General features: G+C 40.8%; 41 protein-coding genes and 1 rRNA gene (1 of these 42 running past the window's edge). 29 read left to right on the forward strand and 13 right to left on the reverse strand.

The window, feature by feature from the left end:
• Together argF and ACZYRN_RS15320 are read left to right on the forward strand one after the other, a co-directional pair.
• On the forward strand, positions 1-166 hold the end of the coding sequence (gene argF, locus ACZYRN_RS15315; RefSeq protein ID WP_488912496.1) for an ornithine carbamoyltransferase. 788 nt of this gene lie to the left of the window's left edge; only the last 166 of its 954 coding nucleotides appear in the window; its start codon lies beyond the left edge, outside the window; it ends in the stop codon at positions 164-166.
• A 351-nt stretch (positions 167-517) separates the two neighbouring features.
• On the forward strand, positions 518-1,378 hold the full coding sequence (locus tag ACZYRN_RS15320) for a LysR substrate-binding domain-containing protein (RefSeq protein ID WP_488912498.1): 861 nt from the start codon (positions 518-520) through the stop codon (positions 1,376-1,378).
• 301 nt (positions 1,379-1,679) lie between these two features.
• On the opposite strand, the gene ACZYRN_RS15325 is transcribed toward ACZYRN_RS15320, so the two are convergent.
• Both ACZYRN_RS15325 and gltB read right to left on the reverse strand, forming a co-directional pair.
• Positions 1,680-3,158, reverse strand: coding sequence for a glutamate synthase subunit beta (locus tag ACZYRN_RS15325; RefSeq protein WP_488912499.1), 1,479 nt, complete (start codon positions 3,156-3,158; stop codon positions 1,680-1,682).
• A gap of 17 nt (positions 3,159-3,175) precedes the next feature.
• Positions 3,176-7,765 (reverse strand): glutamate synthase large subunit, encoded by a 4,590-nt coding sequence (gene gltB / locus ACZYRN_RS15330; protein WP_488912500.1) that lies wholly within the window; start codon positions 7,763-7,765, stop codon positions 3,176-3,178.
• A 130-nt stretch (positions 7,766-7,895) separates the two neighbouring features.
• Here gltB and gltC point away from each other — a divergent pair, with 130 nt between their 5' ends.
• Complete coding sequence (gene gltC / locus ACZYRN_RS15335) at positions 7,896-8,801, forward strand: glutamate biosynthesis transcriptional regulator GltC (RefSeq protein ID WP_488912501.1); 906 nt, start codon at positions 7,896-7,898, stop codon at positions 8,799-8,801.
• Between the two features lie 42 nt (positions 8,802-8,843).
• Here the strand turns inward: gltC and ACZYRN_RS15340 are convergent, their stop codons facing one another.
• Together ACZYRN_RS15340 and ACZYRN_RS15345 are read right to left on the reverse strand one after the other, a co-directional pair.
• Positions 8,844-10,073, reverse strand: coding sequence for an aminopeptidase (locus ACZYRN_RS15340; RefSeq protein ID WP_488912503.1), 1,230 nt, complete (start codon positions 10,071-10,073; stop codon positions 8,844-8,846).
• 53 nt (positions 10,074-10,126) lie between these two features.
• Positions 10,127-10,579 carry an Rrf2 family transcriptional regulator gene (locus ACZYRN_RS15345; RefSeq protein WP_488912504.1) on the reverse strand — a complete coding sequence of 151 codons (453 nt, stop codon included), beginning with the start codon at positions 10,577-10,579 and terminating at the stop codon, positions 10,127-10,129.
• A 165-nt stretch (positions 10,580-10,744) separates the two neighbouring features.
• Here ACZYRN_RS15345 and hmpA point away from each other — a divergent pair, with 165 nt between their 5' ends.
• Positions 10,745-11,944 carry an NO-inducible flavohemoprotein gene (hmpA, locus tag ACZYRN_RS15350; RefSeq protein WP_488912505.1) on the forward strand — a complete coding sequence of 400 codons (1,200 nt, stop codon included), beginning with the start codon at positions 10,745-10,747 and terminating at the stop codon, positions 11,942-11,944.
• Positions 11,945-11,983: 39 nt separating this feature from the next.
• Here the strand turns inward: hmpA and ACZYRN_RS15355 are convergent, their stop codons facing one another.
• Positions 11,984-13,999, reverse strand: coding sequence for a bifunctional diguanylate cyclase/phosphodiesterase (locus ACZYRN_RS15355; protein ID WP_488912506.1), 2,016 nt, complete (start codon positions 13,997-13,999; stop codon positions 11,984-11,986).
• Positions 14,000-14,204: 205 nt separating this feature from the next.
• Between ACZYRN_RS15355 and motA the strand changes: the two genes are divergently transcribed.
• The 3 genes from motA (at position 14,205) to ACZYRN_RS15370 (ending at position 16,498) form a co-directional block, all read left to right on the forward strand.
• Entirely contained in the window at positions 14,205-15,008 is an 804-nt protein-coding gene (gene motA / locus ACZYRN_RS15360; protein ID WP_488912507.1) for a flagellar motor stator protein MotA, read from the forward strand.
• Positions 14,989-15,762, forward strand: coding sequence for a flagellar motor protein MotB (gene motB, locus ACZYRN_RS15365; RefSeq protein WP_488912508.1), 774 nt, complete (start codon positions 14,989-14,991; stop codon positions 15,760-15,762). Before motA ends, motB begins: the two co-directional genes overlap by 20 nt.
• A 217-nt stretch (positions 15,763-15,979) precedes the next feature.
• The gene (locus ACZYRN_RS15370; RefSeq protein ID WP_488912509.1) at positions 15,980-16,498 is read left to right on the forward strand and encodes a type 1 glutamine amidotransferase domain-containing protein; all 519 of its coding nucleotides are present in this window, start codon (positions 15,980-15,982) and stop codon (positions 16,496-16,498) included.
• A gap of 46 nt (positions 16,499-16,544) precedes the next feature.
• On the opposite strand, the gene ACZYRN_RS15375 is transcribed toward ACZYRN_RS15370, so the two are convergent.
• Complete coding sequence (locus ACZYRN_RS15375) at positions 16,545-16,766, reverse strand: DUF1128 domain-containing protein (RefSeq protein ID WP_488912510.1); 222 nt, start codon at positions 16,764-16,766, stop codon at positions 16,545-16,547.
• A 97-nt stretch (positions 16,767-16,863) separates the two neighbouring features.
• Positions 16,864-18,213 carry an alanine/glycine:cation symporter family protein gene (locus ACZYRN_RS15380; protein WP_488912511.1) on the reverse strand — a complete coding sequence of 450 codons (1,350 nt, stop codon included), beginning with the start codon at positions 18,211-18,213 and terminating at the stop codon, positions 16,864-16,866.
• A 187-nt stretch (positions 18,214-18,400) separates the two neighbouring features.
• On the opposite strand from ACZYRN_RS15380, the gene ACZYRN_RS15385 reads away from it, so the two are divergent.
• Positions 18,401-18,748, forward strand: a complete 348-nt coding sequence (locus ACZYRN_RS15385) for a hypothetical protein (protein WP_488912512.1) — start codon at positions 18,401-18,403, stop codon at positions 18,746-18,748.
• A gap of 18 nt (positions 18,749-18,766) precedes the next feature.
• Complete coding sequence (locus tag ACZYRN_RS15390) at positions 18,767-19,612, forward strand: YihY/virulence factor BrkB family protein (protein ID WP_488912513.1); 846 nt, start codon at positions 18,767-18,769, stop codon at positions 19,610-19,612.
• Positions 19,613-19,653: 41 nt separating this feature from the next.
• On the opposite strand, the gene ACZYRN_RS15395 is transcribed toward ACZYRN_RS15390, so the two are convergent.
• On the reverse strand, positions 19,654-21,561 hold the full coding sequence (locus ACZYRN_RS15395) for a heavy metal translocating P-type ATPase (protein ID WP_488912514.1): 1,908 nt from the start codon (positions 21,559-21,561) through the stop codon (positions 19,654-19,656).
• Between the two features lie 229 nt (positions 21,562-21,790).
• Here ACZYRN_RS15395 and ACZYRN_RS15400 point away from each other — a divergent pair, with 229 nt between their 5' ends.
• The 6 genes from ACZYRN_RS15400 (at position 21,791) to rlmD (ending at position 27,714) form a co-directional block, all read left to right on the forward strand.
• A complete protein-coding gene (locus ACZYRN_RS15400; RefSeq protein WP_488912515.1) occupies positions 21,791-22,171 on the forward strand; it encodes an OsmC family protein in 381 nt (126 codons plus the stop codon).
• An 83-nt stretch (positions 22,172-22,254) separates the two neighbouring features.
• Positions 22,255-23,316 (forward strand): calcium/proton exchanger, encoded by a 1,062-nt coding sequence (gene cax, locus ACZYRN_RS15405; protein ID WP_488912516.1) that lies wholly within the window; start codon positions 22,255-22,257, stop codon positions 23,314-23,316.
• Positions 23,317-23,335: 19 nt separating this feature from the next.
• On the forward strand, positions 23,336-23,515 hold the full coding sequence (locus ACZYRN_RS15410; RefSeq protein WP_488912517.1) for an SE1561 family protein: 180 nt from the start codon (positions 23,336-23,338) through the stop codon (positions 23,513-23,515).
• A gap of 368 nt (positions 23,516-23,883) precedes the next feature.
• Positions 23,884-25,398, forward strand: coding sequence for a fumarate hydratase (locus ACZYRN_RS15415; RefSeq protein WP_488912540.1), 1,515 nt, complete (start codon positions 23,884-23,886; stop codon positions 25,396-25,398).
• A 158-nt stretch (positions 25,399-25,556) separates the two neighbouring features.
• Entirely contained in the window at positions 25,557-26,282 is a 726-nt protein-coding gene (gene pdaA, locus ACZYRN_RS15420) for a delta-lactam-biosynthetic de-N-acetylase (protein WP_488912541.1), read from the forward strand.
• A 64-nt stretch (positions 26,283-26,346) separates the two neighbouring features.
• Positions 26,347-27,714, forward strand: a complete 1,368-nt coding sequence (gene rlmD / locus ACZYRN_RS15425; protein WP_488912518.1) for a 23S rRNA (uracil(1939)-C(5))-methyltransferase RlmD — start codon at positions 26,347-26,349, stop codon at positions 27,712-27,714.
• 321 nt (positions 27,715-28,035) lie between these two features.
• Here the strand turns inward: rlmD and ACZYRN_RS15430 are convergent, their stop codons facing one another.
• Positions 28,036-28,956 carry a TIGR01777 family oxidoreductase gene (locus ACZYRN_RS15430; protein WP_488912519.1) on the reverse strand — a complete coding sequence of 307 codons (921 nt, stop codon included), beginning with the start codon at positions 28,954-28,956 and terminating at the stop codon, positions 28,036-28,038.
• Between the two features lie 84 nt (positions 28,957-29,040).
• Here ACZYRN_RS15430 and recX point away from each other — a divergent pair, with 84 nt between their 5' ends.
• The 3 genes from recX to ACZYRN_RS15445 all read left to right on the forward strand — a co-directional run bounded on the left by recX (position 29,041) and on the right by ACZYRN_RS15445 (position 30,581).
• The gene (recX, locus tag ACZYRN_RS15435; protein WP_488912520.1) at positions 29,041-29,832 is read left to right on the forward strand and encodes a recombination regulator RecX; all 792 of its coding nucleotides are present in this window, start codon (positions 29,041-29,043) and stop codon (positions 29,830-29,832) included.
• Positions 29,833-29,864: 32 nt separating this feature from the next.
• Complete coding sequence (locus ACZYRN_RS15440) at positions 29,865-30,182, forward strand: YfhH family protein (protein ID WP_488912521.1); 318 nt, start codon at positions 29,865-29,867, stop codon at positions 30,180-30,182.
• A 129-nt stretch (positions 30,183-30,311) separates the two neighbouring features.
• Entirely contained in the window at positions 30,312-30,581 is a 270-nt protein-coding gene (locus ACZYRN_RS15445; RefSeq protein ID WP_488912522.1) for a YfhJ family protein, read from the forward strand.
• On the opposite strand, the gene ACZYRN_RS15450 is transcribed toward ACZYRN_RS15445, so the two are convergent.
• Positions 30,578-31,567 (reverse strand): metal-dependent hydrolase, encoded by a 990-nt coding sequence (locus tag ACZYRN_RS15450; RefSeq protein WP_488912523.1) that lies wholly within the window; start codon positions 31,565-31,567, stop codon positions 30,578-30,580. The two genes, ACZYRN_RS15445 and ACZYRN_RS15450, sit on opposite strands and share 4 nt — an antisense overlap.
• Positions 31,568-31,660: 93 nt before the next feature.
• Between ACZYRN_RS15450 and mutY the strand changes: the two genes are divergently transcribed.
• The 6 genes from mutY (at position 31,661) to ACZYRN_RS15480 (ending at position 37,160) form a co-directional block, all read left to right on the forward strand.
• Positions 31,661-32,749 carry an A/G-specific adenine glycosylase gene (mutY, locus tag ACZYRN_RS15455; RefSeq protein ID WP_488912524.1) on the forward strand — a complete coding sequence of 363 codons (1,089 nt, stop codon included), beginning with the start codon at positions 31,661-31,663 and terminating at the stop codon, positions 32,747-32,749.
• Positions 32,749-33,492, forward strand: a complete 744-nt coding sequence (gene fabL, locus ACZYRN_RS15460; protein WP_488912525.1) for an enoyl-[acyl-carrier-protein] reductase FabL — start codon at positions 32,749-32,751, stop codon at positions 33,490-33,492. Before mutY ends, fabL begins: the two co-directional genes overlap by 1 nt.
• Positions 33,493-33,583: 91 nt before the next feature.
• On the forward strand, positions 33,584-33,952 hold the full coding sequence (locus ACZYRN_RS15465; protein ID WP_488912526.1) for a hypothetical protein: 369 nt from the start codon (positions 33,584-33,586) through the stop codon (positions 33,950-33,952).
• Positions 33,953-34,158: 206 nt separating this feature from the next.
• Positions 34,159-34,677 carry a gamma-type small acid-soluble spore protein gene (locus ACZYRN_RS15470; RefSeq protein ID WP_488912527.1) on the forward strand — a complete coding sequence of 173 codons (519 nt, stop codon included), beginning with the start codon at positions 34,159-34,161 and terminating at the stop codon, positions 34,675-34,677.
• 148 nt (positions 34,678-34,825) lie between these two features.
• A complete protein-coding gene (gene ntdP / locus ACZYRN_RS15475; RefSeq protein ID WP_488912528.1) occupies positions 34,826-35,356 on the forward strand; it encodes a nucleoside tri-diphosphate phosphatase in 531 nt (176 codons plus the stop codon).
• 55 nt (positions 35,357-35,411) lie between these two features.
• The gene (locus ACZYRN_RS15480; protein ID WP_488912529.1) at positions 35,412-37,160 is read left to right on the forward strand and encodes an ABC transporter ATP-binding protein; all 1,749 of its coding nucleotides are present in this window, start codon (positions 35,412-35,414) and stop codon (positions 37,158-37,160) included.
• A 32-nt stretch (positions 37,161-37,192) separates the two neighbouring features.
• On the opposite strand, the gene ACZYRN_RS15485 is transcribed toward ACZYRN_RS15480, so the two are convergent.
• Together ACZYRN_RS15485 and ACZYRN_RS15490 are read right to left on the reverse strand one after the other, a co-directional pair.
• Positions 37,193-38,275 carry an FUSC family protein gene (locus tag ACZYRN_RS15485; RefSeq protein ID WP_488912530.1) on the reverse strand — a complete coding sequence of 361 codons (1,083 nt, stop codon included), beginning with the start codon at positions 38,273-38,275 and terminating at the stop codon, positions 37,193-37,195.
• Positions 38,276-38,438: 163 nt separating this feature from the next.
• A complete protein-coding gene (locus tag ACZYRN_RS15490; protein ID WP_488912531.1) occupies positions 38,439-39,731 on the reverse strand; it encodes a glutamate-1-semialdehyde 2,1-aminomutase in 1,293 nt (430 codons plus the stop codon).
• Between the two features lie 159 nt (positions 39,732-39,890).
• On the opposite strand from ACZYRN_RS15490, the gene bcp reads away from it, so the two are divergent.
• The 3 genes from bcp to perR all read left to right on the forward strand — a co-directional run bounded on the left by bcp (position 39,891) and on the right by perR (position 42,063).
• Entirely contained in the window at positions 39,891-40,391 is a 501-nt protein-coding gene (gene bcp, locus ACZYRN_RS15495) for a thioredoxin-dependent thiol peroxidase (protein WP_488912532.1), read from the forward strand.
• 144 nt (positions 40,392-40,535) lie between these two features.
• On the forward strand, positions 40,536-41,483 hold the full coding sequence (locus tag ACZYRN_RS15500) for a D-2-hydroxyacid dehydrogenase (protein WP_488912533.1): 948 nt from the start codon (positions 40,536-40,538) through the stop codon (positions 41,481-41,483).
• Between the two features lie 115 nt (positions 41,484-41,598).
• A complete protein-coding gene (gene perR / locus ACZYRN_RS15505; protein WP_488912534.1) occupies positions 41,599-42,063 on the forward strand; it encodes a peroxide-responsive transcriptional repressor PerR in 465 nt (154 codons plus the stop codon).
• A gap of 51 nt (positions 42,064-42,114) precedes the next feature.
• Here perR and ACZYRN_RS15510 read toward each other — a convergent pair whose 3' ends face one another.
• On the reverse strand, positions 42,115-42,465 hold the full coding sequence (locus tag ACZYRN_RS15510; protein WP_488912535.1) for a YgzB family protein: 351 nt from the start codon (positions 42,463-42,465) through the stop codon (positions 42,115-42,117).
• A gap of 116 nt (positions 42,466-42,581) precedes the next feature.
• Between ACZYRN_RS15510 and ACZYRN_RS15515 the strand changes: the two genes are divergently transcribed.
• The gene (locus tag ACZYRN_RS15515; RefSeq protein ID WP_488912536.1) at positions 42,582-43,457 is read left to right on the forward strand and encodes a nucleotidyltransferase-like protein; all 876 of its coding nucleotides are present in this window, start codon (positions 42,582-42,584) and stop codon (positions 43,455-43,457) included.
• Positions 43,458-43,752: 295 nt separating this feature from the next.
• Positions 43,753-43,858, forward strand: a 16S ribosomal RNA gene (locus ACZYRN_RS15520); the annotation flags it as partial.

Here is a 43,858-nt window from a genome sequence, read left to right on the forward strand (position 1 = left end):
TGCGGAGGCGAACGAGGGATGTAAATTTATGCATTGTCTGCCAGCACATCGCGGTGAAGAAGTATCAGCGGGTGTAATGGATGGTGACTCGTCTATTGTGTTCCAGCAGGCTGAAAACCGAATGCATGCACAAAAAGCGGTTTTATATAGTTTGATGAAAAAATAAAAAACTTGTTCAGCCGTTATTGGAGAATGACTGGACGCTAAACAGTACTTAACTTCAGCCGTTATTGGAGAATGGCTGATCCAATTAAATATTCAAGCATTCAGCCGTTATAGAAGAACGCTGAATGCTTTTTTTTATAGATAAAAAAGACAAGAATGCTCAATAAAACAGAATTAGGAACGTCATTCCATTTACAAATTCTTTTTGTTTCCATATTTACATAGCTAATATAGCCTTTTTCATTTAATAACCTGCTTTCTTATTTTCATTTCATGTTAAAATAAAAAAGTAGAAAGAAAGTTAATACTTTTTATCTAAATGATAAGTAATCAATTATGATGGTGGGCGAAAATGGAGCAAAAACTAAAAGTATTTTTAACAGTAGTCAAACATATGAATTTTTCACGAGCTGCAGAAGAGCTATTTATTACACAGCCAGCAGTCAGTCAGTATGTGAAATCGTTGGAAGATGAACTGGGCATAAAGCTTATTGACCGAACAAATAAGAAGATTCGTCTGACAAAAGCCGGAAGCCTTGTTGCTTATTATGGAGGCGAGATTTCCACGTTGAATGAGAAGATGAAGCAGGCGGTAGAAGATTTGGCCGGTGAAGTGAAAGGAAAGCTTTCAGTTGGAGCAAGTTATTCATTTGGTGAATATATTTTGCCGCATATTGTAGCTGACTTTTTGGGGAAATTTCCATCCGTTGATCCTTTTATATCAATTGGCAATACGCATGAAATTGCTGAAAAAGTCATTCATGATGAGATTGATCTTGGTATCGTGGAAGGAACTATCTCGTCTAGCAAGTTAATTGCTGAAAAAATTGCCACAGATCGTATGTTTGTTATTAAAGGGAAAAAAGAACATATTGAAAAACGTATCCATTTAAATGAAGAAACTTGGATTGTCCGTGAACAAGGATCCGGTACGAGAGAAGCATTTGAATGGTTTGCGAAGAAAAATGGTATTCAACCGTTGAAAATTTTAGAATTTGGCAGTACACAAATTATTAAAGAAGCAGTAGAGGCAGGGCTTGGCGTCGCACTTTTATCAGAGTGGACGATTCGCAATGAACTGGAACTCGAGAAATTAAAAATTGTTGGCGGTGGCAGCCTTTATTATGAACGGAATTTTTATGCCATTATCCGTGATACACCGTTTATGACAAAAACAGCTGAAACGTTTTTGCACTTTTTGCGGAGAGGCTAGCATATTGCTGGTCTTTTTTTATATTGGTCAGAAAGTGCAGGTGAACGAATAAAATACCCCGCTCACAAATAGGAAGCAGGGTATTTTATTTAAAATTTGGCTCTGTTATAGAACGTTGTTGATTTTTGACTCAATTTAGCTCCAGCTCAACGAAACGCCTGGAGAAAGCTCGTTTTTTCCTTCGTTTGATCAAGCTAGAGCAACCTTCCAAGCTTAGCTAAAAAGCACCCAGGAACTGCGGTTTCAGGTGCAATGAGCCAAAACTCATTTTATTAGCAATATTGTTTAATACAGCCTAAAATTAAGGTAATTTTGTTTCACCCATTAAGTAACGATCTGTTTCACGTGCTGCTTCGCGTCCTTCGTGAATCGCCCATACCACAAGGCTTTGTCCGCGGCGCATATCACCGGCAGCAAAAATGCCATCTTCGTTCGTTTTGTATTTTCCATATTTCGCACGTACGGTATTGCGGGCTGTCGTATCGACTCCGAAGTGATTTGCTAACGGCATATCTGTCCCGCTGAAACCGATGGCGACTAGCACAAGCTCCACAGGCCATATTTGTTCGCTTCCTGGAATTTCAGTCATTGTATAACTGCCGTCTTCAAGATAGGTTTTTTCCATATGGGCAGTATGAAGCTCTTTTAATTTTCCTTGTTCATCCGCAACGAATTTTTTCGTTGAGATTAAATATTCACGCGGATCTTCGCCGTATACAGCTGCTGCTTCTGCGTACGCATAATCAAGCGTAAATGTATTCGGGTACTGCGGCCATGGGTTGTTTCCTTTACGGGCGACAGTCTGACGTTCATGTTTACCGAACTGAACGACACTTTTCGCCCCTTGACGAATCGCCGTCGCAACACAATCAGCACCTGTATCACCGCCGCCGATAACGATGACGTTTTTGCCTTCTGCAGAAATGATATTTTCATCCGTTTGATCAAGGAGCCCTTTAATGCTTTTCGTCAAATATTCCATTGCGAGGTAAATGCCGTCAGCTTCGCGCCCCTCGATTACGATGTCGCGGTGTGTCTGTGCGCCAGCACATAAAATGACCGCATCATATTCTTCTTTTAACTGTTCTTTTGTAATATCTTTGCCAATCGTTGTATTCACAACAAATTCAATGCCTTCGTTTTTTAATAAATTTACACGGCGTTCGACTGCTTCTTTTTCAAGTTTCATGGAAGGAATTCCGTACATTAAGAGACCACCGATACGGTCATCACGTTCAAATACTGTGACAAGATGACCCGCTTTGTTTAATTGGTCTGCAGCTGCCAGTCCTGCAGGGCCTGAACCAACAACGGCAACGTGTTTTCCTGTGCGGCGTTTTGGCGGGTTTGGCACGATCCATCCTTCTTCAAACCCTTTGTCGATAATCGCTTTTTCAATCGATTTAATCGCAACAGCCGGGTCGTTAATCGCGACTGTACAAGACCCTTCACAAGGAGCCGGACAAACGCGGCCCGTGAATTCGGGGAAGTTATTTGTTTTCACGAGACGGTCAAGCGCTTCTTTCCATCGTCCGCGGTAGACAAGGTCGTTCCATTCTGGAATGAGGTTGTAAAGCGGGCAGCCAGACGGCGTTCCTCCAATCATCTGTCCTGTATGGCAGAAGGGAGTCCCGCAGTCCATGCAGCGGGCTCCTTGAATGCTTAATTCTTTTTCGGGAAGGACTGTCGTATATTCTTTCCAATCTTTGACGCGCTCGACGGGATTCCGTCCTGGAGCGGTTTTACGGTCATATTCGATAAAGCCAGTTGCTTTCCCCATTGAGTCATTCTCCTTTCTTACACATTTTCAATAACAGGCACTTTTTTCTCCGTAAATGCTGCGTATTTTGCCTCAGATTGCTGTAAACCTTGTTCTTTAAAATAAGAAATGGCTTTCATCATGTCTTTATATTCGTGAGGGATTACACGGATAAAGTGTTTTTTTTCTGATTCCCATTTTTCTAAAATCGAAATGGCAAGCGGGCTTCCTGTCCACTGGATATGGCTTGCAATTAACGCCTTTACTTCTGCTTCTTCCTGTGCATTTTCGAGTGACTCTGTTAAGACCATTTCACGGTTAATCAAACGTTCTTGCTTCTCGCGGTTTGGTGCATACAAGTAGGCAATACCGCCAGACATGCCCGCTGCAAAGTTACGGCCTGTTTCGCCGAGAATGACAACGCGCCCGCCAGTCATATACTCACATCCATGATCGGTAATCCCTTCAACAACGATATTCGCGCCGCTGTTCCGGACAGCAAAACGTGTGCCGGCACGGCCGTTAATAAAGGCTTCTCCATTTGTTGCCCCATATAAGTTTACATTTCCACAAATCGCCTGTTCGTGCGGTACAAGGTTCATATCAAGTTGAGGACGAACGATTAAGCGGCCGCCTGATAATCCTTTGCCAAAATAATCATTTGCATCGCCATTAACAGTAAACGTCAATCCTTTCGGAAGGAAAGCGCCAAAGCTTTGGCCGGCAGAGCCATTAAAAGTGAATTGAATAGTGTTGTCAGGAAGACCATCTGCCCCATAAGCGTTCGTGACCGCAGAACCCGTAATTGTACCTGTAGTCCGGTCTGTATTGATAATGTCAAATTCACCACATACGACTTCTTTATTTTCAAGAGCAGGACGGATCGCTTCTAATAGAAGACGGCGGTCAATTGTACGCTCTAATTTATAATCTTGGTCTTTCGTTTTGAACTGTTTTTGCCCTGATTTAAGCGGTGTCATATATAAAAGAGGGAACAGGTCCAAATATTTTGCTTTCCAGTGCGAATCTTTGCGTGCGTGCGGCTTTAGTACTTGCTTTTGTCCAATCATTTCATTGATTGTCCGGAAACCGAGTTCTGCCATAATTTCACGCATTTCACGTGCAACAAATGTTAAATAGTTGACGACATGTTCCGGTTCGCCTGTGAACTTTTTGCGAAGTTCTGGATTTTGCGTTGCTACACCAACGGGACATGTATCCATATGGCAGACGCGCATCATCACACAGCCGAGAATAACAAGCGGTGCTGTCGCAAAGCCGAATTCTTCTGCGCCAAGTAATGCTGCGATGATGACATCCCGGCCATTCATTAATTTTCCGTCTGTTTCGAGCGTTACCTTTTCGCGCAAACCATTCATAAGAAGCGTTTGATGTGTTTCAGCCAGACCAATTTCCCACGGGATCCCGGCATGTTTAATACTCGTTTTTGGTGATGCACCCGTTCCGCCTTCGTAGCCGCTAATGAGAATGACATCCGCTAATCCTTTTGCTACACCAGCAGCAATTGTACCGACACCGGATTTGGCGACAAGCTTAACATTAATACGTGCTTCTTGATTTGCATTTTTTAAGTCGTATATAAGCTGTGCTAAATCTTCAATCGAATAAATGTCATGGTGAGGAGGAGGGGAAATCAAGCCTACTCCAGGCGTCGAGCCGCGTGTTTCCGCAATCCATGGATACACTTTTTTACCGGGAAGGTGACCGCCTTCACCTGGCTTCGCTCCTTGGGCCATTTTAATTTGAATTTCATTTGCTGTATTTAAATATTCGCTTGTGACACCAAATCGGCCTGATGCAACTTGTTTGATGGCACTGTTTCGTATATCGCCATTTTCATCTGGATGGTAACGAACAGAATCTTCGCCGCCTTCACCGCTGTTACTTTTGCCGCCAAGACGGTTTAATGCAATTGCAAGTGATTCATGCGCTTCTTTACTGATTGAACCGTATGACATTGCACCCGATTTGAATCGTTTGAAAATATCTTCAAGCGGCTCCACTTCTTCCAGAGGAATCGATGGACGAGCTGTGAAATCAAGATCTAATAGACCGCGAAGGAACATAATGTTTTCTTCGTTTGCCATTTCGGAAAATTTCTTATATAACTCATAATTGTTCGTTCTTGCTGCATGCTGAAGCATATGGATGGTTTTCGGATTGAACGCATGTTTTTCACCAGTGCGTCTCCACTGGAATTCCCCGCTTGAATCGAGCGTCGGATCATTAAATTCACTTTTGTTATATGCATCGTGATGACGAGCAAGTGTTTCTTCTAAAATGACATCTAATGTAATACCGCTAAGCGCTGTCGTTGTACCGGTAAAATAAGTTTCGATGACATCATGACCGACACCGACCGCTTCGAAAATTTGAGCCCCACGGTAACTTTGTACGGTTGAGATACCCATTTTTGCCATCACTTTAATGATGCCGCTCGTTGCTGCATAAGAATAATTTTTTTCGGCCTCCTCAGCGGAAAGGTTAGTAATCGTCCCGTTTGCAATCATCGCACGGATCGAGGCAATACCTAAATACGGATAAATGGCATCGGCACCGTAGCCAATCAAGCAACAAAATTGATGAACGTCGCGTGCTTCGGCTGTATCCAGTACAATACTTACATTTGTGCGGCGTCCTGCTTGGATTAAATGCTGGTGAAGGCCGCTTATAGCAAGCAATGCTGGAACGGCAGCCTTTTTATTTGTCACACCGCGGTCTGATAAAATAATGATCGATGCCCCGTTATCGATTGCTGCATTTGCTTCGGTGAACAGGCGGGCCATTGTCTGTGAAAGGGCTTTTTGCTCTTTAATATTGAAAAGAAGGGACAATGTTGCTGTTTTAAAAGCATCTTCTTTGTTAAAGGCAATTTTATTCCATTCTTTTTCACCAAGAATCGGTGTTTCGAGTCGTATACGCCGGCTATTTCGTGCCGAAGGAGCCAGAATATTTCCTTCATTACCAAGGAGGGTCATCGCAGAGACGACATTATCTTCACGAATCGCATCAATTGGCGGGTTTGTTACTTGCGCGAACAGCTGCTTGAAGTAGTTGTATAACAGTTGCGGGCGTTCGGATAAAACAGCAAGAGGTGCATCATAACCCATTGACCCAATAGGATCGGTTTTCTCAACGGCCATTGGTGCAAGTTGTTTCGTTAATTCATCATACGTATAACCAAATACCTTTTGAAGATTTAGAATTTCCTCTTCGCTATATACTTCCTCTGGGTTGGCTGTTTGTTCCAAATCTGAAATGTGTAGTAAATTTTCATTTAGCCATTTGCGGTAAGGCTCAGCTGTCGTAATTTCTTGTTTAATTTCCGCGTCAGATACAATCCGGCCTTTTTCTAAATCGACAAGCAGCATTTCACCGGCACTGACGGTTTCTTTCTTCACGATTCGCTTTTCATCAACTTCAATTGTACCTACTTCAGAAGAGTAAATAATATGATCATCATCTGTTACGTAATAACGTGCGGGGCGCAGTCCGTTTCGGTCTAAGATGGTTCCGATTTGGCGGCCGTCTGTAAAGGAAATCGATGTTGGGCCGTCCCATGGCTCCATTAAACAGCTGTGGTATTCATAGAAGGCAAGTTTCGGATCGGCCATGTGAGGATCACGGTCCCACGGTTCTGGAATTAACATCATCGCTGCATGGGGAAGAGAGCGTCCAGATAATGTTAAAAATTCAATGGCGTTATCAAGCATGGCCGAGTCGCTTCCATTTGTATCGATAACCGGCAAAAGATGCTCGTATTGATGGCCGAATAGTTTGGAGTAACCGGCTTTTTCGCGGGACTGCATCCAACTAACGTTGCCGCGGTTTGTATTGATTTCGCCGTTGTGGATTAAATAGCGGTATGGATGCGCGCGTTCCCAGCTTGGGAATGTATTTGTGCTAAAACGGGAATGAACGAGCGAGAAGGCAGATTGATAGTCATCTTTAGAAAGGTCAATGTAATATTGATCGATTTGCTCAGGTGTTAGCATACCTTTATAAATAATCGTTCTTGTTGAGAAGCTTGGAATGTAAAAGGAGCCTTTAATATCGGGATTGTTTCTAGCTTCATTTTCAATACGTTTTCTTGCGATATATAGCGCCCGTTCAAATTCTTTTTCCGTTTCGTGCTTTTTGTTTTTTTCAACAAACAATTGCATGACATAAGGAGCGATTACGAGTGCCTCTGGACCCGCAGCCTCTTGATTAACGGGGACATCGCGCCATCCGAGCAGTTTTAATCCTTCTTCGTGAAGAATGAGTTCAGTCTCCACTTGAATTTGTTCACGCTGTTTTTTATTTCTAGGCAAAAAGAACATACCAATTGCATAGTCGAAAGGAGCAGGTAAACAAATGTTCAATGGTTCACATACTTTACGGAAAAAATTATCGCAAATTTGTAGCATAATTCCTGCACCGTCGCCTGTTGTACCATTCAAGTTGCCGCCGCGATGTTCAAGACGGCAAAGCATATGAATACCATCTTTTACAATTTTATGAGAAGGACGTCCTTTTATATTAGCAATAAAACCGATCCCACATGCATCATGTTCATTAGCGGGATCATATAAGCCTTGTTTTTCTGGATAACCGTAAAGATTCATGTTGTGCACCTCCAAAATTGAAATCATTTTCTCTGTTAATATTTATTGTAAAGATGATAAATGATACAATCAATATATTGTTATCGGTTTTTTGATCTCATATTGATATGAATTGGAAGGAGGAGTAAATATGGAGATGCGCCAAATTAAATATTTTATGGAAGTGGCAAAAGAAGAACATGTTACAGAAGCGGCCCATCGCCTCCATGTCGCTCAATCTGCTGTCAGCCGGCAAATCGCTAAATTGGAAGATGAACTTGGTGTAGAACTATTTTCGCGCGAAGGGAGAAGTGTCCGCCTGACGCATGCGGGCAAGATTTTTTTACAACATGCAGAAACTGCAATGGACGCGATGGATAAAGCGGTGCAGGCGGTTGACGACTATTTAAATCCAGAAGCAGGGAAAATTCGGCTCGGTTTTCCGAACTCGCTGGCGACAAAAACGTTACCACGCGTGATTTCGGCATTTCGCAGTCAATACTCGGATGTTGGTTTCGATTTTAAACAAGGGTCAAACCGTGAATTGCGTGAACTTGTTCAAGGAGGAGAAATTGATTTGGCGTTCGTTTCACCTGTTCCAGACCCGTCACTGGAAATTGAGACAAACACTTTTTTCTGGGAACATATGCGTGCGCTTATCCCAACACATCATCATTTGGCAAAACAAGAATCACTTAATTTGCGTGATTTAATGGATGACCAGTTCGTTCTATTCCGTACCGGTTATGATATGCGTGCCCTTGTCATTGAAGCGTGCCGTCAAGTCAATTTTGAACCATCCGTTGCATTTGAAAGCGAGGACGTTTACACGATTAAAGGCCTTGTAGAAGCGGGGCTTGGTGTGAGTCTGCTTCCAGAAACACTGCTCATTGATCAGACACCAATGGGTACGGTTAGTATTCCAATCAGTGTGCCACGCGTGACGAGAACAGTGGGGGTAATTATTTCAAAAAAAAGACCTTTGCCGCCATCCGAAAAACTCTTTTATGAATTTCTAATTCAATATTACAATCGACTAAATGAATTCAGTTTTTAAAAAAAGGACACTGGTGTTTAATCAGCCAGTGTCCTTTTTCATTCATGCCCAGTTTCCATTGCGGAAAACGGGTTCACGTGTGCCATCTTGTTTAATCCCATCGATATTCATGTCGGCAGAACCAATCATAAAATCAACATGTGTAATGCTTGTATTAAGGCCGTTTTCCTCTAGTTCTTCCTGTGACATCGCTTTGCCGCCTTCAATACAAAACGCGTATGAGCTGCCGATTGCTAGATGATTCGATGCATTTTCATCAAATAATGTATTAAAGAATAAAATACCGGCATTCGAAATAGGGGAATCGTGCGGGACGAGTGCAACTTCACCTAAATAATGAGCACCCTCATCTGTTTCAATGAGCTGCTGTAAAACATCTTCTCCTTCATCTGCTGTCACATTGACAATACGTCCGTTTTCAAATGTAACGGTAAATCCGTTAATAATATTTCCGGCGTAGCTAAGCGGTTTCGTCGCTTTCACATATCCGTTTACGCCCGTCTTAACCGGTACGGTAAACACTTCTTCAGTTGGCATGTTCGCCATAAATGAATGGCCCTGTTCACTGATACTGCCGGCACCGACCCATAGATGATTATCAGGCAGATCAATCGTTAAATCTGTTCCTGGGGCAGTGTAGTGAAGGGTTTTGAAATGTTTTTTATTTAATACGGCAACTTTTTCGCAAAGACGGGCATCATGTTCCTTCCATGATTGAACCGGGTCGTTGTGATCGGCTCGAACCGATTTGAAGATGGCCTCCCATAGGGCGGGAATACGCTCTTCTTCAGGTAATTCAGGAAAGACTTTATTTGCCCATTCTTTTGACGGAGCTGCAATGACGGTCCAGCTCACTTTGTCGGATTGAATGTATTCGCGATATTTTTTCAGTGCGGTACCCGCTGTTTTTTGATACGCAGCGATCCGCTTTGAATCAACGCCCTTCAATAAATCAGGACTTGAAGAAATAACGGACATAAAAGCGGCACCTTCTTCCGCGAGTGTTTCCATCATGAGCTTGTTCCATACGGGAAATTCATTAAATGCCTCATCAGGTGCAAGAGTATACTTTAAACGAGAAATCGTGTCATCACTCCAGTCAACATAGACGTGTTTTGCGCCTGCTTCATATGCTTTTTGAACGATCAGACGAACAAGTTCAGCAGCATCGAGTGTCGCGCGTACAACAAGAGATTGACCGGGCTGTATATTGACGCCGGTTGTTACGGAAAGCTGTGCGTATTTTTCAAGCTGTTTATGAAAAGTAGTCATATGAAATTCTCCTTTATATTAGATAGTGAATTCATTGTAACAAAAAGAACGCATCATTGTTTGAATGATGCGCCGGAATTCAATAGTGCTTGAAGCATGTCTTTATTCGTTAACAAGTCGGCGAGCATGTAACGGTCAAGCACCCCAAGATACGCCTGCAGCGCTTCAAATAAAACGTGTTTTAGCCCACAGACAGGAGTGATAATACACCTGTTTTTTTCCTCGGAAAAGCATTCCACAATGTGAAAATCATCTTCTGTTTTCCGGACAACCGCCCCAATATTGATGTTTTCGGGGTTCATCGCCAGCCGGATGCCCCCATTACGGCCTCGGACTGTTTCAATATAGCCAAGTTTGCCGAGCTCATGAATCACTTTCATTAAATGGTTTTTAGAAATATTATAAGCATCAGCAATTTCTTTTATATTGGATAGCTTGTCTTCATTAGACGAGCCAAGGTAAATTAAAACACGCAGCGAGTAGTCAGTATATAATGTTAATTTCATAATTCTCACCTATCCTGTCTATTATTATGTCACGGGCAGCGATCAAGTGCAATTGTGAACATTTTTTTAAAGATGTATTTTATATATTGCTTTTTTAGCTTTTATTCGGTATAAATAAGATATAAATAAAATACATCTTTAAAAGATGACTTGGAGGGAACTATCATGCTATCACAAAAAACAATTGATATCGTTAAATCAACCGCTCCTATTTTAGAAACACACGGTGTTGACATTACAACTTATTTTTATAAAACAATGTTTGAAGCACATCCTGAACTACTAAATATTTTTAACCACGCGAATCAATCACAGGGCCGTCAGCAGACCGCTCTTGCGAATACAGTGTACGCGGCTGCGCAGCATATTGACCAGTTAGAAGTGCTTCTTCCAGCAGTGAAGCAAATTGCTCAAAAGCATCGCAGTTTAGCGGTAAAACCAGAACATTATCCAATCGTTGGTGAATACTTGTTAAAAGCGATTAAAGGAGTACTTGGTGATGCAGCAACAGATGAAATCATCGGGGCATGGGGCGAAGCGTATGGTGTGATCGCTCAAGTGTTTATTGATATTGAAAAAGAAATGTATACAGAAGCGGCTGAGAAGTCAGGTGGATGGGAAGACTTTAAAGAATTTATCGTTGAAAAGAAAGTAATGGAAAGTTCACTGATTACCTCTTTTTATTTAAAAGCTAAAGATAATGTATCCGTTCCGTGGTATTTGCCAGGGCAGTACATTACAGTGCGTTTATCCATTCCGGGGCACAAGTATTTATTGAACCGCCAGTACAGTCTGTCTCAAGCACCGGGAAGCGACACTTTCCGCATTTCTGTCAAAAGGGAAGCGGATCATAATCCACAGGGGAAAGCATCAAATTACCTTCATGATCGATTAAATGTGGGTGATACGATAGAAGTAAGCGCACCTGCTGGTGATTTCTTTTTAGAAAAAGGAGAACAGCCAGTCGCATTAATCTCAGGTGGTGTTGGAATTACTCCGATGATGGCAATGCTTGGTTCAATTGCAGAACATGAGCCGAATCGCAAAACAGTATTTGTCCATGCCGCGCGTAATAAAGATGCACATGCATTTGGCGAAGAAGCAGGGGCTCTCGTTGAAAAGCTAAATGATGGAAAAATGTATATTGCCTATGAAGCGAAAAAAGATAAGTCGGAAGTGTGTGACATTACGGGTTATATAAGCCGCGAATTTTTACAGCAGGCTATTGATTCAAATAGCGTATGCTACGTGTGTGGACCGATTCCATTTATGCGTGCGGTCGTTGGTCATTTGAAGGCCAGTGGCTTTAGCGAAAACAATATTAAATACGAATTTTTTGGACCGGCACTGGCTTTGGAGGCGTAAAATAAAAGCAGGGAATCTCATGAGATTCCCTGCTTTTATTTATAATATGCCTTCTTTTCGGCCATATCGGATATCAAGTACATCTGCCCGTTCCGGTTTGCTAATAAAATAGCCTTGTATGAAATCGCAATCAAGCTCTTTCAAGACGTTCAGTTGCTCTTCCTTTTCAACACCTTCTGCAATGACGGTGAGGCCAAATAACTTAGCAAGTTGAATGATCATTTCCACGAGAGCTTTATCTTCGTAAGAGGTATGCACGTCGTCGATAAATGATTTGTCAATTTTTAATGTGTGAATTGGCAGCATTTTTAAATATGTCAGGGAGGAGACGCCGGTTCCAAAGTCATCGAGCGAAATGGATATTCCTTCCTTTTTTAATGTATCAATAACATTGAGTGCACTATCAAACTGTTGCATAATAGATGTTTCAGTAATTTCTAATTCAAGATATTTGGCGTTAAGATCATGTGTCTGTAATGTGTGCTTGACGATGTCAATTAGGCGATCGGATAAAAACATCGGTGCCGAAATGTTGACGGCTATACGTTCAATCAGATGTTGATTATGCTGCCATATTTTCATCTGGCCGCATGCTTCGTTTAAAATCCACTTTGTTAAATCAAAAATAAAGCCATTTTTCTCAGCGATCGGAATGAATTTTGCGGGTGAAACGAAGCCGTGCACCGGGCTTTCCCAGCGAACGAGCACTTCAGCAGAATCAATTTTTCCAGTATAAAGATTGAATTTTGGCTGGTAGCATAAATAAAATTCTCCATTTTCAAGAGCACTGCGAAAGCTCATAGCAAGTTGCCGTTCTGTATCCTGATTGTGAAAAGTAGAATTATATACAACAATTTCATTTTTACCGTTGTTTTTCACATGACGCAGAGCCTGCTCTGCGTTTACGATTAAAACGTTACAATTAGACCCGTGTTCCGGTGCTAGTGCAACTCCGGCGGAAAATGTAATAGATGTTGGTTCGCCAAATGCATGAAATGACTTCAGAAGCGAACAGAACTGTTTCGATAACAATGTACGGATTTCTTGATGACTGAATGTGCCAGGAATGGCAACAGCAAATTTATTCCCTTCGATGCGGGCCGCAATGCTATTTTCCTTTATTGATTTTTTTAATCTTAGTGCAAATTCAGTCATCAGCTCATTGCCGCTCTCATATCCATATGTTTCATTTATCCATTTAAAATTGTCGATATCGATAATAACTACAGCGATTGGCAAATTCAAAGGGGTTGTCCGCGCATGAACAAATCGCTCGAGGCTGCGTCGATTAGGCAGGTTTGTTAAATCATCTGTATAGGCAAGTCGCATGGCTGTTCTTCGGTCTAGAAAAGAAAGCATTGTAATAAAAAAGAAAAGCATACCAGCAGGCAATAAAATAAGTACAATTAACATATCTGAGGAAGATTGATTTTGCTCCGGGATCACAAATCCTTCCGGTACATAAAATTCAGCTGAATACATGCCTATGTATTGCATAGCGCTGATGGCAGCAGCCATTAAAAGCGACGCGGTGATTTTTATTCGACGATCGCGCTTTTGAGTAAAATAGTAAAAGAAACGAAGTGCTGCATATGAGGCTGCAATAGTAATTGTTATGGCTAAAGAACGATAAAAGGGTTTATAAATGATCTCACTATCGATTACGAGAGCCATCGTGCCTATATAGTGCATTAAGAAACTACCAAGGCTGATAATAATTGAAGCAACGCTAAAAGTCCACCAGCTTTTGTTTATTTTATAAAGAATGTAAAAAGCAGCGTATGCTGCTAAAATAGCAGGAATTATCGATAGAATCGTTAAAGAGGTGTTGTACTGAATTGGAATTGAAAAAGCCATCATGCTGACAAAATGCAGCATCCAAATGGTCAATCCCATGGATAGTGAGGCTGTTATGAGCCATATATTCGTACTTCCCCGGATGATTGAATGAACGATTCGTTCATTTATCGTTAATGTTACATAGAAACCGATAACGGCAATCAAAATGGATAGCGCAACGATATTATATTCATAAAAATATGGTAATGTTATCATGGGTGAATTGACCTCATTTAGTATAGTCATTTCATTTTAACAGACGAATGTAAAATGATGAACAGAATTTTGTTAAGTTTATAATTCGATATAATAAAAGTAGAAATTTCACTCTTAGAGCATTCTCTTTTTTGTCAAGAACGTGTAGAATAATGGTGAAATATAGTCGGAAAGTAGACTGATAGAAATAGGATGGAGATACAGTATGGATAAAGCATCGCTTGTTGGAGTCTTGTTAGGACTTATTGCAGTAGGGGTCGGAATGGTTATGAAAGGGGTAAGTCCCCAAGTCCTTATTAACCCGGCCGCTATTCTGATTATTATTTTAGGGACTATCGCCGCAGTAACCATTGCATTCCCAGGCTCAGAGTTAAAGAAAGTACCAAAACTATTTGGTATTTTGTTTAAGGAACAAAAATTGATGACGATACAAGAGGTTATTTATTTATTTACAGGATGGGCGGAACTTGCACGCAAAGAAGGCCTTCTTTCACTAGAATCGAAAATGAATGAAATTGATGATGATTTTTTAAAAAATGGACTTAGTTTAGCTGTTGATGGACAAAGTGCGGACTATATTCGTGACGTTCTTAGTGAAGAAATAGCAGCCATGGAAGACCGTCACCTTGCGGGTGCCGCTATTTTTTCGCAAGCAGGAATGTATGCTCCAACACTCGGCGTCCTCGGTGCTGTAGTGGGATTGATTTCTGCACTTGGAAATATGAGTGATACTGTAGCACTCGGCCATGCTATTTCAGCGGCTTTCGTGGCTACTTTGCTGGGGATTTTTACAGGTTACGTGTTTTGGCATCCATTTGCCAATAAATTAAAACGAAAATCACTTTTAGAAGCAAAAGTAAAAGAAATAATGATTGAAGGGATTTTGTCGATTCTTGAGGGAGAAGCACCGCGTGTATTGGAGCAGAAACTCGCTTCTTATTTGCCGGCGGATGAGAAGAGAAAATTATTGAACTCATCAGGAGGAGAAGATGGATTTGGCGAAACGTAAAAAGAAAAAACATGATGATCATATTGATGAATCCTGGCTTCTCCCTTATTCTGATTTGCTCACGCTTCTTTTGGCTCTTTTTATTGTCCTATTCGCAAGCAGCTCTATAGATGCTCAAAAGTTCCAATCTATTTCATCTGCCTTCAATAATGAGCTGCAAGGGGGGAGTGGTGTTCTTGAATTCCCAAGTCCAGTAGAGAATGACTCTATGTCAGAATTGGAAACAGAGCGTCAGCAGCTTGCTGGACTTGAAAGAGAAGATCGTAAAGAACTGACTGAAATGCAACAGAAAATGACAGAGTACATTGAAGAAAATAACTTACAGGATAAAGTGGAGACTACATTAAATGGGGAAGGGCTGCTGCTGCGCATTCGCGATAACGTCCTTTTTAATTCAGGATCAGCAAATATACCGCCAGAACAGCTTGTTAGCGCGCAGGGGATAGCAGAATTACTGGTTATGAACACTCCGCGCAGTATCATTATTAGCGGACATACAGACAACGTACCAATTAAAACGGCTGTGTTCGATTCTAACTGGGAACTTAGTGCAATGCGAGCCGTAAACTTTATGAAAGAAATTTTAAAAAATGAAAAGCTGGATCCGCGCCTTTTTAGCGCAAAGGGATATGGCGAATATCAGCCTATTGCTTCAAATGATTCAGCATCAGGACGTGCGCAAAATCGACGTGTTGAAATTTTAATATTGCCTCAAGGACAGACAGATCAATCTATATCAGAAGCGACAGAATGACAGAGCGATGTTTCGCGCTGTCTTTTTTTCGTTTTATCAAGCTAGAGTCACCTTCCAGGCTAGGCTGATAGGCGTCCTAGGACTCGCGGGTAAGACGTAACGAGCCAAAAATCGTTCAATCAATAATATTGTTTAACATGGCTTTGTTTAAAGAAAAAAAAGCCGGGTAAAGTTTAAACTGTAGACTAAAAGCAAGCATTGAAAGGAGAAATTTGAAGTGAGTAAAAAAATTGCCGTCCTTATTACGGATATGTTTGAAGATAGTGAATACACAGAACCGGCAAAAGCGTACGAAGAAGCAGGTCATCAACTAATAACGATTGAGAAAGAAGCCGGCAAAACCGTTATGGGAAAAAAGGAAAAAGAGAAAGTGAAAATTGATAAAAGCATTGAAGATGTAAATGTATCAGAATTTGACGCATTGCTTCTGCCGGGTGGATATTCACCAGATCAACTTCGCGCGGATGAACGTTTCGTTCAATTCACAAAAGAATTTATGGAATCAAAAAAACCGGTCTTTGCAATTTGTCATGGGCCACAGCTCCTCATTTCAGCAAAAGCGCTGGAAGGACGCGACGCGACGGGCTTTAAATCTATTCAAACAGATTTGGAATATGCCGGTGCAAATGTTCATGATAAAGAAGTTGTAGTATGCCAAAATCAGCTAGTGACCAGCCGAACACCAGATGATATACCAGCATTTAACCGTGAATCACTTAGATTATTAGCTGAATAAAAAGAAGAGGAGCTGCCCATAATTATGGGCAGCTCCTCTATTGTTTTTACTTGCGTAAATTGCCAAGCTCTTCGGCGATCGCTTGCATTTCATTCGGGCTGAATGTATGTTTACGCGCGACGAGTTCATAAATATCTTTTAAATCATCATAAGAAGAACCGCTAAAGTGCTCTGGACTGATTGCACCGGTATTGACCATCCGTAGTTTTTTTGTAATGGCATCGACCATGTACTGAATGTTTTCTGTTGACTTTACATTTAAATCCACTGTTATGTCACCTTTTTCATTTTTTATCATCATTCCATTGTTTTATAAACTTGTCAATAATATAAAAGGCAGTCAAAATAAATTTGATGATTTTGCATTAAGCAGTTCGTTTTTCCTCTTGAATTTTTTTGAGTACTAGCCGCGTTTCGGCTGCGACGACACCCGATAGTCCTAAAAGCCCAATTAAATTCGGCAGGGCCATTAAACCATTCATAATATCTGAGAAAGTCCAGACGAGATCCAGGCTCGTCACAGCACCGACAAATACAGCAAGAACGAATACGATTCGATAATATTTTACGATTTGTTTACTGAATAAATAAGAGAAACATTTTTCGCCATAATATGCCCAGCCGATAATTGTTGATGAAGCGAAGAGCAGCAGACTGATTGCGACGACATATGAACCAGCAGAACCAAGGAACACATTAAATGAAGCTGTTGTGAGTTCGCTTCCTCCAAAACCAGAATTGTACTGCCCAGCAAGGATAATTGTTAGTCCTGTAATCGAACAGATGACGATCGTATCAATGAATACTTGTGTCATTGAAATGAGCGCTTGACGGGCAGGTAAGTCTGTTTTTGCCGCAGCCGCTGCAATAGGAGCAGAACCAAGACCTGCTTCATTCGAGAATACACCACGAGCCACACCGTAACGAATGACAGTACCGATTGCACCGCCAGCTACTGCTTCCCCCTTAAATGCATCTGTCAAAATAAGTGCTAGAGCGGCAGGGATCTCTGTGACATTTATGAGTAACACAATCAAACCGGCAATCACATAAAATACCGCCATGAAGGGGATGAAGAAAGCTGAAACGCGCCCGATGCTTTTAATACCACCTAGCAGGACGAGTGCACTAAAGATAGTTAAGACAACGCCTGTAATCCAAGTAGGTACATCAAAGGTAGATTTTACAACACTTGCAACCGAGTTTGCCTGAACAAGGTTCCCAATTCCAAAAGCGGCAAGGGCACCGAATAAAGCAAATAAAACGCCTAGCCATTTTTGGTTGAGACCACGCTCCAAATAATACATCGGTCCCCCGGACATTTCGCCATCTTCGTCCTGCACCCGGTATTTAACAGCAAGGACAGCTTCCGCGTATTTTGTGGCCATCCCAAAAAATGCGCTTATCCACATCCAGAACAAGGCACCTGGGCCGCCGATTAAGATAGCTGTCGCGACACCGACAATATTTCCGGTACCAATCGTTGCTGCAAGTGCAGTCATGAGGGCCTGAAAGTGGGAAATATCGCCTTCAGATTTTTTATCCTGTTTTTTACTAAATGCAATCTTTAATGAATAGGGAAGAAGAAAGATCTGAAGAAAGCCAATTCGAAAAGTTAGATAAATCCCTGTACCGACGATTAAAATTAAAAGAGGGGGTCCCCATACAAAAGAGCTAATCATTTGAAGTAAATTTAATAATCTATCGTGGTTCATAGGATACCTCCTTAATATCTCTTTTACTTTGATAGTATATTGTGAATAAATAGATATTATTTGAAAAAATTTATTTTTGAGGACTTTGTGTTTCAGTTTTTAACAAAAAGGGAAAAGCTTCAAAAGGAAAATAGGTTGTATCAGCCGAATACATGTTGTATTGAAATATAGAAAGGATGAATATTTAATGGGAAAAAGTAAATTTTTTGTCAGTGCAGCAATAGGTGCAGCAGTTGGAGGTGTCATCGCACTTCTGGATCAAGATACGCGTAATGAAATGTCTTCGTGGGCAAAGTATTTAGTTGCGCTTGCCAAAGATCCAGAGCAGTTAACGGCATCCTCAAGAGAATTGATCGACCGTGCGACGACAACAGCTCAAAAAATTAATGAAGATGTGTCATTTATTAAAGATAAAGTGGATAATTTGAAAGAATTGACTCCTGAAGTAAAAGAGCTTGTCAATGAAACAAAAACAACCTTTGTACCGCAAGGACAAAATCCGGCGGCTTCTGCTGACAGCCAATCGCCGTCATAACATCGGAGGGAAGCATCTTTGGCAGAACACAAAGAGAAAAAAGCAGAACTTCGTATTTTTTTAAAACATTTGATAAGAAGAATTAAAGCATCTGATGTGCCGGGTGTTGGAGCCCAAATGGCGTATTTTTTTCTGCTTTCTATATTTCCGCTCATGATCTTTATGGTCACACTGCTTGGTTACTTGCCGATTGATCCGAATGAAATTTTTAATATTGCGAAAGATTTCGCTCCATCAGATTCATTAAGCTTGGTTCAAGATACGATACAGGAAGTGACCTCTTCTCAAAACGGAGGTTTATTATCTGTCGGCTTTCTCGGGACGATTTGGTCTGCTTCTAATGCGATGAATGCCGTTATTAAAGGACTGAACCATGCGTACGAAGTAAAGGAAACACGTGCCTTTTACCATGCACGGGGCTTGTCTATTTTGCTCACATTTGCCTTTATTTTTGTGATTGCGGTGATGCTTATTTTGCTCGTTTTTGGTCAGCAAATTGGCGAATTCGCGTTTGAGTTTCTTGGTATGGGTGAGCAATTTATGATGATCTGGACATGGATCAGATTCCTGCTTCCTCCTGTTGTTTTATTCCTTGTATTTGCAGGTCTTTATTATCAGGCTCCGAATTTAAAGGTGAAGTATGTGACTGTTTTTCCGGGCGCGGTATTTGCTACACTCGGTTGGATTATTGTATCGCTTGGCTTTTCATTTTATGTCAACAATTTTGGGAATTATTCTGCTACATACGGAAGCATTGGGGGCGTCATCATTTTAATGATCTGGCTGTATTTATCGGCGATGATCATTTTAGTCGGTGGTGAAATCAATGCGCTCCGCAATGATCAGAAACGAGGAGTCATGTAAAATAAAATCCCGCTTGAGCGAGAAGCTCAAGCGGGATTTTATTATGTCCGTTTTAAAAGGCGCAGGCCATTTAAAATGACGAGAATTGTGCTGCCTTCATGCCCAAGAACGCCGAATGGCAAATCGAGCACTTGGAAGAAGTTTGATATAATCAATAAAGCGATTACCGAAATAGAGAAGATCACATTTTGTTTTACAATTCGCTGCATTTTGCGTGACAGCTTAATCGCTTCTGCAATTTTTGGCAAATCATTTTTCATTAGGACAACATCAGCTGTCTCAAGCGCTACATCAGATCCTTCACCCATGGCAATTCCTACAGATGCTGTTGCCAGTGCTGGAGCATCGTTGATCCCGTCTCCAACCATTGCGACCGTACCGTACTTTTTAAGCAAATCTTTTACATGGTCTACTTTATGCTCCGGTAAACATTCGGCAATATAAGAACTAAGTGCTGCTTCAGCAGCGATCGCTTTCGCTGTTTTTTCACTATCACCGGTTAACATAATAGTGAAAATGCCTTCATCTTGTAATGTCTTTAGCGCCTGCTTCGTTTCATCGCGAATGATATCTTTAAGAGCAATGACAGCTGCTATACCCTCATGGTCAGCAATAAAAATCGTCGTTTTGCCTTCCTCAGCAAACGCTAATGACGCTCCATTTGCGAAAGTCTCTGCTTCTTTTTCCCCAACAAAAGCGGCTTTTCCAATCTTCCATTCTTTTTGATCAATTGTGCCTTTTACCCCCCATCCGGCTACATCTTCAAGATGGTCGGGAGGAGAAAAGGGAATCTGTTCATTTTGTACGTAACGGACGACAGCGTGAGCAAGCGGATGATTCGATCGGCTTTCGATAGAAGCGGCCGCTTTTAATAAAGAATCACGGTCTAATCCTTTACGGATGACCATATCCGTTACTTCTGGTTTCCCACGTGTTAACGTACCTGTTTTATCAAAGGCAATTGCTTTTACATGACTTAAGTTCTCAAGATGGGCGCCGCCTTTAAACAGAATACCGCTGCGGGCACCGCTTGATATAGCTGATAATGTCGCCGGCATAATCGAGGCGACCAGTGCACACGGTGATGCGACAACAAGCAAAACCATTGCCCGATAAAATGTTTCCGTCCAGCTCCAGCCAAGAATGAAATGAGGCAGAAACATCATGACAGCGACTACCATTAACACGACTTTTACGTACGTACCTTCAAATCTTTCAATGAACTGCTGAGACGGTGATTTTTCACTTTGAGCTGATTGAACGAGATTAATAATTTTTTGAAATAACGTTTCATCAGATCTTTTTGTTACTTCAATGTATACAGAGCCGGTCATATTGACTGTACCGGCAAACACATCAGCACCAGCCTCTTTTGAAACAGGAATGGACTCACCGGTAATCGCAGATTCATCAATGGTCGTATATCCTTTTGTCAGGACACCATCTGCGGGTACGCGTTCACCTGGCTTGACGACGATCAGATCACCGCGTCTCAATTTAGACACATGTACTTTTTCTTCAAGGCCATCATGGACGAGCAGCGCTGTGTCAGGTTGAATATCCATTAATGCTGATATTTCCCGCTGGCTTTTATTTAATGTATATGTTTCAAGCGCCCCGCTGACAGCAAAAATAAAAATTAAAATGGCGCCTTCTGTCCAGTATCCAATCGCAGCAGAACCAGCCGCCGCTAAAATCATCAGCATTTCTACATTTAATTCTTTATTTTCAATCGTATCTTCAATGCCTTCTTTTGCTTTTGCAAATCCACCAATAATAAATGCAGATAAATAGGCAGCAACGGACATTGTTTCTGCTCCGTTTTGATCGAGTACCCAGCCGGTGAGAATAAGCACACCGCTTAGCAGAGCCGCGATTAATTCGAAGTGTGGTTTCAACTTATCAAACAGGCTGGTTTGAAGAGGTGCTTTCTCAGTGTAAGTGGTCATCTTTTTTTCCTCCTTGTATAATTGAGAATGAAGATCATTTTTAAAAAACGAAGTAACCATTAAAACGTTAGTTGATAAGGGTTTTCAATTAGGTTATATTAATTTTTACTTTATAATAATTATAATGTGAGTTTATTATATCATATAAAAGGTATGATGCAAGTAATTTTAGTTGGCGTAATTATGTTGATTGGATAGAATAGAAACGAAATGAAAAGGAGTGTTCAAAATGGAATTTAAAATGAAAGAAAATGGTTTTACTGCTGAATTTCCGTATGGAAAATTGGATATTTCAGGAGATGATGAGCATGGGTTTCGTCCATATCAACTACTAGTGTCATCTGTAGCTGTTTGCAGCGGGGGGGTTTTGCGCAAAATTTTTGCAAAGCAGCGTATTGAGATTGAAGATATTACAATTCAAACAGACGTAAAACGCAATCCTGATCAAGCAGATCGAGTAGAAAAAATTTCCGTACACTTCATTATTAAAGGAACAGGATTGAAAGAAGAGAAAGTAAAAAAAGCACTCGAATTAACAAGGAAAAACTGTTCAATGGTACAATCCGTTATCCCCGCTATTGAGGTGGAAGAAACATTTGAGATGAAATAATGGCTTTCTTGTGTAAAAAAAGTAAATGGTGGGTAAGGATAGGTGGATAAGCTATTTATTTTGATTTATGGAGTGTGAGGATTATGGGGAAAATATTTGCTGCATTGATTGTGATCGGTGTGCCGCTTACCATCGCAGGATCACTTTTACACTGGCCAAGTGTCGTCATGTTTATTATTTGCAGTGTAACGGTTATTGCGCTGTCAAGCTACATGGGACGGGCAACAGAAAGTCTGGCAATTGTTCTCGGACCGCGTATTGGCGGATTGTTAAATGCGACATTTGGAAATGCAGTTGAACTTATTATTTCTATTTTTGCGTTAAAAGAAGGGCTTGTAGGGGTCGTACTCGCTTCATTGACTGGTTCTGTACTAGGCAACTTGCTTCTTGTTGCCGGGTTGTCATTTTTCTTAGGCGGCTTGAAATTTAAAAGACAGACGTTCAGTGTACATGATGCACGGCACAATTCAGGCTTGCTTATTTTTGCGGTTGTCGTCGCATTTGTCATCCCAGAAATTTTTTCAATGTCGATGAATGAAACGAAAACACTGAATTTAAGTATTGGGATTTCAGTGGTCATGATCGTTTTGTATCTTGCTGGCTTATTTTTCAAACTTGTTACGCATCGCGGTGTATATGCGGCTCTAGAAGGACATGAAAACGCTGCTCACGAAGAAGAAGAGCCGGAGTGGGGGAAGAAAAAAGCGATTGGTATTTTGCTTGCAGCCACTGCTGCAGTTGCTTACGTAGCGGAAAGTCTAGTTCATACGTTTGCAGCAGTCGGAGAACAATTTGGCTGGTCAGAACTTTTTATAGGGGTCATTATCGTCGCGATTGTCGGAAATGCAGCTGAGCATGCATCGGCGATTTTAATGGCAATGAAAAACAAAATGGATGTGGCAGTGGAGATTGCGATTGGATCTACATTACAAATCGCGATGTTTGTAGCGCCGGTTCTTGTCTTAATATCACTTTTATTCCCGACGCCAATGCCACTTGTATTTACGATTCCAGAGCTTATTTCAATGATTACAGCCGTTTTTCTCGCGGTCAGCATTTCAAATGATGGGGAAACAAACTGGTTTGAAGGGTTGACACTACTGGCTGCATACTTCATTATGGGAATCGGTTTTTACTTGCTGTAAAAGAAGGGAAGATACTCAATTGAAGCCGATCAATGACAAAGCAACACAAGTTGTCTATTTAAAAAAACGATTAAATATTTTTATGGAAGTGCTCAATTCGATTGAACCGGAAGAAGCGGAAGTAGAAGATATTGATCGCTTAATTGAAATGATCAATGATATCGAATTGAAATGTGAACAATTCCGTGTGCGCGGGTAAATAAGAAACGCCTCAAAACGAATCCTGTTTTGAGGCGTTTTTTACATGAATGGTTAGAAAATATGGGTGAATGGTCAGAAAGCAGGCAAAAAAGTTAAAAATGTGATTAAATAATCAGAAATTAACTTCTTAACAGCAACTGGATATCTAGTTGTAAGGATTGTTTTGCATGATCTTTAAGGCTTATTAATAAAGGCACTGTAACAGAATCATATGTATGCAGTCTTCAATCTTGTGAAAAAAAGTGACAGCTAATTTTTCTTTTAAACGTATGAGGGGAGCGTTATAATAGAAACATTGTTAACATTTTAAAACATAAGAATTCTTGAGGGGGAACTAAAGTGATTATTGAGCAGTTGCAGCAAAGCATGTATAAGTTGATTGTAGAAACATCAACAAATCTTCCAAAAGATGTAAGGCGCGCGGTGAAAGCAGCCAAAGAACGTGAAAATGCAGGCACGCGCTCTGCTATGAGTCTTGATACCATTACAACAAATATTAAAATGGCGGATGATAATATTTCACCAATTTGTCAGGATACGGGCATGCCGACGTTTAAAATTAAAACACCGGTTGGCGTAAACCAGATTCAAATTCAAAAAGCGATTTATACAGCAATCGAACAGGCGACGAAAGATGGAAAACTTCGTCCGAACTCAGTTGATTCATTGGACGGTTCAAACAGCGGGAATAATCTTGGGCCCGGTACTCCAGTTATTAAGTTTGAACAGTGGGAAGAAGATTATATTGATGCACGTCTTATTTTAAAAGGCGGCGGCTGTGAAAATAAAAACATTCAATACAGCTTGCCATGCGAACTTGAGGGAATTGGTAAAGCAGGACGTGACCTTGACGGTATTCGTAAATGTATTATGCACTCCGTTTATCAGGCGCAGGGACAGGGCTGTTCAGCTGGATTCATCGGTGTAGGCATTGGCGGCGACCGTTCATCTGGGTATGACCTCGCGAAAACACAACTGTTCCGCGGTGTGGATGATGTGAACGAAAATGAAGATTTGCGCAAACTAGAAGAGTACGTAATGACGCATGCAAACGAATTGGGCATCGGCACAATGGGATTTGGCGGCGAAACGACTTTGCTTGGCTGTAAAGTGGGTGTTATGAATCGTTTACCTGCGAGCTTTTTTGTATCCGTTGCGTATAACTGTTGGGCGTACCGCCGTCTCGGTGTTTCCATTAATGCGGAAACAGGTGAAATTGGGGAATGGTATTATCAAGAGGGGGAAGATGTATCATTTGATACAGTGCAAAAAGAAGAGCAGGAAGTAAAATCGGAAAGCCGTATTGTTACATTGGAGGCACCGATTACCGAAGAACAGATCCGTAATCTTAAAGTTGGCGATGTCGTAAAAATTAACGGCATGATGTATACAGGACGCGACGCAATACATAAATATTTAAGCACAAACGATTCACCGGTTGATTTGAACGGACAAGTAATTTATCATTGTGGACCAGTTATGCTAAAAGATGCAGAAGGACAATGGCATGTAAAGGCAGCCGGTCCAACAACATCCATCCGTGAAGAGCCATATCAAGGAGACATCATGAAAAGATTCGGAATTCGTGCAGTGATCGGTAAAGGCGGCATGGGTCCAAAAACATTGAAAGCACTTGGCGAGCACGGCGGCGTTTATCTGAACGCAATCGGCGGTGCGGCGCAGTATTATGCGGACTGTATCAAAAGTGTAGAAGGTGTCGACTTAATGAACTTTGGTATACCAGAAGCCATGTGGCACCTGCAAGTTGAAGGATTTACGGCTGTTGTTACAATGGATTCACATGGGAACAGTCTTCATGAAGAAGTCGATAAAACTTCACTTGAAAAATTGTCAAAATTCAAAGAACCAGTATTTTCATAATATGGAATTCCCGGCTGCGTGCCGGGTTTTTTGTCTAAAGAAATGAATAAATAATTTTTTCTGTGATAACTTACCACGCATTGACCACCTCTATTCAGTGCAACATATGGGAAAAAGGTGGTGTTATAGTGCGGCAAATTATTTTCTTTCTTCTATTCATGTTCATGCTGCCAATGATTGCAGTATCGTCAGAAGCAATTCACTGGGGATTTCAAAAAGGAAATGATGGAAAGCAGGCAGAGGCAGGGAAAAAGTTGGATGATTTGTTGGCGAAATATGATTCTTTTTACAAAGGAAGTCCGGATGAAAAAGTCATCTATTTAACGTTTGATAACGGGTATGAAAACGGGCACACGAAAACGATTCTGGATACACTCAAAAAAGAAAAGGTGCCTGCTGCTTTTTTTATAACAGGTCATTATGTTGAAAGTGCACCTGATTTGATCAAGCGAATGGTAAAAGAAGGTCATATCGTAGGCAACCATTCGTGGCATCATTACGATTTAACGTCAGTGCCCAACAGTACAATGATCGAAGAATTGAAACTGGTTGAAAAAGAAGTAGCACGGATGACGAAACAAAAAAAGACAAAATACGTTCGGCCACCGCGTGGAATTTTTTCTGAAAATGTATTGAAAACAGCGCAAAAAGAAGGGTATACGCATGTCATGTGGTCAGTTGCTTACGTGGATTGGTATGCTGATCAGCCAAAAGGAAAAAAGTATGCATACGATGAAATCATGAAGCAAATTCATCCCGGCGCGGTTATACTGCTTCATAGCGTGTCTAAAGATAATGCAGAAGCCTTGCCTGATGTTATTCGCGATTTAAAGAAACAAGGATACACGTTTCGATCACTTAATGAACTAGCCGGTGCACGATGACCGGCTTTTTCCTATTCTTTTGATTGCACTCCGTCTGTGATAAAGTATCAAAGAGGTGAAAAATATGAACAATCAAACAGAAATGAAAACGGGGCAAACGTTCCCGCTTACAATAAAACGTCTTGGCATTAACGGAGAAGGCGTTGGCTATTTTAAACGAAAAGCCGTTTTCGTACCGGGAGCTTTGCCAGGCGAAGAAATTACCGCAGAAGCGACAAAAGTCATGCCGAAGTTTACAGAAGCACGTATTAAAAAGCTGCGTAAAAAATCGGCCCACCGCATCACGCCTCCTTGTCCGGTCTATGATCAGTGCGGCGGCTGCCAATTGCAGCATCTTGATTACAGCGCACAGCTTGATGAAAAGAAAGCAATTCTTGTACAGGCACTTGAGCGGTATACATCATTGAATATTGCCGATTTGAAAATAAACGATACGATCGGAATGAATGATCCATGGCGTTACCGCAATAAAGCTCAATTTCAAACGAATGTTCGTAACGGAAAAGTAATTGCGGGTTTATACAGCCCGAATTCGAACAAACTCGTCGATATTCCTGAATGTATCGTTCAACACAATGTCATTGATGAAACGATTCAAATGGCCAAACAGCTTATGAACGATTTATCGATTCCGGTCTACAGCGCAAAACAAAAACAAGGTGTAAAAACGATCGTTGTACGGGCTGGAATTGAAACAGGCGACGTACAGGCAGTGATTGTCACGGGAGATAAAACATTCCCGAAAGCTGTTCTTTTTGCGGAAGAATTAATGAAGCGTGCGTCGGCAGTAAAGTCCGTCGTACATAACGTGAACCCGGGTAATACACATCTTGTCTTCGGTGATGTCACAAAAACGATTGCGGGCAGTGATACGATTGCTGAAAAATTAGGTGAGTTTGAATACGACCTATCAGCTCGTGCCTTTTTCCAGCTCAACCCCGTACAAACTGTCAAACTGTATGACGAAGTGAAAAAGGCAGCGAATGTTTCTAAGGCGGATAAAATTGCGGATGCGTATTGTGGTTCGGGGACAATCGGTCTCTGGATCGGTCGGGAAGCAGCGGAAGTGCGTGGTATGGATACAATAGCTGAGTCAATTGCAGATGCCCGTGCGAATGCGAAAAAGTATGGAGTGAAAGCAACGTACGAAACTGGCCCGGCCGAAAAGTGGCTGCCAAAGTGGAAGCAGCAAGGCTGGGTACCGGATGTGTTAGTGACGGATCCGCCGCGAACAGGGCTTGACCGTAAACTTATTCAAACAATTAAAGATGTGAAGCCAAAAACATTTATTTATGTCTCTTGTAACCCGTCTACACTCGCCAAAGATCTTGCAGAACTTAGCAGCATATATAAAATTGAATGCATTCAACCAATTGACATGTTTCCACAGACGGCTCATGTTGAAGCAGTTGTCACACTAAAAAGAAAATAAAGGTGCGGAGGGTGAATCTTTTTTTTTCATTCTTGCAGACAAGGTTGTTAACAGTCATTTAAACAATAGGTTGTGAATTTTCTGAGTTTTCCCCATAACCAACAAATTTATCCACAGATTGTGCATAGAAATATCCACAATTTTGACGGTATTTGTCATTATCATAGTAATTGTTTTGGCGACTATCCACATTATCCACAGGTTTAGAGACTTATTTGTGCACAGAAAGAAGGAAGAATTAACTTTGTTTTCAAAGTGAAAGAACTGTTTCATAAGTCGCTGAAACAGTTCTTCAATGTTTATGAAAAGCATTAGGGAAGTCTATTTATCCTTGATTCTTTTATAAAGATCGTCAAGTGCTAATCTAATGAGCGGGAAGTTAAAGTGAAAGCCTGATTGCATCAATTTTTCTGGCAGTACTTTTTGGCCATCTAAAATCAAGGTACTCATTTCGCCGAGTCCTGCTTTTAGTGCTGGCGCAGGAATGAATAACCAATGTGGCCGGCCAAGCACTTTTGCGAGTGTTTTGCCGAGGTCATTCATACGGATTGGGTTTGGGGCGGTCACATTAAGCGGACCTTGCACGGACTCATTTTCCCCAGCAAAACGAATAGCACGGACGGCGTCATTTACATGAATCCATGACATCCACTGACGGCCAGTGCCGATTTTTCCGCCAGCAAAGAATTTATAAGGCAGGGCCATTTTTGGCAGTGCACCATCTTCTTTCCCTAAAATGATGCCGAATCTTGTTAAAACAGTACGTATACCCTCTTTGTCAGCCTGGATTGCTTCTTCTTCCCAGCTATTAACGGTATGGGCTAAAAACCCTCTCCCTAAGGCAGTTGATGTTTCTTTAAATATTTCTGTATCGGAAATTGGATAAATACCGATTGCGCTTGCATTAATAAAGACGGCAGGTTTTTTTGGCAATGATGTCATAATACGGATAAGTTCTCTTGTTGCTATCATTCTGCTATCCACAATTCGTTTTTTTCGTTCATCTGTCCATCGGCCGCTGTTAAGTGATTCACCGGCGAGGTTAATAAATACATCAATGTTATGCAGTTCATTTTCAGGTTTAGTATCATCCGACAACCATTTTACGTAATGAATATGGTCTCTTTCTTTCTTATTTTCTGTATTTCGCGTTAAAATATAAACATCGTATCCATGTTGAATAAGTTCAGCGGTTAATTCTTTACCGATGAATCCAGTGCCGCCTGCAATCGCTGCTTTCATTGTGAACCCTCCGTTTCTTATATTCTTATATTACCTGATTCAAAAGAAAACAAACAAAACAAATGTGCTAAAAAGGGAGCTTGTATGCCTAAAATTACCAAGATATCTGTTCAGCAAAAACGGACAGACCGCTATAATATAGAAGTTGATGGGGATTATGCGTTTAGTGTCGACGAAGCTGTGTTAATGGAATTTAATCTTCGAAAAGGAAGCGAAATAACGAAAGCGGAAGCTGAAGAAATTCAAATTCGTGATGGTGTTCGAAAAGGACTGAATGCCGCCATTAACTATTTATCGATCCGCATGCGCTCTGAAAAAGAAGTATTCGATTATTTGAAAAGAAAAGAAGTGGAGCAGGAGGCGGCCGAAGAAATTTTAACGCGTCTTCGTTCAATGAGTTATCTGAATGATGAACAGTTTGCGGCCGCTTTTGTTAAAACACAAATTCAAACGACTGATAAAGGTCCTTCTCTTATTCGGCGTGAATTGAAAGAGAAAGGGATCAATGAAGAAATAGGATCAAAGGCAATGGAACAGTTTACAGAAGAAGAACAAATTGAAAAAGCGGCGAGACTTTATGAAAAACAGTTAAAAAAATATAAAAAAGATTCGGCTTTTTTACAAAAGAAAAAGGCCGAAGAACAAGTAATAACGAAAGGTTATTCTAGTTCAATACTAAAACAAGCCGCAGTCACGGCTCCGCTGGATGAGGAACAGGAAGTGGAAGCACTCATGCACCAGGCTAAAAAAGCCCACCGCCGCTATCAGTCATATGAGCCATCAGAGTACAGACGAAAAATGAAGATGGCTTTATACCGAAAAGGCTTTGATTTTTCGGCGATTGATCGAGCAATTGAAAAGCTGCAAGAAGAATAGTATGATCCCGACCCAGAAAGGAAGTCAATAAGATGGAAACTGAAAAACGATATAGTGAAATGGAAGAGGTTGAATTAAAACAAGAAATTGCACGTTTAAGAGAAAAAGCACGTAAGGCAGAGCAATTGGGCATCGTGAATGAGTTCGCCGTATATGAACGGCGGGCGACAATGGCACAGGCCTATTTGTTGAATCCTGATGAATTTAAACCAGGTAAACTGTACGAGTTAAAAACGGATCCAGGCCAGTATTTTAAAGTGGAATATATGAATGGTGTTTTTGCATGGGGTTACCGTATGACAGGGGATGGAGAAGAAGAAGGCATTCCCATTTCATTATTAAATAAATAGGCTTTGTTATAAAACGCTGATGATTTTTGGCTCATGTTAGCTCTGACTCTCCTGGCCGAAATTGAGCTAAAATCCGTTTTATCAGCCATATGGTTCACATGGACAATCATAAAAAGGAGTGAATGATGTATGGAGGAACTATTTAAAAAATTAACAGAGCGGCTGCTTGATGCAAACAGCCATCTGTCTGCTGCTCGTGCCCGCATATGGGTCGAACTTCTTTGGGAAGACTTTGAGGCGACATACGCGAAAGCTGGCTATGATTATAAAGGGAAAGAAGCGACCGAAAAAGTCGTCACGCAATGGATCGACAATTACGGTCCCAAGCTTCATGAATTTGTAGCACGCAATCCAAAATATAAGCATCTGATGGATGATTCAGGTGATGTAAAACATTAACTATGATCGCTTTGTGGAAACGTAAGCTTTTTGCGAAGTTTTTCTTCACTGAAAATCCAGCCGGTGTAAGAACCGATAATTTTATAATCAAAGTCGAGCTGTACAATAGCGACAAATGGATAATGTCCATTGTTGCGATAGCGTAAATCGATAAACTTCACCTCGTAGCAGTCGTTATATTCTGCGACTTCCCATCGATAAACAGGGGAAAAGTGAAGAAATGCTTCCAGATTGGCATCTTTTTTTGCAGCTTCAAATAAAATCGATTCAGGCACCGGAACCCGTTTATATTTATCTAGAATCGTTACAGAACGGCGATAACCACGGGCAACATAAAAGTGTTCAAGTGATTTAACAGCAATACGCCACTGATTTAAGCGGATCGTTGGTGCAATAATAATTTCCTCTGCATCTGGAATAAGGCGACGTACTGCATTGCGAACGGCACCCTGCATTTGAAAGCGCAAAATATAATAACCGATTAAAATTAAATAAATGAAAATAAACGTATAACCGGGATGAAAACCGAATGCCCATAAGAGCAAGCCAATTACGTGCATCGTAAAAATGAACGGGTCAAATGTGTTAATGACTCCGAGCGCAACCCAACGCGGGGAAAACGGTCTAAGCGCCTGTGTGCCATATGCATTGAAAATATCGACAAACACGTGTAAAAAGACAGCAATTTGCGACCAGAGCCATAAGTGAAACACGTTGACATCTGGGAAAATGAAAAACAACACACCAGTAATTAAAAGCGGCCAGAGCAACACAGCGGGAACAGAGTGTGTCGCACCGCGATGATTGCGAATGTAAACAGCATTATTACGAAGTTTTAAAATAGTATCTATGTCAGGTGCCTGTGATCCAATAACTGCTGCTGTCATGACGGCATACTTTGTGGCCGGATCGGCAGTGACGATCGGGTCAAGAGTGGCAATTCCACAGAGTGCAAAGCCCATGACAATATGAGTACCTGTATCCAAAAAGGCAGCCTCCTTTACTGAAAAAAATATATATACATGTTATTCCCGATTTTTAGTCTATTGTAACATGTCAAAAAGCGAGGGACATTCAATATGTCAGAAAACCGTGTAATACAAAAGGTGAATATTACAAAATTTCAACAAGATCTCGTCAATTGGTATGAAATGGAGAAACGGGATCTTCCATGGCGGCATGAACGCGACCCGTATAAAATATGGGTATCTGAAATTATGTTGCAGCAAACCCGGGTTGAGACAGTCATTCCCTATTTTAACCGGTTTATGGAGCAGTTCCCGACAATCGATGCCCTTGCAGATGCAGATGAAGAAAATGTCCTAAAAGCATGGGAAGGTCTCGGTTATTATTCCCGTGTTCGCAATTTACAGTCAGCAGTAAAAGAAGTAGCTGAGAATTATGGAGGTATTGTGCCGGAGAAGAAAGAAGACTTTTTATCCTTAAAGGGTGTCGGGCCGTATACAGGAGGGGCTGTTTTAAGTATTGCTTATGGACTTCCGGAGCCGGCAGTGGACGGAAATGTGATGCGTGTCATCTCAAGACTACTTACTATTTGGGAAGATATTGCAAAACCATCAACACGTAAAGTTTTTGAGCAAGCTGTTGAAGTATTAATGTACAAAGAAAATCCGTCTTCATTTAACCAAGCATTAATGGAACTTGGTGCCATTATTTGTACACCGACATCACCGTCTTGTCTTCTATGTCCCGTACAAAACCATTGCCAGGCATTTGAAGAAGGTGTGCAGCGAGAACTGCCAGTTAAAACGAAAAAAAAATCAGATAAGAAAGTTCATATGGGCGCGGTTGTTTTGATGACAAGCGATGGCCGTATATTAATCGAAAAACGGCCGAGTTCAGGACTTCTTGCTAATTTATGGCAGTTCCCAAATGTGGAATTGTCCACTGGAATTAATTCAAAAAATGTACTGGAATCATTTATAGAAATGGAATATGGCGTGAAAGCGAAAGTGAATGCGGAGAAAGCGACAGAAATCACACATGTATTTTCTCATTTAACGTGGAACATTGATGTATACACGGGTATTATTCAGGACGAAGTTGAGAAAAAACGGTCGAAGCTCGTTAAGGAAGAAGAAATTGAAACATTTGCTTTTTCGGTGTCGCATCAAAAAATATGGAAGTATGTGAAAGGACTAGAATAATGAAAACAGCACTAGTAACAGGATCCAGCCGCGGTGTTGGTAAAGCAATTGCGATTGCCCTTGCAAAACAAGGCTACGATATTGTTGTCAATTATGCGCGAAGCAAAACAGCGGCAGAAGAAACAGCAAAAGAAATTGAAGCGCTAGGCCGCCGTGCCTTAGTCATTAAAGCGAATGTTGGCGATGTTCAAAAAATTAAAGGAATGTTTGAAACGATCGAGCAGGAATTTGGTCGTTTAGACGTATTAATTAATAACGCAGCATCAGGTGTTCAACGTCCTATTATGGAATTAGAAGAAAAACATTGGGACTGGACGATGGATATTAACAGCAAAGCACTTTTGTTTTGTGCGAAAGAAGCAGCAAAAATGATGGAAAAAAGCGGTGGTGGTTCAATTGTCAGCATTAGCTCACTTGGTGCGATCCGTTATTTGAAAAACTATACAGCGGTTGGGGTATCAAAAGCAGCCGTTGAAGCTTTAACGCGTTATTTATCGGTTGAACTTTCAGCACAAAATATTGTCGTCAATGCTGTATCGGGCGGCGCCATTGATACAGAAGCGTTAAAATATTTTCCGAACCGTGATGATATTTTAGAAGATGCGAAACAAAATACACCAGCCGGTCGAATTGTGGAAATAGATGATATTGTGCAGACGGTCCTGTTTTTAATCTCGCCGGGGGCCTTTATGATTCGTGGTCAGACCCTTATTGTTGATGGAGGCCGCTCATTGCTTGTTTAGATTTTAATGAATAATTTTTAGCCAATACGGTCAAAATAATCAGTGTGGAAAAAAACCATGGTGATGAAATAACCGTAAAGGTGGAAACATAATGAACAATAACTGTAGCAAAACAAAAGTCGGTACAAACAGTAACGATGTGGAAAAACAAAATACAGCATCGAATGTAAATCAGCGCTACTCTACAGAAAGTGGATATGTAATTACACAGCGATCGAGACGTGCAGATGAGGACTACTCTACAGAGTTTGGAACTGAAATTACACAATGGTCGGGACAGCCAAATCAGTGCTACTCTGCAGAAAATGGATATGTCATTACACAGCGGTCGGATCATTCAAATCAGCGTTACTCTGCAGAGTTTGCCTCTGAACTTACACAGGGGCCGGAGCGGTCACATCCGCATTATTCTGCCGACTTTCCGCCTGTCATTACACAGCGGTCGGAACGTTCAAATTAGTAGTCGGAGCGTTAAGACGTCATTTATCGGTTGAATTATCGAAACAAAATGAGGCCTTTATGATTCGAGGTCAAACCCTTATTGTCGGTGGAGACTGCATATTGCTCGTTAAATTTTAAAGAATAATTTCAGCCAATACGGTCAAAATAGTCAGCGTGGAGATAAAAACACCACACTGACAAAATAACCGTAAAGGTGGGAACATAATGAATAATAAGCGTAACAAGACAAATGCCGGCACGGATATTAACCAGGTAAAAAAACAAAATGCTGCATCCGCTCAAGGACAACAGTATCAAACAGAATTTGCGTCTGAAACAAACGCACAAGAAGTAAGACAGCAAAATGCAGCATCTGCTCAAGCACAGCGTAACCGTAATGCAGCATCAAATGTAAATCAGCAATACGCTACAGAATTCGCAGCTGAAACAAACGCGCAAGAAGTGAGACAGCAAAATGCAGCATCTGCTCAAGCACAGCGTAACCGTAATGCAGCATCAAATGTAAATCAGCAATACACTGCCGAATTTGCCTCTGAAACAAACGCACAAGAAGTGAAACAGCAAAATGCAGCATCTGCTCAAGCACAGCGTAATCGTAATGCAGGAGCAAATGTAAATCAGCAATACGCTGCAGAATTCGCAGCTGAAACAAACGCGCAAGAAGTAAGACAGCAAAATGCACAATCTCAAGCACGTAAAAAAAATTCATCTTCTAATCAGTAAAAGAATGCAAATGAAGCCCTAGCCAAATGGCTAGGGCTTCATTTGTTTTCATTTCCGCCGTAAATCGGTATAATAGGACATGAATGTTTCACCGTCCGTGCAAAAGGAAATAGAAAAAGCACGCGACGCTAGAAAGTAGGGGACAACGATGGCGATTCCTGCAGAAGGTGAATCCGTGCAGATTCACAGTTATAAACACAATGGCCACATTCATCGGGTGTGGGAAGAAACAGTTGTCGTAAAAGCAACTGAAAATATTGTAATTGGTGGAAACGACCGGACGATTGTAACAGAATCAGACGGGCGAACATGGGTCACACGAGAGCCGGCGATCAGTTATTTTCATACACGTAAATGGTTCAATATAATCGGCATGCTCCGTGCAGATGGTATTCATTACTATTGCAATATTAGTTCACCATTTGTATTTGATCAAGGTGCGATCAAGTACATCGATTACGATCTTGATGTAAAGGTTTTTCCTGATATGACCTATATTTTACTTGATGAAGATGAGTATCAACAGCACAGCCGTGAAATGAACTACCCGGAAGTGATTGATAAAATTTTACGAAGTAATATGGATCACTTGCTTTCCTTAATTGAACAGCAGAAAGGTCCATTTACTCCTGGTTTTATTGACCGATGGCACGGAAAGTACTCACAACTGTGCCGCTGAATGCCTGTTGAGGATTCAACAGGTTTTTTCGTTGTTTGAAAAAGGAGGCAGTTAAATGGGCGTTATAAAAAGATACATGCAATTTGTTAAACCATATAAATGGCCAATTGCCGGTACGATATTAATTGGAATTGTTAAATTTGGCATTCCACTTTTACTTCCGATCGTCATTAAATATGTCATTGATGATATTATTGGCAGCGGGACAATGACTGTAGCAGAGAAAAAAAATCAGCTTTACTGGCTGATTAGCATAATGCTCATTTTATTCGTCATTGTTCGTTATCCGGTTGAGTATTACCGGCAGTATTTCGCTCAGTGGACAGGCAGTAAAATTTTATATGACATCCGTGACCGGCTATTTGCGCACATTCAACAGCTTAGCTTTAAATATTATGCCAATACAAGAGCCGGCGAAGTTATTTCCCGTATTATCAATGACGTGGAGCAAACCAAAAACTTTGTCATTACTGGACTGATGAACGTCTGGCTAGATGCAGCGACAATTGTTATAGCCGCAGCCATTATGATGACAATGGACGTGAAATTGACGCTTGTTGCACTTATTGTCTTTCCATTTTACGCAATTTCTGTTAAATATTTTTTCGGAAACTTACGCCATTTAACGCGTGTCCGCTCACAGGCGCTTGCAGAAGTGCAAAGTCATTTACATGAGCGTGTACAAGGGATGTCGGTCATTAAAAGCTTTGCCATTGAACCAGTTGAGCAGGAGCGTTTTCAAAAACATAACCAGAACTTTTTGCAAAAAGCACTTGATCAAACGGCCTGGAATGCCAAAGCGTTTGCAGTAGTCAACACGATTACTGATATTGCACCTCTTCTTGTTATCGGGTATGCGGGTGTGCAAGTGATCGAGGGAAATTTAACAATCGGTACAATGGCGGCTTTTATTGCTTATATTGACCGTCTTTATAATCCGCTTCGCCGCCTTGTCAATTCATCGACAACACTTACACAAGCCATTGCATCAATGGACCGCATGTTTGAATTGCTGGATGAAAAATATGATGTGACGGATAAAAAAGAGGCAATTGAATGCCGCAATGTAAAGGGAGACATTGTTTTTGAACACGTTCATTTTCAGTACGATAAAGAAAATGCGCCTGTTTTACACGATGTTCATTTACATGTAAAAGCGGGGGAGACAGTGGCACTTGTCGGTATGAGCGGCGGTGGAAAATCCTCGCTTGTGAGCCTTATTCCACGTTTTTACGATGTAACAGGCGGCCGCATTTTACTTGATGGAATGGATATTCGAGATTTTAAAGTACGATCGTTACGAGATAAAATCGGGATGGTATTACAGGATAATATACTGTTCAGTGAATCGGTCCGGGAAAATATTTTACTTGGCCGGCCGGAGGCAACAATGGAAGAGGTTATTGCTGCTGCAAAAGCTGCCAATGCACATGATTTTATTATGGCACTTCCGGAAGGATACGAAACGAAAGTCGGTGAACGGGGTGTAAAGCTGTCTGGCGGTCAAAAGCAGCGTGTTGCTATTGCACGTGTGTTTTTGAAGAATCCACCGTTGCTTATTTTAGATGAAGCTACATCGGCACTTGATTTAGAGAGTGAACATTTAATTCAAGAAGCCATTGACAAACTGGCCAAAACAAGAACAACATTTATTGTTGCGCACCGTTTGTCAACGATCACACATGCAGATCGAATTATTTTGATTGAACATGGTGAGGTAATCGAAGACGGTACACATACAGAGTTAATGAAGAAACAAGGCGGTTACTGGAGACTATTTCAGGTGCAGCAATTGGATCATTAAAAAGCCATGCCGAGTAACGGCATGGCTTTTTATTATTCTTCCTCGTATTCAGGCGCTTCATCATCTTTGTGATATTTATAAAAGCTGGTCATTAAATGATCAAGGTGCTCCAGTTTTTCACCGTATTCAAGAATAGCGGATACGATGTGAAGCAGATGAAAGGAAGACGTTATGTCATTCTCATTCTCATTCTTTTTATAAATCTTGTCGGCAAACATACGCATAAACTCATCACGATTCATACATGGTTCGAATAAATTTTCTGATGTTTCTGTCGTTTTAGCTTTGCCGATAAAACGAAGCAGTAAATGTTCATGATAGCTAACGAGACAGTCAAGGTGATCCTGCAATGTCCGTTGCAGGTCATAATGTAAATGATGTAATTCATTTTCATATTGATTGAGTCTTTGCAAAATATCTAAACTTCGGCGAGTCGTTAAAATCAATTTTCTGTACAAGACGATTTTTCGTTTTTTCGCCCGAAGGTTTTTTTTGAAAGGTGTTCGATCTTCTTTGTACAATAAAAACATTTGATCAATTTTTAAAATCTTTTCCCGCTGTTTCATCATGTCTTTTTTTAACAAAGACGAGTCAGAAGCATTGCGTGACGTAATGCGAATCCACATTAAAATATCTTCTGTTACTTGATTGATCGAAGAAAACAATTTCGTTTCATATTTCGGTGGCAGAAAGATGAGATTGACGAGAAATGAAGAAGCGACACCAATCGAAATATTAAACAGACGAATTAATGAAAACTGAAAAAACTGTTCATTTTGTACTTCCATAATGGCAATGATTGTTACAAGAGCGAGGCCGACAGATTTTTCAAGATTAAATTTCAAGAGAAGAATAATCGCAATAATCGCTGCGAGGCCGACAATAAGAATATGATTACCGAACAATAAAACGAATAAAATTGCAATGCCAGCACCTATAATATTTGCTTGAATTTGTTCAATAACAGTTAGATAGGAGCGGTAAATATTTGGCTGGATAGCGAAGATAGCCGCAATCCCGGCAAAAACGGGTGAAGGTAATTCAAGAAACTCTGCTATGTAAAGCGCTAAAACGATGGCAATTCCCGTTTTGAAAATGCGGGCACCAAGCTTCATTTGATAAAAGATTCCTTTCTGATAAAACTGTATTTATGTCTATTTACCGCGCGTGCCAGCAAATCAAACAAACTGTACTATACAACGGATAAGACGGGAAATCAAGCGAAAGAAAAATAAAAGGACAGGCACCCGTTTCCATGGGCGTCTGTCTAAGCGATCTCTAGTTTGTTAAGGCGAAGAAAGCCTCTTCTGCTATTTGAATTGTTGTACGAATGTCTTCTTCTGTATGCGCAGTCGTTAAAAACCAAGCTTCATATTTGGATGGAGCCAAATTAATACCGCGGAGCAGCATTTCTTTAAAGAAGCGGGCAAACTGTTCTCCGTCTGTTGCTTCTGCCTGATCATAGTTTTCCACTTTTTGATCAGTGAAATAAAGGGTGAGAGCGCCTTTTAACCGGTTAATCGTTACGGCTATGCCAGCCTTTTTCGCCGCATTTAGCAACCCAGCTTCCAAAATTGCTCCGAGCCGATCAAGTTCATCGTATACGCCATCCTGCTCGATAATTTCCAAACAAGCAATCCCAGCCAGCATTGAGGCAGGGTTTCCGGCCATTGTTCCAGCTTGATACGCAGGTCCGAGCGGCGCGACTTTTTCCATAATATCTGCTCGGCCGCCATAGGCACCGATTGGCAGTCCACCACCGATAATTTTGCCGAGTGCTGTTAAATCAGGTGTAATACCAAGCAGGTCTTGTGCACCCCCGTACATGAATCGGAAGGCTGAAATGACTTCATCAAAGATGAGAAGAGAGCCAGCTTCATGTGTCAGCCTTTTTACTTCTTCTAAAAAGCCTCTGTTCGGTTCGACGATGCCAAAGTTGCCGACGATAGGCTCAATCATAACAGCTGCTACACTGTCTCCCCATTTTTCAAGTGCTTCTTTTAATGATTTTGTTTCATTAAACGGTACAGTGATAACTTCCTGAGCGATGCTTTTTGGTACACCAGCAGAATCGGGTGTGCCAAGGGTTGATGGTCCACTTCCGGCTGCTACAAGGACGAGATCAGAATGACCATGGTAACAACCGGCAAATTTAATAATTTTATCGCGGCCGGTATATGCCCTTGCTACACGAATAGTTGTCATAACCGCTTCAGTCCCACTGTTGACAAAGCGAACTTTATCGAGTGCCGGCATCGCATGCTTCAATTTTTTTGCAAATGTCACTTCATGCTGCGTCGGAGTCCCAAATAAAACGCCATTTTGTACGGCTTTCGTAATTGCTTCTGTAATGTGCGGATGCGCATGACCCGTAATAATCGGACCGTATGCGGCAAGGTAGTCGATATATTTATTGCCGTCGACATCATAAAAATACGCGCCGACCCCGCGTTCCATTGCTACCGGTGCACCGCCGCCGACAGCTTTGTAAGAACGTGACGGGCTGTTTACTCCACCAACAATATGTTTAAGTGCTTCCTTATGTAAAACGTCTGACTTAGAAAAATTCATTTTATTAAGCCTCCTGATTAAATCATCTTTTTCTATTGTAGTCTTCATTAAAAAAGGAATCAATCATGATCAAAGACTAAAGGCGCAGCATTGTGTGAGCCTGAAGTTGCCATTTTTCAGCAGGTTCGCTACTCTTAAAAGAAAAAGGGGAGATTTAATATGGCAACATTAATAGGGAAGAAGGCACCAACCTTTAAATTGCCGAATCAGAATGGCGACATGGTGAGCATTGCAGATTTTAAAGGGAAAAATGTCGTTCTTTATTTTTATCCGAAAGATATGACACCCGGATGTACGACCGAAGCGTGTGATTTTCGTGATCAATACAGTAGCTTTTCATCATTAGAAACGGTTATTCTTGGCATTAGTCCAGATCCTGCAGCACGGCATCAAACGTTTATTGAAAAGCACACACTTCCATTTACACTTCTTGCAGACGAAGAACAGGAAGTGGCATCATTGTATGGTGTGTGGACACTAAAGAAAAATTTTGGTAAAGAATACATGGGCATCGAAAGATCGACATTTTTAATTAATAAAGAAGGAATCATCGTAAAAGAGTGGAAAAAAGTACGAGTAAAAGGGCATGTGGAAGAGACTTTACAGGCTGTGAAGGAATTAAATGAAGGGACGTTGAATCGTCTTAATAATCAATCGTAAAAAATCATAAGCCTTTAATGGGTATTGGATGTACTATGTATTCATTTTTTAAAGGGAGGTGAATCCTGGTTATCTTTCGAACATATCATATTTTATTGTGGCATGGGATGATTTTTCAGACTGTAATTTAACCAGGAGAAACAGGTGAACATTGTTTTTACATTTCGTCCGCCAAGGTCTATACAAGCGGATATTCAAAGAAAATTTCCAGAAGAATCGTTTTCATTCTATAAAAATATAAAAGAAGCGAATGAGGTGTTGCAAGAGGCTGAAGTTCTTGTCACATTCGGCAATGATTTGACAGAAGATACGATTGAGCAATGCCAGTTGTTAAAGTGGATTATGATCGCATCTGCAGGTATTGAGGAATTGCCGCTTCAATCCATTGAAGATCGAGATATTTTTGTGACAACTTCACGAGGTATCCATAAAATACCAATGGCCGAATTTACCTTTGGTTTGATGCTAAACCATGTTAAACGCTTTCCAGAACTCAGTGTTCTAGAAAAAGCTGAGACATGGAATAAAGAGTTGCCATTGCAGGAATTAGCAGGAAAGGAAGCGGCTATTCTTGGGACAGGGGCAATTGGTCAAGAAATTGCCCGTCTATGCAAAGCATTTCGAATGATAACAGCAGGTGTCAATCGCAGCGGTCGTTCTGTTGATGAATTTGATCGTATATTTCAAATGAGTGAATTAGAGGAAGCTGTAAAGGATGCAGACTTTGTCATTGCGATTTTACCAAGTACACCGGAGACAGCAGGCGCACTGCAGCCGGAGCATTTTGAAGCGATGAAGCAGACAGCGGCCTTTATTAATATAGGACGAGGGGATGTTGTATCAGAGCATGTACTGTTGTCAGCTATTAATGATGAGGAAATTGCGCATGCTTATCTAGATGTGTTTGTAATGGAACCAGTGCCAAAAGGCCATCCGTTTTGGCGTCATGAAAACATTACCGTTACGCCGCACATCTCAAGCATTACAAAAGCCTATATTCCCCGGGCAATGGCGATTTTTGAACATAATTTACTCTGTTTTAAAGAGGGAGGAGATTATCAAAATATTCTTGATATCAAGAAAGGATATTAACTGAGAGTGACTGTTCAGCCAGTTATTCTTTTTCATTGACAAATATGTGTTTCTGTTAGTACACTGTTTATAAGGATTATAAAGTAACATTCCTTATCAGAAAGAAAAGAGGTGCATGTTGATGTCACATACACATGTCCATGAATCACATGAGCAGTTAAAAGACGCACTTGATACGCTGAAGCAGACAGGTGTTCGTATTACACCTCAGCGTCATGCGATTCTTGAATTTCTAGTCGAGTCAATGACACATCCGACTGCTGACGATATTTATAAAGCACTTGAAGGAACATTTCCTAATATGAGTGTTGCGACTGTATACAATAATTTACGCGTATTCCGAGAAGTAGGTCTTGTGAGAGAATTGACGTACGGTGATACATCAAGCCGGTTTGATTTTGTTACCACTGAACACTATCACGTCATTTGCGAATCATGCAATAAAATCGTGGATTTTCACTATCCGGGTTTGGATGAAGTTGAACAGTTCGCTTCTCATGTTACAGGCTTTGAAATTAGTCATCATAGGATGGAAATTTACGGAAAATGTCCGAGCTGCAGAAATAAAGATTTGCATTAAAAAACCTCTATTCCCAAATGGGATGGAGGTTTTTTAATGCTTTCGGATGGTTTACACTCTTTTCTGGTTGTACTTTTCGTCAAATTCTTTTCCTTCAAGTGTTTGATCAAGTGTTAAAGGTTCATTACAGTACATGCACATATCGACGCGACCGAGAACTTTCGTAGGCTTTCCGCAAGTAGGACACACAACTTGCACTGCTCTTGTTGAAAGCATCCCGATCCAAAAATAAACAACCGTACTTAAAATAATACAAAGAAGACCGAGCGCCATAAAAATCGACATAACGATAAAGTTTTCGCGGAAGAAAATTCCGCCGTACATAACAACGAATCCGATGAAAATAAGACTTAATGCAAATGTACGTATTTTATTAATTTTACTTGAATACTTTTTTGCCATCGTTTCAACCTCCTAAACATCACTATACCATATTTTCTCTTATGTTTTACGGCAGGTATTCGACAATATGTGTCGAAACTTAACTCAACGAATTAAATAGTCTGGAGGAATGTGTTATGGAAGATCTTCTTCGTCCTTTGTATCAAGAACGAACAAGCCAGCAAAATACACTAGGTGTTATAGTTGCTGAAAGAAATAAACAAAACAGTGCATTTACTGAAAATTTCGACTCCATCCTTGTTATTATCGTCCGTGAAGCAGATGAGGCTGTATTTACAAAACATTATGTCGACCGCAACAATAAAACGGCATCAATGTATATTGTAACAGAAAAACAATTAAAAGAATGGCTTCTTCTAGGTACAAATCGTAAAGTCATTGAATGGCTGTATCATGGCCGTATTTTGTTTGATCGAAATGAGTACGTTCATGAATTAAAAACAGAAATGCGTGAATTCCCTTTTTATGGACGCAAAATTAAAATGACTATTGAGTTTGCTAAGCTGATTAAACGATACACAGATGGGAAAGCATTCTTTAACGAAGGACATTATCTTGATGCCTATAATCATGTTTTACATTCCCTCCACCATCTCGCCAGATTATCAATTATCGAAAATGGCTATTATCCAGAGTTGACTGTATGGAATCAAGTTCGTTATATTGAGCCGGGTATTTATAAGTTATATGAAGAGTTACTGACAAGCGACGAAGATTTGAAGAAAAGACTAGAGCTTCTTTTTTTAGCAAGTGAGTTTCTAATTCATTCGCGCACAGAAAGAGGAGCCGATCATCTATTGTGTCTTATAAGGGAAAAAGAATGGTGGAGCATTAATGAACTTTTAAATCATAGTGAAGTTACACACTACTCTGTTGATCTGGTTACATTAATGGAGTATTTAATTGAACGGCAGCTTGTGCGAGTTATCTCTGTTCAAACGAAAGGACAAGGAGTTTTCCATCGATATTATCAGCTTTATAAAGAAAAATAATTTTTTTGGGGATAAAGCATTGACCAAGAATATTTAAAGTGATATATTAATAAGCGTCGCTGTTGAGATAATAAAAAACAGACGAAAAAGAAATTTAAAATATACCTTGACGAATCTAATTGATCTTGGTATCATGTAAAAGTCGCTGTTTTGATTTTTTTGGACAACGACGCTAAAGTAAGGATTGAACATTGAAAACTGAACAAAATCAACAAAAAACGTCAACGTTTTAGTTTTAACATTTATCTGGCAGATGCCCGTCATCTGCAGATAGACAAATGAGCAAGTCAAACACTTTTTGGAGAGTTTGATCCTGGCTCAGGACGAACGCTGGCGGCGTGCCTAATACATGCAAGTCGAGCGGACTTGACAGAGCTTGCTCTGTTCAAGTTAGCGGCGGA

The sequence above is a fragment of the Domibacillus sp. F004 genome (genome assembly GCF_057814295.1).

Excerpts from the sequence above, each read along its gene's own strand:
- ACZYRN_RS15440 (WP_488912521.1), top strand. The coding sequence starts at position 29,865 with ATGGAAACTGAAAAACGATATAGTGAAATGGAAGAGGTTGAATTAAAA.
- perR (WP_488912534.1), top strand. The coding sequence starts at position 41,599 with ATGTTGATGTCACATACACATGTCCATGAATCACATGAGCAGTTAAAA.
- ACZYRN_RS15480 (WP_488912529.1), top strand. The coding sequence starts at position 35,412 with ATGGGCGTTATAAAAAGATACATGCAATTTGTTAAACCATATAAATGG.
- pdaA (WP_488912541.1), top strand. The coding sequence starts at position 25,557 with ATGTTCATGCTGCCAATGATTGCAGTATCGTCAGAAGCAATTCACTGG.
- ntdP (WP_488912528.1), top strand. The coding sequence starts at position 34,826 with ATGGCGATTCCTGCAGAAGGTGAATCCGTGCAGATTCACAGTTATAAA.
- ACZYRN_RS15345 (WP_488912504.1), bottom strand. The coding sequence starts at position 10,579 with ATGAAATTAACATTATATACTGACTACTCGCTGCGTGTTTTAATTTAC.
- ACZYRN_RS15380 (WP_488912511.1), bottom strand. The coding sequence starts at position 18,213 with ATGAACCACGATAGATTATTAAATTTACTTCAAATGATTAGCTCTTTT.
- hmpA (WP_488912505.1), top strand. The coding sequence starts at position 10,745 with ATGCTATCACAAAAAACAATTGATATCGTTAAATCAACCGCTCCTATT.
- motA (WP_488912507.1), top strand. The coding sequence starts at position 14,205 with ATGGATAAAGCATCGCTTGTTGGAGTCTTGTTAGGACTTATTGCAGTA.
- ACZYRN_RS15465 (WP_488912526.1), top strand. The coding sequence starts at position 33,584 with ATGAACAATAACTGTAGCAAAACAAAAGTCGGTACAAACAGTAACGAT.
- ACZYRN_RS15400 (WP_488912515.1), top strand. The coding sequence starts at position 21,791 with ATGGAATTTAAAATGAAAGAAAATGGTTTTACTGCTGAATTTCCGTAT.
- ACZYRN_RS15415 (WP_488912540.1), top strand. The coding sequence starts at position 23,884 with ATGTATAAGTTGATTGTAGAAACATCAACAAATCTTCCAAAAGATGTA.
- ACZYRN_RS15355 (WP_488912506.1), bottom strand. The coding sequence starts at position 13,999 with ATGATAACATTACCATATTTTTATGAATATAATATCGTTGCGCTATCC.
- mutY (WP_488912524.1), top strand. The coding sequence starts at position 31,661 with ATGTCAGAAAACCGTGTAATACAAAAGGTGAATATTACAAAATTTCAA.
- ACZYRN_RS15490 (WP_488912531.1), bottom strand. The coding sequence starts at position 39,731 with ATGAATTTTTCTAAGTCAGACGTTTTACATAAGGAAGCACTTAAACAT.
- ACZYRN_RS15445 (WP_488912522.1), top strand. The coding sequence starts at position 30,312 with ATGGAGGAACTATTTAAAAAATTAACAGAGCGGCTGCTTGATGCAAAC.
- rlmD (WP_488912518.1), top strand. The coding sequence starts at position 26,347 with ATGAACAATCAAACAGAAATGAAAACGGGGCAAACGTTCCCGCTTACA.
- motB (WP_488912508.1), top strand. The coding sequence starts at position 14,989 with ATGGATTTGGCGAAACGTAAAAAGAAAAAACATGATGATCATATTGAT.
- ACZYRN_RS15430 (WP_488912519.1), bottom strand. The coding sequence starts at position 28,956 with ATGAAAGCAGCGATTGCAGGCGGCACTGGATTCATCGGTAAAGAATTA.
- ACZYRN_RS15320 (WP_488912498.1), top strand. The coding sequence starts at position 518 with ATGGAGCAAAAACTAAAAGTATTTTTAACAGTAGTCAAACATATGAAT.
- ACZYRN_RS15485 (WP_488912530.1), bottom strand. The coding sequence starts at position 38,275 with ATGAAGCTTGGTGCCCGCATTTTCAAAACGGGAATTGCCATCGTTTTA.
- fabL (WP_488912525.1), top strand. The coding sequence starts at position 32,749 with ATGAAAACAGCACTAGTAACAGGATCCAGCCGCGGTGTTGGTAAAGCA.
- recX (WP_488912520.1), top strand. The coding sequence starts at position 29,041 with ATGCCTAAAATTACCAAGATATCTGTTCAGCAAAAACGGACAGACCGC.
- ACZYRN_RS15385 (WP_488912512.1), top strand. The coding sequence starts at position 18,401 with ATGGGAAAAAGTAAATTTTTTGTCAGTGCAGCAATAGGTGCAGCAGTT.
- bcp (WP_488912532.1), top strand. The coding sequence starts at position 39,891 with ATGGCAACATTAATAGGGAAGAAGGCACCAACCTTTAAATTGCCGAAT.
- cax (WP_488912516.1), top strand. The coding sequence starts at position 22,255 with ATGGGGAAAATATTTGCTGCATTGATTGTGATCGGTGTGCCGCTTACC.
- ACZYRN_RS15395 (WP_488912514.1), bottom strand. The coding sequence starts at position 21,561 with ATGACCACTTACACTGAGAAAGCACCTCTTCAAACCAGCCTGTTTGAT.
- ACZYRN_RS15510 (WP_488912535.1), bottom strand. The coding sequence starts at position 42,465 with ATGGCAAAAAAGTATTCAAGTAAAATTAATAAAATACGTACATTTGCA.
- gltB (WP_488912500.1), bottom strand. The coding sequence starts at position 7,765 with ATGAATCTTTACGGTTATCCAGAAAAACAAGGCTTATATGATCCCGCT.
- ACZYRN_RS15340 (WP_488912503.1), bottom strand. The coding sequence starts at position 10,073 with ATGACTACTTTTCATAAACAGCTTGAAAAATACGCACAGCTTTCCGTA.
- ACZYRN_RS15515 (WP_488912536.1), top strand. The coding sequence starts at position 42,582 with ATGGAAGATCTTCTTCGTCCTTTGTATCAAGAACGAACAAGCCAGCAA.
- ACZYRN_RS15325 (WP_488912499.1), bottom strand. The coding sequence starts at position 3,158 with ATGGGGAAAGCAACTGGCTTTATCGAATATGACCGTAAAACCGCTCCA.
- gltC (WP_488912501.1), top strand. The coding sequence starts at position 7,896 with ATGGAGATGCGCCAAATTAAATATTTTATGGAAGTGGCAAAAGAAGAA.
- ACZYRN_RS15470 (WP_488912527.1), top strand. The coding sequence starts at position 34,159 with ATGAATAATAAGCGTAACAAGACAAATGCCGGCACGGATATTAACCAG.